Origin of the sequence: Sulfitobacter sp. TBRI5 (assembly GCF_051013555.1) — a bacterium.
Taxonomy (GTDB): Bacteria; Pseudomonadota; Alphaproteobacteria; order Rhodobacterales; family Rhodobacteraceae; genus JL08.
This window is the reverse complement of the sequence record NZ_CP112884.1, coordinates 3,017,329-3,074,999: the sequence shown is the minus strand read 5'-3', so window position 1 is coordinate 3,074,999 and position 57,671 is coordinate 3,017,329. Positions and strand designations below refer to the sequence as shown.

At 55.3% G+C, this 57,671-nt stretch carries 44 protein-coding genes and 2 pseudogenes (1 of these 46 running past the window's edge); 30 read left to right on the top strand and 16 right to left on the bottom strand.

Translation table 11 applies throughout. The annotated features are described in order from the left end of the window. The 3 genes in view from OLX72_RS15445 to OLX72_RS15435 are tightly spaced (at most 10 nt apart) and all read left to right on the top strand, a layout consistent with a single transcriptional unit that may run on beyond the window. Positions 1–624 carry the 3' portion of an ABC transporter ATP-binding protein gene (locus OLX72_RS15445; protein WP_433989031.1) on the top strand. It extends 501 nt beyond the left edge of the window, so only the last 624 of its 1,125 coding nucleotides appear in the window; the start codon falls outside the window, past its left edge; its stop codon occupies positions 622–624. After that, positions 621–1,523, top strand: coding sequence for an ABC transporter permease (locus OLX72_RS15440; RefSeq protein ID WP_097803162.1), 903 nt, complete (start codon positions 621–623; stop codon positions 1,521–1,523). Before OLX72_RS15445 ends, OLX72_RS15440 begins: the two co-directional genes overlap by 4 nt. Positions 1,524–1,533: 10 nt before the next feature. After that, the gene (locus OLX72_RS15435; RefSeq protein WP_097803163.1) at positions 1,534–2,337 is read left to right on the top strand and encodes an ABC transporter permease; all 804 of its coding nucleotides are present in this window, start codon (positions 1,534–1,536) and stop codon (positions 2,335–2,337) included. Positions 2,338–2,345: 8 nt separating this feature from the next. Here the strand turns inward: OLX72_RS15435 and OLX72_RS15430 are convergent, their stop codons facing one another. After that, positions 2,346–3,053: an IclR family transcriptional regulator gene (locus OLX72_RS15430; RefSeq protein WP_114870332.1), complete on the bottom strand. Its 708-nt coding sequence runs from the start codon at positions 3,051–3,053 to the stop codon at positions 2,346–2,348. Between the two features lie 106 nt (positions 3,054–3,159). Between OLX72_RS15430 and OLX72_RS15425 the strand changes: the two genes are divergently transcribed. The 9 genes and pseudogenes from OLX72_RS15425 to OLX72_RS15385 form a co-directional block, all read left to right on the top strand. Further along, a complete protein-coding gene (locus tag OLX72_RS15425; RefSeq protein ID WP_205388908.1) occupies positions 3,160–3,909 on the top strand; it encodes an arginase family protein in 750 nt (249 codons plus the stop codon). Beyond that, positions 3,902–4,576 carry a hypothetical protein gene (locus OLX72_RS15420; RefSeq protein ID WP_097803166.1) on the top strand — a complete coding sequence of 225 codons (675 nt, stop codon included), beginning with the start codon at positions 3,902–3,904 and terminating at the stop codon, positions 4,574–4,576. Before OLX72_RS15425 ends, OLX72_RS15420 begins: the two co-directional genes overlap by 8 nt. Then, entirely contained in the window at positions 4,576–5,451 is an 876-nt protein-coding gene (locus OLX72_RS15415) for an arginase family protein (protein ID WP_097803167.1), read from the top strand. Before OLX72_RS15420 ends, OLX72_RS15415 begins: the two co-directional genes overlap by 1 nt. Next, entirely contained in the window at positions 5,448–6,446 is a 999-nt protein-coding gene (locus tag OLX72_RS15410; RefSeq protein WP_114870334.1) for an agmatinase family protein, read from the top strand. The genes OLX72_RS15415 and OLX72_RS15410 overlap by 4 nt, the downstream gene beginning before the upstream one ends. Further along, positions 6,443–7,138: a hypothetical protein gene (locus OLX72_RS15405; RefSeq protein WP_097803169.1), complete on the top strand. Its 696-nt coding sequence runs from the start codon at positions 6,443–6,445 to the stop codon at positions 7,136–7,138. The genes OLX72_RS15410 and OLX72_RS15405 overlap by 4 nt, the downstream gene beginning before the upstream one ends. Then, on the top strand, positions 7,135–8,583 hold the full coding sequence (locus tag OLX72_RS15400; protein WP_433989030.1) for an aldehyde dehydrogenase family protein: 1,449 nt from the start codon (positions 7,135–7,137) through the stop codon (positions 8,581–8,583). The genes OLX72_RS15405 and OLX72_RS15400 overlap by 4 nt, the downstream gene beginning before the upstream one ends. Then, positions 8,580–9,773, top strand: a complete 1,194-nt coding sequence (locus tag OLX72_RS15395) for a CaiB/BaiF CoA transferase family protein (RefSeq protein ID WP_114870336.1) — start codon at positions 8,580–8,582, stop codon at positions 9,771–9,773. Before OLX72_RS15400 ends, OLX72_RS15395 begins: the two co-directional genes overlap by 4 nt. Continuing rightward, on the top strand, positions 9,770–10,597 hold the full coding sequence (locus OLX72_RS15390; RefSeq protein ID WP_097803172.1) for a citryl-CoA lyase: 828 nt from the start codon (positions 9,770–9,772) through the stop codon (positions 10,595–10,597). Before OLX72_RS15395 ends, OLX72_RS15390 begins: the two co-directional genes overlap by 4 nt. 155 nt (positions 10,598–10,752) lie before the next feature. After that, positions 10,753–10,932, top strand: a pseudogene (locus OLX72_RS15385) (citryl-CoA lyase); the annotation flags it as partial. A gap of 215 nt (positions 10,933–11,147) precedes the next feature. Here the strand turns inward: OLX72_RS15385 and OLX72_RS15380 are convergent. Then, on the bottom strand, positions 11,148–12,623 hold the full coding sequence (locus tag OLX72_RS15380) for a DUF2779 domain-containing protein (protein WP_114870337.1): 1,476 nt from the start codon (positions 12,621–12,623) through the stop codon (positions 11,148–11,150). Between the two features lie 239 nt (positions 12,624–12,862). Here OLX72_RS15380 and OLX72_RS15375 point away from each other — a divergent pair, with 239 nt between their 5' ends. Beyond that, the gene (locus OLX72_RS15375; protein ID WP_114870338.1) at positions 12,863–14,173 is read left to right on the top strand and encodes a hypothetical protein; all 1,311 of its coding nucleotides are present in this window, start codon (positions 12,863–12,865) and stop codon (positions 14,171–14,173) included. After that, on the top strand, positions 14,170–15,027 hold the full coding sequence (locus OLX72_RS15370) for a hypothetical protein (RefSeq protein ID WP_433989029.1): 858 nt from the start codon (positions 14,170–14,172) through the stop codon (positions 15,025–15,027). Before OLX72_RS15375 ends, OLX72_RS15370 begins: the two co-directional genes overlap by 4 nt. Here OLX72_RS15370 and OLX72_RS15365 read toward each other — a convergent pair. The 6 genes from OLX72_RS15365 to OLX72_RS15340 form a co-directional block, all read right to left on the bottom strand. After that, positions 14,959–17,397, bottom strand: coding sequence for a TOTE conflict system archaeo-eukaryotic primase domain-containing protein (locus OLX72_RS15365; protein ID WP_433989028.1), 2,439 nt, complete (start codon positions 17,395–17,397; stop codon positions 14,959–14,961). The two genes, OLX72_RS15370 and OLX72_RS15365, sit on opposite strands and share 69 nt — an antisense overlap. A 141-nt stretch (positions 17,398–17,538) precedes the next feature. Beyond that, positions 17,539–17,802, bottom strand: coding sequence for a helix-turn-helix transcriptional regulator (locus OLX72_RS15360; RefSeq protein WP_162798017.1), 264 nt, complete (start codon positions 17,800–17,802; stop codon positions 17,539–17,541). A gap of 165 nt (positions 17,803–17,967) precedes the next feature. Next, positions 17,968–19,173: a tyrosine-type recombinase/integrase gene (locus OLX72_RS15355; RefSeq protein WP_114870343.1), complete on the bottom strand. Its 1,206-nt coding sequence runs from the start codon at positions 19,171–19,173 to the stop codon at positions 17,968–17,970. Positions 19,174–19,579: 406 nt separating this feature from the next. Further along, positions 19,580–21,958, bottom strand: a complete 2,379-nt coding sequence (locus OLX72_RS15350; protein WP_433989027.1) for a hypothetical protein — start codon at positions 21,956–21,958, stop codon at positions 19,580–19,582. After that, positions 21,955–23,133 carry a hypothetical protein gene (locus tag OLX72_RS15345; protein WP_433989026.1) on the bottom strand — a complete coding sequence of 393 codons (1,179 nt, stop codon included), beginning with the start codon at positions 23,131–23,133 and terminating at the stop codon, positions 21,955–21,957. The genes OLX72_RS15350 and OLX72_RS15345 overlap by 4 nt, the downstream gene beginning before the upstream one ends. Before the next feature lie 12 nt (positions 23,134–23,145). Next, a complete protein-coding gene (locus tag OLX72_RS15340) occupies positions 23,146–23,367 on the bottom strand; it encodes a helix-turn-helix transcriptional regulator (protein WP_433989025.1) in 222 nt (73 codons plus the stop codon). Between the two features lie 1,302 nt (positions 23,368–24,669). Between OLX72_RS15340 and OLX72_RS15335 the strand changes: the two genes are divergently transcribed. The 4 genes from OLX72_RS15335 (at position 24,670) to OLX72_RS15320 (ending at position 29,813) form a co-directional block, all read left to right on the top strand. Next, the gene (locus OLX72_RS15335) at positions 24,670–25,617 is read left to right on the top strand and encodes a hypothetical protein (RefSeq protein WP_433989024.1); all 948 of its coding nucleotides are present in this window, start codon (positions 24,670–24,672) and stop codon (positions 25,615–25,617) included. 10 nt (positions 25,618–25,627) lie between these two features. Then, positions 25,628–26,011 (top strand): hypothetical protein, encoded by a 384-nt coding sequence (locus tag OLX72_RS15330; protein ID WP_433989023.1) that lies wholly within the window; start codon positions 25,628–25,630, stop codon positions 26,009–26,011. A gap of 671 nt (positions 26,012–26,682) precedes the next feature. Next, positions 26,683–26,907: a hypothetical protein gene (locus OLX72_RS15325; protein ID WP_433989022.1), complete on the top strand. Its 225-nt coding sequence runs from the start codon at positions 26,683–26,685 to the stop codon at positions 26,905–26,907. A gap of 134 nt (positions 26,908–27,041) precedes the next feature. Next, positions 27,042–29,813, top strand: a complete 2,772-nt coding sequence (locus OLX72_RS15320; RefSeq protein WP_433989021.1) for an AsmA family protein — start codon at positions 27,042–27,044, stop codon at positions 29,811–29,813. 6 nt (positions 29,814–29,819) lie between these two features. Here the strand turns inward: OLX72_RS15320 and OLX72_RS15315 are convergent, their stop codons facing one another. Then, positions 29,820–30,287, bottom strand: coding sequence for a hypothetical protein (locus OLX72_RS15315; RefSeq protein ID WP_433989020.1), 468 nt, complete (start codon positions 30,285–30,287; stop codon positions 29,820–29,822). 396 nt (positions 30,288–30,683) lie between these two features. Here OLX72_RS15315 and OLX72_RS15310 point away from each other — a divergent pair, with 396 nt between their 5' ends. Then, complete coding sequence (locus OLX72_RS15310) at positions 30,684–31,784, top strand: aminoglycoside phosphotransferase family protein (protein WP_433989019.1); 1,101 nt, start codon at positions 30,684–30,686, stop codon at positions 31,782–31,784. Positions 31,785–31,969: 185 nt separating this feature from the next. Further along, complete coding sequence (locus tag OLX72_RS15305; RefSeq protein ID WP_433989018.1) at positions 31,970–32,989, top strand: IS110 family transposase; 1,020 nt, start codon at positions 31,970–31,972, stop codon at positions 32,987–32,989. Positions 32,990–33,271: 282 nt separating this feature from the next. On the opposite strand, the gene OLX72_RS15300 is transcribed toward OLX72_RS15305, so the two are convergent. Then, positions 33,272–33,496, bottom strand: coding sequence for a hypothetical protein (locus tag OLX72_RS15300; RefSeq protein ID WP_433989017.1), 225 nt, complete (start codon positions 33,494–33,496; stop codon positions 33,272–33,274). A 112-nt stretch (positions 33,497–33,608) separates the two neighbouring features. On the opposite strand from OLX72_RS15300, the gene OLX72_RS15295 reads away from it, so the two are divergent. Beyond that, positions 33,609–34,472, top strand: coding sequence for a LysR substrate-binding domain-containing protein (locus OLX72_RS15295; protein ID WP_433989016.1), 864 nt, complete (start codon positions 33,609–33,611; stop codon positions 34,470–34,472). Between the two features lie 43 nt (positions 34,473–34,515). On the opposite strand, the gene OLX72_RS15290 is transcribed toward OLX72_RS15295, so the two are convergent. Continuing rightward, positions 34,516–36,339, bottom strand: a complete 1,824-nt coding sequence (locus OLX72_RS15290) for an adenylate/guanylate cyclase domain-containing protein (protein ID WP_433989015.1) — start codon at positions 36,337–36,339, stop codon at positions 34,516–34,518. Between the two features lie 122 nt (positions 36,340–36,461). Then, positions 36,462–37,622 carry an IS30 family transposase gene (locus tag OLX72_RS15285; RefSeq protein ID WP_114869640.1) on the bottom strand — a complete coding sequence of 387 codons (1,161 nt, stop codon included), beginning with the start codon at positions 37,620–37,622 and terminating at the stop codon, positions 36,462–36,464. A 450-nt stretch (positions 37,623–38,072) separates the two neighbouring features. On the opposite strand from OLX72_RS15285, the pseudogene OLX72_RS15280 reads away from it, so the two are divergent. After that, positions 38,073–38,834: pseudogene (locus OLX72_RS15280) on the top strand (MFS transporter); the annotation flags it as partial. 124 nt (positions 38,835–38,958) lie between these two features. Beyond that, positions 38,959–42,312, top strand: coding sequence for an adenylate/guanylate cyclase domain-containing protein (locus tag OLX72_RS15275; protein WP_433989014.1), 3,354 nt, complete (start codon positions 38,959–38,961; stop codon positions 42,310–42,312). Positions 42,313–42,429: 117 nt separating this feature from the next. Here the strand turns inward: OLX72_RS15275 and OLX72_RS15270 are convergent, their stop codons facing one another. Beyond that, positions 42,430–43,413, bottom strand: a complete 984-nt coding sequence (locus OLX72_RS15270; RefSeq protein ID WP_433989013.1) for an adenylate/guanylate cyclase domain-containing protein — start codon at positions 43,411–43,413, stop codon at positions 42,430–42,432. A 535-nt stretch (positions 43,414–43,948) separates the two neighbouring features. Further along, positions 43,949–44,773, bottom strand: a complete 825-nt coding sequence (locus tag OLX72_RS15265; RefSeq protein ID WP_433989012.1) for an adenylate/guanylate cyclase domain-containing protein — start codon at positions 44,771–44,773, stop codon at positions 43,949–43,951. A gap of 66 nt (positions 44,774–44,839) precedes the next feature. Here OLX72_RS15265 and istA point away from each other — a divergent pair, with 66 nt between their 5' ends. The 3 genes from istA to OLX72_RS15250 all read left to right on the top strand — a co-directional run bounded on the left by istA (position 44,840) and on the right by OLX72_RS15250 (position 49,200). Beyond that, the gene (istA, locus tag OLX72_RS15260) at positions 44,840–46,366 is read left to right on the top strand and encodes an IS21 family transposase (protein WP_114868709.1); all 1,527 of its coding nucleotides are present in this window, start codon (positions 44,840–44,842) and stop codon (positions 46,364–46,366) included. After that, positions 46,356–47,147, top strand: a complete 792-nt coding sequence (gene istB / locus OLX72_RS15255; protein WP_114870387.1) for an IS21-like element helper ATPase IstB — start codon at positions 46,356–46,358, stop codon at positions 47,145–47,147. The genes istA and istB overlap by 11 nt, the downstream gene beginning before the upstream one ends. Before the next feature lie 1,295 nt (positions 47,148–48,442). Further along, a protein-coding gene (locus tag OLX72_RS15250) for an IS5 family transposase (protein WP_433989011.1) occupies positions 48,443–49,200 on the top strand; the annotation gives its coding sequence in 2 pieces (ribosomal slippage) (positions 48,443–48,764 and positions 48,764–49,200; 759 coding nt in all). A gap of 652 nt (positions 49,201–49,852) precedes the next feature. Here OLX72_RS15250 and OLX72_RS15245 read toward each other — a convergent pair. Both OLX72_RS15245 and OLX72_RS15240 read right to left on the bottom strand, forming a co-directional pair. After that, a complete protein-coding gene (locus tag OLX72_RS15245) occupies positions 49,853–50,941 on the bottom strand; it encodes a PLP-dependent cysteine synthase family protein (RefSeq protein ID WP_114870485.1) in 1,089 nt (362 codons plus the stop codon). Positions 50,942–51,086: 145 nt separating this feature from the next. Then, positions 51,087–52,817 carry an adenylate/guanylate cyclase domain-containing protein gene (locus tag OLX72_RS15240; RefSeq protein WP_433990467.1) on the bottom strand — a complete coding sequence of 577 codons (1,731 nt, stop codon included), beginning with the start codon at positions 52,815–52,817 and terminating at the stop codon, positions 51,087–51,089. Positions 52,818–53,475: 658 nt separating this feature from the next. Between OLX72_RS15240 and OLX72_RS15235 the strand changes: the two genes are divergently transcribed. The 4 genes from OLX72_RS15235 (at position 53,476) to OLX72_RS15220 (ending at position 57,491) form a co-directional block, all read left to right on the top strand. Next, positions 53,476–53,763, top strand: coding sequence for a hypothetical protein (locus OLX72_RS15235; RefSeq protein ID WP_162798059.1), 288 nt, complete (start codon positions 53,476–53,478; stop codon positions 53,761–53,763). A 204-nt stretch (positions 53,764–53,967) separates the two neighbouring features. Further along, the gene (locus OLX72_RS15230) at positions 53,968–55,119 is read left to right on the top strand and encodes an alpha/beta hydrolase (RefSeq protein WP_433989010.1); all 1,152 of its coding nucleotides are present in this window, start codon (positions 53,968–53,970) and stop codon (positions 55,117–55,119) included. A 590-nt stretch (positions 55,120–55,709) separates the two neighbouring features. Continuing rightward, positions 55,710–56,351 (top strand): DUF4386 domain-containing protein, encoded by a 642-nt coding sequence (locus tag OLX72_RS15225; protein WP_114870490.1) that lies wholly within the window; start codon positions 55,710–55,712, stop codon positions 56,349–56,351. Positions 56,352–56,432: 81 nt separating this feature from the next. Then, positions 56,433–57,491: an IS110 family transposase gene (locus tag OLX72_RS15220; protein WP_114868711.1), complete on the top strand. Its 1,059-nt coding sequence runs from the start codon at positions 56,433–56,435 to the stop codon at positions 57,489–57,491. The last annotated feature ends 180 nt before the right edge of the window (positions 57,492–57,671 follow it).

The window sequence follows — 57,671 nt, the reverse complement described above, 5'->3', positions numbered from 1 at the left end:
TTCGAGCCGCAGATCATCCTGATGGATGAGCCTCTGTCCGCGCTCGACAAAAAACTGCGCGAACATATGCAGATTGAATTGAAGGCGCTCCATCAAAAATTGGATGCGACCGTAGTATATGTAACCCACGACCAACGCGAAGCCCTGACGATGTCAGACAGGATTGCAGTGGTCAATCATGGGCGGATCGAGCAGGTAGAGACACCTGAGCGGCTGTATCGCCAGCCTCACAGTTTCTTTGTGGCGGATTTTGTCGGTGAATCCATGTCGGCACCAGTGAAGGTGGCCAACGATCGGGCGCACCTTGGCGAAAGTTTGCTGAAATCTGATTTGCCCATTGCACAGGGAAGTGGTGGTCATCGCTTGGTTATCCGGCCTGAGTTGCTGGAGGTCACCTCAGGTGCTGTGCCTGAAACTGCCAATGATTTATCCGGCCGGGTCAACGACATCATTTATCAAGGCGACAGTGTGCTGGTTATCGTTCAGAACGACAACGCAGGTGAGATTAACGTACGCGTCCCTGCCAATCGCGCTGGCCAGACTGGGCTGCCTTCCAAGGGAGAGCAAATTGGCCTTGCCCTGCATCCCGAAGACACGATCATCGTACCGGAACATGTATCATGAGCGTCGCTGAGCTCAACGGGGCTGCTCAGACGCTTCAGAACGCAAGTACGCTCAAATCCGAAGAACGCCGTGAAAGCCTGACGTTTTTGGGGCTTTCGATGCCCGCGGTTCTCGCGATTCTAATTGTCGTGTTCCTGCCAATTTTCTGGCTGTCTTCGCTCTCGTTTTACAATGCGGCGGGCGAGCTGAGCATGGAGAACTATGCGCGTATCTTTGAAAGTGCTTTGTATCGGCGGACCTTTGTTGTCACCTTTCAGATCACCATTGCTGTGACGGTGATCTGTGTCCTTCTCGGATATCCGCTGTGTTACTGGCTGACCAAGGTACCGGACAGAACAGCTGCCATTCTGATGGTTTTCGTGCTGGTTCCATTCTGGACGTCGGTTCTGGTGCGTACATACGCATGGCTGGTGCTGTTGCAGCGTAATGGAGTCATAAATTCGTCGCTGATGAAGCTCGGCGTAATCCAGGAACCGCTGCAGCTGGCGCACAACCTCACGGGATCAATCATTGGCATGGTGCATATCATGCTGCCGTTTCTGGTTTTGCCACTTTATGCCACGATGCGTGGCGTTGACACCGACCTCGTCCGGGCGGCCGTTGGGCTGGGGTCCAGTCCGCGTGGGGCATTCTGGCGGGTGTTTTTCCCGATGTCCCTACCGGGCCTTTTTGCCGGTATCGTGCTGGTCTTCATCCTGTCTCTTGGGTTTTTCGTCACACCTGCTTTGCTGGGCGGCGGCAAGGTGCAGATGCTTGCACAGCGGATCGAAAGTACCATCACAGTCTATTCCAATTGGGGTGCGGCATCCGCCTTGGGCGTTGTCCTGCTGCTGCTGGCACTGGCGATGATCTGGCTGATGAACCGTGTCTTCGGCCTCGACAAACTCTTCATGCGCTAAGGATCTGAACATGGAACAAGTTGGACAACGAAAAATAGATGGTCTGTGGCTGATGGTAGTTGGCATTGCGGTGCTGTTCTTTCTGATCCTACCCACGCTTATTGTTATCCCGATGTCGTTTTCGGGTGCCTCATTTCTGGAGTTCCCGCCTACGTCGTTTTCGTTTCGCTGGTACGAGACCTATTTCACTTCCCCGGAATGGATGAGCGCCACGAAGACGTCCCTAATAGCGGCGGTGTTGACCACGGCGATTGCGACGCCTTTAGGCTCACTTTGTGCCTATGGCCTGCATTGTTCCACCCCACGTATCAGGAGCACCGCGCAAATCCTCGTGATCATGCCCATTGTCGTACCGGTGATCCTGATCGCCGTAGGCGTGTTCAGCCTTTATGCAAAGCTGGGGCTCAATTACACGCTTACCGGAATTGTGATCGCCCATACCGCACTGGCGTTGCCCTTTGTGATCGTGACCGTGATGTCGGGCTTGCAAAATTATGATTTCGATCAGGAATTGGCAGCGCGTAGCCTTGGGGCATCGCGGGCATATGCGTTGTGGACGGTGACCGTTCCGCAAGTCAAATTCTCGATCCAGACAGGGGCCTTTCTGGCCTTCATCACGTCGCTAGACGAGGTGGTGATTTCGATGCTGGTCTCGGGCGGGGAAAATGCGACAATTACCCGCCGCATGTTCAACTCCCTGCGCGATCAGCTTGATCCGACCATTGCAGCAATCTCTACCTGCCTGATTGTCGTGTCGGTTGGGATGCTTATCGGCGTTCAGTTGATTGGCCGCAGCAAGAATGCTGACAAATGATGCGTTCCTTATCTTTCGCCAAACTTAACCCGGATCTGGCGGACGGCATCAAGAACTGCAGTGCGATAGCCTTCGACAACGGTTTCGCTGAAGCGAACGCGCAATCCCGACAGGCTCACAGCCCCCAGCAACTCGCCTTCAAGCCCAAGAACCGGAGCAGACAATCCAGCGACGTCCGGATCACGTTCACCAAGGCTGAGGTAATACCCAGCCTTTCGGATGTTGGTGGCCTGTTTGCCTTGCCGAATAGTATAGGCATCCAGCACCCGGCCCGACGAGCCAATGCTCAGCGGAATGATATCGCCCTCTTCGACATGATCCCGCGCAAGCCTGTGCGAATTGACACGGTAGAGGCAAACGCCGGAGTTGCCGCGTTGCACGTAAAACGAGGCGCTTTCCCCCGTTGCATTCACCATGTTCGCCAGCACCGGGCGCACAATAGGCCCCATGCGCAGGTTCTGACGAAACACGGACCCCAGACGCCACAACGACGGCCCGAGGTGAAACAAGCCTTCGGCGTCCCGCGTGATATGGCCAAACTTTTCAAGCGAAACACTCAGACGCAGGATTGTCGCTTTGTTGACACCACTGCGATCCGCGACCTCTTTCAAAGACAGCCCCGCATCACCGGGCTTAAAGCTGTCCAGCACACGCAATGCGCGTTCAACCGCTTCGACACCACCTGTTGTGTCCGGGGTTCGGGGCTTGTCAGTCATCGGCAGACCTTTCGACGCAAATTCGTCACTTTTTATAGCTGGTTTGAACGCAATTGGAAATCGCAAATAATGAAGGCATCTGGCAATGATTAGTGCGCAGAAACAAATGATAACAACCGGTTATGCCGGCCTGCCATTTGGCAAGGTTTCGCAATGCGATGCAGGATCTGTCGGGCTTTTGGGTGTTCCAAGCGAAGTCGATAGCGGGCCGCGTTACGGCGCCTCCCTGGCACCGGATGCGCTGCGCAAGATGACCGGGCAGCTTGGGACTAGCCTGCCTGTAAATGGTCGGGATCTGGGAAATCTGGACCTGTCCGGTGATTGGTTGGGCGTATTAATGCAGCTTGTGACACAAATGGCGGATCGCGACGTTGTGCCAGTTGTCCTGGGAGGCGCGTCTGATGTTGCCTCGGCTGTACTGGCGGCCTTTCCGGACCGGCCCGTCGTCGCGGCCATGCCACTGGCTCGACGTGATCTCATAGAACGCCCGTCAAACACGACCTGGGTGGGTTTGAACGGCGAGCAACCTGCCGACGTTTGGGATCAGATCAGCCAGCGCATGATGGATTGGCGTACCGCCCGGCAGTTGGATGAGGTGCAGGCCAACACTCTTGATGTACCCGAGCGCGCCGTTCTCTGGATCGACTTATCGGTCATTGATCTGGGGCATGCAGCCGGTGCTGTCGGCCTCAATCCCGGCGGGATGAAACCCGAAACGTTGGTTTCCGTCATCGGCGCAATGTCCTCCAGTTGGCATGCCATTGTGATAACCGGCCTTGCGCCTGCCCTCGACACGCGGGGCATGTCGGAATTGGCGGCCATCGAAACCCTGAACGCGGCATTGCGTCATGGGTGATGCGGCGCAAATTCAGTTTGACACGATCCCCAGTTTTCTGGGCGTGCCTGTTGGCGATCTAGAAGACCTCGTGCCTGGGCAGGTCGCGATAGCAGGGTATTTTTGTGACAACCTCAGCCGACCAGCAGCAGAGCAACGCTATCTCGCAAGGCAGCTGCGATATGCCTCCGGACACGGAAAAGCCCCCGCAAATGCCATTGACCTGGGGGATGTGAATGTATTTCCGCTTGAGCCGGACAAGCATTTTTCCGCAGTGGTTTCGCAATGTGTGGCGGTTCTGGAAACCGGTGCGCGACTGGTGCTGGTTGGCGGCGATTCCAGCGGCCTAAAGGCGCTTGGTACCGCTGCACGACAGGTCACAGGGGCGGATGTTCCTGTCATTGAGGTGACCGGGGGCATTGCGGGCAATCTGCCCAACGTACAACCGGTTATCCTGTCTGTGGATTTACAAGAGCTGGCGGCCAATTGGGTGTCGCACCCGCACCGCCTGGCTGGGCTGTCACCCGCACAGATGGCCGCGCAGATTGTCGCCACCCCAGGCAACGTAATCGCCGCAGCAATTTACGGGCTTGCCCCGGCACTGGACAATCGTGGCAGCACGGAAGTCCGCGCCGCACTGGCGATCTTGCGGGAGGTGTCTGACCGCCTTGAGAAAGGAGCAGGCTGATGCCTTTACGTTCAGCCCCATTGCCGCGCATGGCAGGGCATCTGTCGTTCATGCGCGCTCAGACCAAAACAATCAGTGATGTCAGACCCGGCGATCTGGCGGTGCTGGGCGTCCCGTTTGAAGACACCAGCGCACCATTTGCCGGGCAATCCCTGGCGCCGCGCGCCTTGCGCGAAACCTCGGTCTATTTTGGCTGGCATGCAAACCCACAATTCAGCCACCCGGTTGATATTGATGCACGACAAGACATATCGACCGACGGTCTGCATGAGCGGCTCTGTGACCTCGGAGATGTATCGCCGGGGTCCGAGGACGAGATCCACGCGGCGTTGAGGGCGGCAACGCGTCAGATCAGCCGCAACGGTGCCTGTGCCGTAATATTGGGCGGGTCGGATCGCTTGTCGGAGACAGTGCAGAGCGCGCTCCTCAATTGTCAGACTGCGCAGCTTGGCGGTACGCCACATGATGCGCGCGATTTTCATGTAGCGCCCTTGCCGAATGGGAAGGGCACGACCTGCTCTTTGGGTACTACCGCACAGCTCGCAGCGTTTTCCAGGTGGCGAGATGTATCAAAGCCGCTGTTTGTGCGGTTTGATCTGTCCGTGTTTGAAACATCGCTCAGCGCGCTTTGTGATCAGCCCCGGTTGGGGGGCTGCGATCTTGATACAGTGGTGCAATGGCTTGAGCTTTTGGGACAGCACGAGGTCAGCGTCATTATGTTGACTGGCCTGAACCCGAACAGGCCCGGAATGGGCGTGGTGAAGGTTGGCCAACGCCTTATGGTCACGGCCCTTCTGGCATTCATCTACGCGCGTCTTGGATTTGGGATCGATCATCCGAGCAGCCAAACTTCAGAGGAAAATGTACTGACATGACTGCAGCGATTACGACATTCCACCCGCCCTTGGCTCAACCGGGATACCGGCTGTTTGATGGGCCTTTGCGCGACGTGGCCGACGCCCACGCGGACCAGATCGGCGTGGTGGGCATGCCGAGCGACTGGACACATTCCAGCCGTCTTGGCACAAGGTTCGGCCCCGAAGCACTGCGCAGGGCGACAACTCTTCTGCAATCCATACGCCCGCAGGGGCCCAGCATTGATCCTGACACAAGCCGCCGTACTGTGCCTGCAACCGATTGGTTGGTCGACTGCGGAGACGCCGAGATCACAGCGCAAGATGTTGATGCAACGACCGAAGCCATCGCCGCAATGACCGAAGGGCTGACTGTCGCAGGCGCGATTCCACTGGCACTGGGCGGTGATCATTATAACAGTTATCCGGCTTGTCTGGGGTATTCACGCGGGCTGGCCAAACGCGCGCCTGACGCGCGCTTTGGGTATATCCAGATCGACGGTCATCTGGATTTCTCCGACCGGCTGGGCGCATGGGGCAGCCACAATCACGCGACCAATGCCCGCCGGATTTCTGAACTGCCCAACGTTGATGTATCCAATATGGTCTGGATCGGCATCGCGGGCTGGGTTGATGGCGGCGATCTGGACCTGATCGAAAAACAGGGTGGTCGGGTGTTTTCGTCCAGTGACGTGCATGAAATGGGCGCGGCAGAGGTCATGCGCCAGGCGCTTGCTCACGCCATGCAGGGGTGCGACGAACTTTATCTGACCATTGACATTGATGCGATGGACGCCGGTTACCTGCCCGGCACAGGGTCTATCGTGCACAGCGGCGTTACACCTCGTCAGTATTATGATTTGCTGGATGGTTTGGCCGAGGCCCCCTTGGGTGGTTTGGACATTGTCGAGGTCTCACCACCGCTTGATCCCTCAGAGCGCACGGAATTCCTGGCGGCGGAAATGCTGTTCCGGATTCTGCGGCGCTTCCGCACGAGGTCGGTGACAGAACAATGATGGAATATATCGGAACCTGGCAGCTGGGTGGGTTATCACATGCAGGACAGATCCTTGCTCCGGCAACCCGCCCCTGGATCACGGATCTAGCAGCGCTTTGTCCATACGAGGGTCTGCAACCCGGCAACCTCCCGGAATTCGAGCGTGATCCTGACTGGAACAACTGGGCTCTCACAGACAGCCCCCAGGACCCTTCAGAGCGCCTGAACTGGCATGTGTTTCAGCAGGGAGGTACCCGGTATCTGGTGGCCGACCGGATGCTTATGAGCCGCGTCAGCTGGCAAGATCTGGATGATGCCGGCTATGTCTTTGGCACAGAGGTGTCGATTGATGGCAAGCCGTTTCGCTGCCGGTTGCTGACCGGTGGTGATACGCCCCATGATGACCCTTACCTTGGTGCGACCGGGCCCAATGAGTGGGATGCGTTGGTGGGCGGTGGCGGCGCCTTGAGCGCGCCTCAGCCGGACCCGACCAACAGTGCAAAGCCGCTTAGCCCGGATCATCTGAATTCCGCACACAACAAATTGTGGAACTGGTTCGGGGCAGTCAGCTGGACGGTCGAACCTGTCGCCCACCGCGCGGACGGACGGGCATGCCGAGGCTATCATGGCCCAACCTATTTTTACGTCAATACTGTGGACCACCGGCATGAAGATATCGGATGGCGACCCGTTCTTGAGGAAGTTCTATGACTGTCAATCTGTTCCCCAATTATATCGCCGGAACATGGGCCGCTGGCCGCGGTGCCGCGACCAATATCAACCCCTCGGACCTGAACGACACGATTGGCGATTATGCTCAGGCTAGTGCCGACCAGACCGCCCAAGCGATCGAAGCCGCGGCTGCCGCCTTTCCGAAATGGCGCGCGGCATCGCCCCTGATACGATTCGAAGCCCTGGATCGCATCGGGTCGGAAATCCTCGCCCGTGTGGACGAGCTGGGCGACATGCTGGCCCGCGAAGAAGGCAAAACCCTGCCCGAGGCCAAGGCGGAAGCGCATCGCGCCGGACATCTGTTCAAATACTTCGCAGCCGAGGCCTATCGCACGACCGGCGATATCTACCAATCTCTGCGCGAAGGTGTGTCACTCAAGGTTTTGCGCGAGCCAATTGGCGTCGTGGGCGTGATCACACCATGGAATTTCCCGCTGGCTATCCCGGCATGGAAAATTGCGCCCGCTCTGGCCTATGGCAATACGGTCGTGTTCAAACCTGCCGAACTGGTGCCCGGATCGGCTTGGATGTTGTCCGACATCATTGCCCGTGCAGGCCTGCCCGACGGTGTGTTCAACCTTGTGATGGGCAAAGGCCGCGAGGTCGGGGAGGCGATCGTTACACACCCTAAGGTTTCTGGGGTCACGTTCACCGGCTCCACACCTGTTGGACGCAATATGGGGGCAGCGCTGTTCGCCCGCGGGGCCAAAATGCAGCTTGAAATGGGGGGCAAGAACCCATTGATTGTGCTGGATGACGCGGATCTGGATCTGGCGGTTCACTGCGCATTACAGGGCAGCTTTTTCTCAACCGGCCAACGATGCACGGCCTCCTCCCGCCTGATCGTGACTGAGGGAATTCACGACGCATTTGTCGACCGTCTTTGTACGGCAATGAAAGACCTCAGGATCGGTGATGCACGTGCAGCAGATACCCAGATTGGCCCGGTGGCCAGTGAGGCGCAGCTGGCTATCGACAAACGATACGTTTCTCAAGCTGTGGATGACGGCGCGACACTTGCCGCAGGTGGCGGTGAAGTCGAATCCAAAACGCCCGGACATTACTTTGCTCCAGCCCTGTTTACGGATGTGTCCCCACAGGCCGCAGTGGCCCGTGACGAGATCTTTGGCCCAATCGCTGCCGTGTTGCGCGTACCGGATTATGACGCCGCCCTTGCCACCGCCAACGACTGCGAATTCGGTTTGTCAGCAGGCATCGTCTCGCGGGATGCCGCCAAGATCGACCATTTCTCGCAGAACGCCGAGGCAGGCATGATACAGGTCAACCTGCCCACGGCAGGCATGGATTTCCACGCGCCATTTACCGGCCGAAAAGGATCATCCTATGGCGCTCCGGAAAAAGGCAGCTATTGCCGCGAGTTTTTCACTGCAGCCAAGGTTGTACACGAGGGGCGCGGACAATGACGCAGGCACCTTTGAAGGGCATTCGCATTCTTGATCTGACCAATGTGCTGGCCGGTCCGTTCTGCTGCCATCAACTGGCGCATATGGGTGCCGACGTGATCAAGGTCGAAACACCGGGCACCGGTGATCTTGCGCGCCAGCTTGGGGCTGATCCCGCGCGCAACGCCGATCTGATGGGCGTATCCTTTCTGGCGCAAAATCCTGGCAAACGGTCAATCACCCTGAATCTGAAATCTGCATCCGGAAAACGTATCCTGAAGGAGTTGGTGCAAAAGGCCGATGTCCTGGTCGAGAATTTCCGTCCCGGGGTGATGGCACGCTTGAACCTTGACTATGATACGCTGGCCCGCGAAAACCCCCGTCTTGTCTATTGTGCTATCTCCGGGTTCGGTCAGGATGGCCCGCTGGCGAAACTGCCCGCTTATGACCAGATCGTACAGGGAATGAGTGGCGTGATGTCGATCACTGGCGATGCCAACACCGCCCCCTACCGGGTGGGCTACCCGATGGCCGACACCATCGGAGGTATGACGGCTGCCTTTGCCGTTGCAGCGGCCCTGGCCAATAAGGCCGAAGATCGCGGCACTTTTATTGACGTCTCAATGCTGGAAGCCGTGATTGCAACAATGGGCTGGGTGGTCTCGAACCATCTGATCGCCAGCAAGACACCTACCCCGAACGGCAATGATAATTTCACCTCCAGCCCGTCCGGCACATTCAAAACCGCTGATGGAGTGATGAACATCGCCGCCAACAAACAAGAACAGTTCGAGGCCCTTTGCGAGATCATCGGCAACCCGGCCCTGGCGCAGGATCCACGCTTTGTCGACCGAAAGAGCCGACTGGCCAATCGATCCGCCCTGACCGCCGAACTGGAGGCGGCCTTTGCCACGGCCCCCACCCATGAGTGGGTTGAAAGACTGACGGTGCAGGGCGTTCCCACAGGGCCGGTCTGGTCAGTGCCCGAAGCGCTGGCGCATCCGCAACTTGCCGACCGGGGCCTCCTGCAAACCCACCGCATTGGCGAGCAGGATCTACAACTTGTCGGGATCGGTGCCAAGCTTGATGGCGTGGCCCCTAGCGTCGGTTCTCCACCCCCTGCATTGGGCGCACATACAAACGATATCCTGAGCGAACTTGGCTATGACAAAGCCCAGATCTCGGGCCTGAAAAAGGAAGGCGCGATATGACGGCCCCCTCAGAGCCCAAAGATGCCGATGACATGCGCCACTGGTGGCGCACCGCAATTATCGACATGGCTCCAGGACGGATCGCCTTTCGCGGCCACCCAATCCAGGACCTTATAGGTTCCGTTAGCTTTGCTCAGATGATCTGGCTCATGGTGCGGGGCGATATGCCCACGCCAGAACAGGCGGCGCTTTTTGAATGTGCGCTGGTGGCGGGCGTGGATCATGGTCCACAAGCGCCTTCGATTGCTGCCGCACGTATGGCCGCGACCTGCGGGCTGGGGCTCAACAATGTCATAGCCACCGGGGTCAACATGCTGGGTGACGTGCATGGCGGCGCCGGTGAACAATGCGCCGAACTTTATTTTGACATTGCCAAACGGATCGATGACGGCGCTGAGCAGGACGCTGCCGTCAGCGACGGTATCGCCGCCTGGCGTGAGGAATATGGCAAGATTGTCTCGGGCTTTGGCCACCGTTTCCACAAGCCCGTCGATCCCCGCGCACCGCGGTTGATGGCGTTGGTACGCGAGGCCGCAAAGTCGGGTACAGTAGATGGGCGGTTTGCCGACATCGGTGAAGCGGTTCAGGCGGAAATCGGACGCAAGCGCGGTACTGAGATTGCGATGAATATCGATGGGGCCACGGCTGTTATCTTTTGCGAACTGGGTTTTCCACCCCCGCTCTCTCGTGGACTGTTCTGCCTCGCGCGCTCGGTCGGCGTCTTGTCTCATGGCTGGGAACAGATGCAGCAGGGCGGCCGGAACAAAGGGCCAATGCCACCGCGCTATCTGCCAGAATACGTTGGCGTCAAATCGGAGAGCTAATCCGGTGAAACCTCTGAAAACCGGAGTTATCAGTTGCGATCAGATCAGCGACATCTATTTCAAAACACAGGTAAAATATGACGGGGCTGAGGGTGTGGCCTGAGCCAGTCTCGCACTGCGGATAAAGGTGCATACATCAGATATCAAGACCCGCCCCGATCCCGATGAACATTGATGGCGCGGCCGCCGTAATCTACGCCGAACTCGGCTTCGATGCCCCACTCGCGCGTGGACTGTTCTGCCGGTCTCGGTCAGTTGGCATCCTGGCACGCGCCTGGGAGCAGACCCAACAGGGCGGTCGGAAAAAAGGCCCATTACCCAAGGGGCACCTATGAACGTATCTCAACCCAAGTGAGAAATGATACGATTTTCACTCTTGTCCTGATGTCAGCAAAGCGCAACAAGCCGCTATTGGTGCACGCGCAGCGAACGCCCACTAAGTCCCGCAACCCGGGCATTGCCTCGATTTCGGCGAACGTCCGGTGTTGGCAAAACCTGCCGTCGAAGTCCTGACCTGTTTATAGGTCCAGAGCCTGAAACGCAGCGCCGTTCACATCCCGATCAACACCCTATGAATTGCAACCATCGCCCAAGTATCACGAGTGCAGTAATCCACTAAATCCGCATAAACCTTGTCACGTTCTGTAGCTTCTGGATTGGTCAGCGTAACTTCCTTCCATAGACGGGATGCACTTGCCCCTTCCTGAATATCGAGGTCGTCGTACGCAAGTTCTGGGACCAAAGCTGGAAGAACCTTCTTGATCGAAGCGCTTCCCTTGAATGCAGGATCGGTGATGGTCTCGTCAGAAAATGGCTTCATTAGGTCAATCACACGCTCATTCAAATCGCCTAGAAATGCTGCATATTCCGGGAAAGCCGCAGCCATTTCAGTATTGCGACTTTTTTCGAAGGGCTCATACCACACCAACACGGAGCCCACGTCGCCTACATCTTCTTGAAGTCGCTCAAGAAGCGCTGGCATCGGGTTGCTCTCATCACGGTGCAAGTATTCTCGGTGCTCGATATCGCCGCCGGGCTCGCGCTGTATATGCAGAGAATACTGAAACGGCACCTGCTGATAAGGACGCACGCCATCCCAAGGAGGAAGCAAGCTCTGTGATGTTTCGTAGTCGAAATAATAAACTGGATAAACAATCTCGGCTAAAAAGCAATCCAGCGCGCCGCGGTCAACGGTCCGTGACCCCTGGGCCCGCGCAGCCAAGTACCGCCGGGTCGATTTGCCCAAAACTGACGGATCGTCGATCGCATCGATCGTCGTGATCCCAGACTCAGTCAGAGTTGAGGCTTGTTTCGCGTTGATGAACGGAAGTCGATGGATGCTGTCTGGCGCTAGAGGTGGATCAAGCTTCTCGCGGATTTCCAGCCATTCATCGTAGGATTTCAAGCGTGCCCGTTCTGGGGCCGCATCTGGCATCGTATCACTAGCAGCCACTTTTAATGCATGGGCTATCCGCACGCGCGTGTTATCGATCTGATTATCGACCGCTTCGGTGATGTCGGTAATGGCGACCAACTCATGTGGATCGATCTCGCCCACCCTTACATAGTAGCGATTCACATGTGCCACTTCGCAGCGGGTGATTGGAAATCCAGCTCCCTCGAGGACAACACGCTGAAACGCTAGATCAAAGGCGTGCTCTGGTTTGGTTGAAGTGCTGCTCTTTATCTCGGTCAGGACGTAGCCTTCGCCATCCCTGCACACAATATCGGTGATACATGTGATTGGGCCATCCTCATACCGGCCCTGTCCGACCGCTTTCGCCCCATCTTGCCAAGTTTCAGACGTCAGAGACGTTAGAGATCGATATCCCGCAAAGTCCGAAAATCCGAGGCGAACAAGGTCAGGGAAGAGCGCCTCAGCATAGGGCTCAAACGCATGGCCTTCATCAAAACGAGATTGAAGAGCGGGGTCGATCGGCGGAAGAAGATGCCTGGCATGCTTCTTGATCCAGAACCACGCTGGATGCTTTAGAAACAGCATGTAGTCTGATTTGGAAAGTTGCATGTCAATTTTCTGTCAGTGTCGATGTTTAAAGAACATGCTCGGCTGCCGTTGGCAAACCAAGCCCGCTCACTGGCCCAAGGACATAGCAAGAGCGACGAAATCGAGACAACTGGAGTTTGGCTGAATTCGACTGCTGACGCCGTTTTCTGCGCTCAATCGGTCTTGTCGTTAACGAGCCTCACTCAAGCACATGACTTCACTGCCAAAATCTTGCCACAGAACGCTGTTATGCGCACTACATGCAATTGTATATGTCAGGCACCCCAAGCAATGACCACTTCCAAGTGGTCGAGAACCAGATGTGTTCTCATCGCCTGTTTTCGATGCATGCCAATTACGCCAAAGCTGTCATGAAATGGCTTGATATGGTCCGACAGGGCATTCGGACCTTTGACGACTACTGCCAATTCAATCCATCCGCACTTGGTCAGCTGGAATCAGCGGACACCGACATGCGAAATCTTCTGCGTGAGCGAAGGATTGATGAGAATTGGATCCCCTACTCACAAGCTCTTCGCACCGCGAGCGCTAGGTATGACGCCAATTGGCCGCGCCATATCATGCTCGACTCGGGCGCCTATACCGCCTGGAATGCAGGTAAGACCGCCACACTTGAGCAGATAACAAAGGTTTACGCTGAATTCATCGAAAACGCGGTTGGGCTCTTTGATGAAATCTGGCTCGTAAATCTCGACGTTATCCCGGGAAAACCTAAACGAGCTGCAACAGAGGACGAATGCAAACGGGCCGCTGAGGAATCTGACGAGAACCTCGCAGTTCTAAAAAGCGAGTTTGGTGAATGCGTTCTGCCGGTGTTCCATCAGGGTGATGGTAAGCAACGGCTTTTAGACGTTATTGACCAAGGCAACGGCTACATTTGCTTTTCTCCAACGAATGGAATCGCCGAGAAAGAACGGTGGTTGTGGGCGGTTCGAATGCTCCATTCCCTTCACACATTACGCTGTGATGTGCAGGCGCATGGCCTGGCGACCACTGGTAACGAAATGATACGCGAAGCCTATCTACATTCGGGAGACTCGGCAGCATGGAAACGTCACGGCGGTTTCGGCATTGTGGACTTGGTGGAAGATGAGCGGTGGCTGGAGCGTCACATTGAAGTCGGTCAAGACTGCGAATGGCTGAGCCTCGAAATCAATGATGCGACCAGGCCGCGATACAGGGCCTATCATATCGCGCGTGACCGCAACGACCTGGATGAATTAACGGGCGAAGAATTAATTGACAACGCGCGCCACTACACCAGTTTACCCAAAGACATTCAATTGAGCGTGCGTTCACGAGTGGAACAGCATTTTCCGATGATAATGGCACAATTTGACAAGCGTGTTCGCGAATTGATTTGCCTTGCAGAACTAAGGAAATTTGCGGAAAGCGCGGGACTGCCTCGTCCAATTCCGAAAGTGAGGATTAAGCGAAACGGAAATTGGATTGACCCAGGGCTGCCATTGTCCGACCTAACAACGTCGAAGTACCCCACCCAAGAAGACCGTGAATCGTTTCTATCCCATCCATTTTTGGAGCCGCTATGAATTTTATAGTTTCTCCGGGACAGGAAGCTCAAAGTCATGCCGAGCCGCTTCGTGGACAGCCCTTAGGCTGTTCCCTTGTTTCTGCTCTAATAACTGCACGGACATTCGTCGGACGCCACACAAAAATGTATCCGGGTTTGCAGTTTGTGCACCTTGCCGATGGCAAGATTTATGCATCCAACAACCGTTGTCTGATTGAGATAAACTTGCATGATGAAAGCCTCGGCTCAGCAATGTTCTCATCCGTCGACCTGGCAACGATACGAGCAATGGGCGACGAGCCAACTCACGCCAAAATCGACGCCGAGCAAACTGCGTTGCACTGGCCCAAGCAGCGGTGGTGCCTGTTGCCGACGGAACCAGCCAAAATTGATTTCGTCACTAAATGCCAAGTATTTCTTGATCGTTTCTGGCACGAGGGACATGACGCGCGGTCGGACGCATCTGCAACGATGGACGCAATTGCCAAGCTTCGCGCCAAAGAAAAAGCACAGAAGGAAGAATTGCCGCCGGTTGAACAAAAGAAATTTCGACGGGCACAATACATAGATGTTCTCATCGATGGCACAATTCGGCATTGGCACATTGATATCCTTGGTTGCTTCAGCAACGCCGCAACGCTCATCACCCCCGCAAAGGCGCAAAACCCCATTAATCTCTATTCTACTTGCGAAAAACTTTTGATTGGTTGGAAAATAGCGAGCGTGAGCATGCCAACCAAACAAACAAAAAAACGCACGAGAAGTGAATCCCGTGCGTCTTTGCGCGTTTGCGTGGCCACGCTCTTAAATGCCCGCGTCATCCTCCCGTTGCCGCGCGTATTTCTCGGCCATCGCAAACACATCCTCCGCTGACGCCTCGACATCTTCGACCTTCTCGAAGATGAATTCTCGATCATGCCCGCGTGTCACCGACCATCCCGTCGACTTCCGCAGCAGCGATACCGTCTGTGCGATGCGTGATCCCATGACACGCGGTTGCGAAGGAATGTCCGACATTGCGAACGGCACAGGCGCTTCTTTCAACTTGTCCTTCATCTCCATCAGCAGTGCGCCTGCGTATTCGACGCGCCTCGACCCGACGCCTTTGTCGAAGTCGAGTAGGTAGTGCGTAAGGAATTGAAACACGCTGTCGGCTTCGCTCGACTCCATGGCGATACTCATGCGCATGTCGGCGTATGCCTTCAAAAACCACCCGTTTGATCGACCCATCTGACGCGCGATGCTTTCGCCGACGCGACTGTAGACACCAAACCGTGCCGTCTTCTGCTCGATACCATGAACGTCCCGCAACACTTTGGCTGCGAGATCATACAGCGCACCGCGAAGTCGAGGCAGCAATTCCTGACGCTTTGCCATGAATTCTTCCTCGTCCATGTAGGACGTCGGTTTGGTCAACGTCACGCGGATGATCCGCTCGATCAAATCCTGCTTGTAGAACGTGGGATCGACACCCGCGACCATCACAGGTCGCATCGCATCGAGCGCGAAAACACCTTCATTAGTATACATCTTCCGCTTCGACATCCCGCCGCCTGTCGAGAGGCGGCAGAGCGGGTCGGACAGCTTGGCGAGTGAGGTCACGTTGTCAAATGACATGACGGCCGATTGATAGGCAGACACAAGCAAATCCTCCTCACTCGAAGGATCGCCCGCCTGCGCCCCAACTTTCGGGTCAACGATCTGCACGATGGTCGAAAGCGTCGATGATTTGCCCGATCCCGCAATTCCGTCGAGCACGGCAATCGGACATTGACCACCTGGGTGGATGATTGCCGTCACCATCCAAGCGAGCAGGAATACCATCGAGTCGTCGTCCACATTCAGGAAATCAGTGAGGTCGCGGATTGTCCCGCCTTCCTCCACGGTCATGGGCAAGCCAACGCCTTTGCGAAATTGAACGGGCGCATCGTTGTTGAACCGCCATCCGTCAACGTCGATTTCGACAATGCTGCGTTCCTTATCGGCCAAGAAAGCGTATCGCTTTCCGCCAATGCGGGAATATCGAAGCGCGATGTTTTCGGGATCGGTGTCACGTGCCATCGCCATCGCAATCATCTGTGCGCCTTTTACCGCGCGCTCATCAGGCAGGTTTTGGTCTTTGCGGTAGAGTGCGAGCGCGATTGTTTCTTTGAACTCACTCGAGTCGATAGGCACAAAGTCGCGGTCGCGAAGTTCAGCATACGCCTTGTCCGATTGATCACGCAGGATTTTCACATCGGTCAGGAAGTCGATTGCGAGGAGTTTGCGTTTCTCGGCGGCGGTGTGAGGCCACTTGCCATCATATCCATGGTTTTTTGCTGTCCGCCAAAATGACAACGGCGAGTATTTCTTCGCGGAGGTCAACTGATCCCACTCACATTCATCACCGCCTTCATACTTCGACGACGACCGCGACCACTCCTCCCATTTCTCTTGCGCCCACGCATCTTCCTTGCCGAATGCGGCTTGAAGGCAAATGCCAGCTGATCCCCATTGCGAGTAGCCGTCAGCATCGTATGCCTGAATGAACGCGTCGAAGGCGGCGTCGCGGTCAACTTGGGGCGACGCACCGCTCGCCTTGCGACCCGACTTCTGTAACGGCGCGAATTTCAATTCGAGATCGTCGAGGCGGCATTCTTCGAGCGAGACTACCGATCCTTCCTTAACCAATCGCATGGGCACGGATGCACGAGAGCATGGGATAGCGACGTTCTGCTCGCCTGTCCCTTTGGGAAGAATTTCGATGCCGTGTTCAACGCCGATCTTCTTGCCTTTGGAGTTGGTTTTGGTTTGATTTAACTTGCCGCTCTTGACGACGACGTATTTCGTCTTTTCTTCGTCAATGCCGCCGAGCCATTCTTTGGCAACGGACAGCAAAGTATCAACACGGCGCGCCTCCTCCCAAAACACCCAAATATGGTAACCATGCCCACCGCCTGAACGAAACACGAGGAAAGGAATCCCGATCTCTTGCAGGTGCCTCGCGACTGTCAGCGTCGGCCCAAGGGCGATGCCTTTTTTGTCGTGATCATCGAAGTCGAAAACGAGGCAATGCGATTTGGTTCGCTTTTCGTCAACATGCAAGAGCATTCCGAGCGGCTGCTTTGCTGACACATGCCTCTTGATGCTGCTGTCGTCGATCTCGGCGTCAATCGGTCGGTATGCCGTTTTGCCTTTGTTTATGTACCATTGCGTGTGTCGCCGCTTGTCACCCAAGGCAACGATCTGATTGATGATTTCCATTGTATCTCTCTTCCGCAAGAGAGCGTGGGTGATCACCTCAATCCATGGTTTTGGCACGTCGCAAAATCTGCTATAAAACAGTTATTCCAAACACTTCGTGACACGCCTAACCCGGAGCGGGGATTCAACCCTCGCTCCGATTTATTTCACTTCGTGGGATTTAGCCCATTCAAGCACGGCATCACGGTCGTACCTGAGGGTGCGGGCGGTGATATGCAGGTATGGAGGACCATCCCCGCTCCTTCGCCACTCGAACATGATGTCTTTCCCGACGCCAAGAAATTCAGCGCACTCGGGCGTGGTCATTAGTTTTGGGCCGACACCAATGCGGGTCAGTTGGTCGGCCATAAAACCAACCGTTTCGCGCAAGGCGCGCACTTCTTCTGAGAGTTCGATCGTAGTCAAGGGTTTCATCCTTTCGGAATGAAGCCATTGACCGTGTGCTCATGCCTTCGCGCTCAGGATCGCATTTGCTTAAGGCCCTTTCACGGGCGTTAATCCTGACTTCTGCATCACGGCCTCATTTCGCGGAAGGTCGCGTGCGAGATGGGGCAAATTACAAGTATATGATTATGCGCCGCTTTTGATCCGATCAAGTACGAAAGAAGGTGTTAGCCCGCATTCCTTGATGATGCGTTCGGCGATCGTGTTGGCATCATCATGGTTGGCTGAGCCTTGGTCGTAGATGTCCTGGACGCTTTTCGGTGTGTCGCCGCGCAATTCGTCAATGATGTACTCAGGCAAGCGAGCGCGACGCGCAGCGGTCGTGAACAGGCGGCGGCAATCGTGCTGGCGAAGAACGTTGACCTCTTGCGCCTTACTCCCCTGCCCAACAGTCATTGTGAAGGCTATCAGCTGGTGAACGTGCCCCGTGCGTGACTCAGCGGGGAATACATTCCCCTCGCGGTACGGAAGCGCCTTCAGCGCCTCAATCAGCACGTCTGCGACGGGGAACGTGCGGGTCAGGCCGTTCTTCATTTCGGTAAGCGTGATCGTCTTGCGGGTAAGGTCGATCTGATCCCAAGTCAGTGTGCGGGTGTTCAGCGAACGAAAACCCGTGAACAACATCGTAAGCCATGCCGTGCGATGGATCAGGCTTCGCTTTTCCAAGATAAGATCAAGCGCGGGCCATGTCTCTTTGGGATCGAACAGTACATGGCTCGCGGGTTTGTGCCTCTCCATGACTTTGAGATCAGCTGACACATCAAAACATCGCCGAAGGGTCGATGCCCGCCGAAACGCCATTCGGATGATCTGTGCAAGGTGCAATGCGGTTGAGGGGGTTTTGCCCTTGATGGCGTCCTCGAGCATCGGCAGCGTGATGTTCTCGACTGGCCTCTCGAATAAGTCTGAGAGGTGGTTCTGAACTTGGAGTCGGTAGTTGTCCTTGGTCGACGGCTTTGCCGATGACCGTGCCAAGTGAGATTCAAAGGCATCCATCAATGTCACGACCTGCGTCGTGACGGCATCTGTTCCAGCCTCGAGAGCAACGATTTTTTCGCGTGCGACCGCCATCGCGGCGTCTCCGTTCGCGATCTCGGGCCAGCGACCAAGAGTTATCGACCGAACCTTGCCATTGATGCGTTTCGACATGATCCATGTCTTCGCCTGCGCACCGACAGCAAGACGCAAACCTTGTAGGGCGTCGCCATCATGACGATAGAAGATCGTGTCACAAGTCGATGGTTTGATTGAATGAATTTTTGGGCGTGATCGTAAATTGGCGTAATTGGGCATATCAGGGCTCTGCAACAGTTTCTGCAACATTCGGTCCATATGTAATACGACCTATCCCCAGAGCGCCCAACCGGAGATGATGATGGAGACCCCATTTTACCTTATTTAATATATACTTACCCGGTCAAACCCGATTAAACACAACTCAAGGTTGTTCTCTGTTAATCAATTGGTCGTAGGTTCGATCCCTACCGCCGGAGCCAAAAATCCCTAATGAAAACAGGAACTTGATCTAAATGATTCGCTTCCGAATCAGGTGGCAGAGACCTCCGTACTACGCCTGTACTACGCGGCGGTCAATTTCGATGCCGGGGTGATAATTGAGTAGGGCATGCGTAGTTTCGCCCTGCTGATCGCATCGCCCAATGTGTCCCCGAAAACCTCCAGCTTGAGCGCGCCCAATTCCGTTTTCAGCTTCACTGACAGAAGGTGCCATCTAAGGTCACTAGGCTGCGCCGCGTTGATCACCCGTGTGCCGCGTGTCTTCTTCCGTGCCCGGGGCAGGCCTGTCTTCTGATCTGTCAGGATCTCTTCCATCATGCGCTCTTCCGCCGCGTGATTGATCTTCCAATACCCCGGCCTCGTCCCCGGTAGGCGGAAGCCCGTCGAGTATAGATAGCTTAATGTCTCCGGTTCCATTCTTCTTCTCCTTCTCTCTCGATTTTGATTTCGTTCCTTTGACGTCCCCATGCGGGAACCTTTCTAACAGAAGATCCTTCGCCTTGCGCCCAGACTGGCTCAGGACGAGGATGTCCGCGTAATTCCCCCTGCTGCCTTCGCCACCGACAGGGCGTAGTCGCATGTGGTAAGACAGCTCTCTCGGGTGCGGCCAGAAGTGGCGGTTCAGGACGTCAAAGTCATACTTCTGGCGCTGCTTTTTCTTCTCAGCAGCATGCGGGCTGTAGTCCATCAATCTCGTCATCACGCTCGTAAATCCGTACCCGTTTTTCAGGGGGGCGATTCCGACGTCAGAGATCATCTGCAAGTACCATGTCGGCACCTTGTCCATGTCGACGATGTAGTCAAAATCGAAGGGCATCATGTTGTCGCCCCAGACCCAGACGTCGCAGTGCTCATGCTGCCCCCGGCGGTTGTTCGCGCGCGCCCGGTTCGCCTGCTGCACGGCTGCAAACGTCGTCGCGAACAGGAGGGCGTTGAGGTGCTCGTTCTCATGATAAGGGACGCCAACTTCCGTCTCCTGGATGGTCTCGCCACCCGGCGTGAGGACAGACATCTTCTCCCGCCGCCACTTCCACTTGTCGACGCCCGTATGTGTGTCCATGTCGATAACTGTGCCCGAGATCTGTTCCGCCTTCATCCAGAGATCTTGCAGGCAAGGCAGTGGGCGACCGACGATCAGCAGGCCGCTTGTCTTCTCGTAGACGTTCGACCCGTCCAGCTGATTGAAGTGGCCCATGCTCAGGCCCTCTGGCAGGACGCCATCATCGTCAGCAAAGATCTTTCTCAGCGCCTTCTCCACTTTCATCTGGCAGACGACAAGAAGACCGCCGCCCTTCGCATTGCACTTTACCAGCAGCGTCCTGATGGTCTGAACCAGGCGATCTTTCCACCTTGGTGTGTCCAAGATCTTCTTGGCCGTGCTCGGTGCCTTGAGCATAGTGTACGTCGAGAAGGGCCGATCCGGCGGCTGCATCATTTCGATCTCTGACGGTGGCGTCCCATCAAAATCGAGCGGCATGATCGGGGCGTACTCGATCTCGTCGAAATGCCGCCGCAGCAATTTCGGTATGACGGTCGCGGACAGGAGCCAAGCCTTCGTCTTTTTCCGTGTCCGGTGGATCTCGGCCTTGCGGCAGACTGTTATGTCCCCATCGATGATGCGGATGGCGAGTAGGCGGCCATCAGAAGAACTGTTCCGGATTGCTTCGCAGATCGCTGTGATGAATTCCAAGGCGCGAGTCAGCCAAGCATTGCTGTCATCATCAGCCAGGGCTTTTCGATTCCGCCAATATCTGACAGACGTCAGGATCGAGTGCAGCTGATCCAGGTTTTCGACAGGCGGCAAGGACTGCGCCAATATGCGCCCATTGCTCTCATGCGCCGGGCGTTCAGGTGCTTCCGACCTTTCCGCAGTCGACTGGGACGAGATCGCCTCGATGCGGCGCGCTGTCGCCTCATCCACCCGGTACAATGTGTCGATCAGGGCGACGGCGTTATTGATGTGCCAGTCTGCGACGGCAGCGACGGGGACGCTCGGGATGGGCTGGCCTTTCCTGACCCTCTCATCACGCCGCCTTTGTGTGGCCTCGGCGATGTCGTCGCGGTATTGGCTGATCCCGCTCAGGACGTCGATCTTGTAGTGCCTTTCAGGAAACAGCCTGCTTGTCGGATCTTCGTCGATGATCAGGATGCCATCGTCGAATGGGACACCATCCGCCTCGGCCTGAGCGATGGCCTCTTTCCGCGCGGCCTCGGCATTCGGCGGAAGAGGCTGGAAGAGCTTTTCAAAGGCACCCACGCGGATGGGCGCAGGATCCAGATATGCCGCGTGAATGGGGCAACCGTCAGCATGTTCGCACGTCGGGCAGAGCACCTGTCTCGGATCCTGACCAGCGTTCTGGCGGCGCTTCACTTCCGTCACCTGTTTGCAGATGGATGCCTTGCCCGTGGGCGTGTTCCTGCGGGATGTCAGACCTAGGTCATGCGCAGCCTCAGCGCCGAGGGATCGCAAGTCGGCAAGTGACGACTTGCCCAGCTCGGTCAGGCCGACGGCCATGTCGCCCCGGCCAGCTGCCGTCATGTGGTGTTTCGCCGATGTTGACTTCCCAGCGCCAGTGCCTCGCCTGTCTACAAGCAACTTCATTTCAGCACCTGCCCTTGAGCGCGCCAGAATGGGTTCATCGCCATCCGCTCTTCCAAGCTTTCCTTCGCGACAACACGCTCAAAGACAGGTGAATGGCCGTGCGCATCCGGCATGGGCGGGCACGCCTTCAATCTGGCGTAGGCCTTCTTCCAGTGCCTGTCGAAATCTTCCAGCTTTTCAGCCCTTGCTGCGTATGCAGGCGGCCACTCGACCTCGTTGAAGCGCCTCTGGATGATGCCCCTGCACTCTTCCATGTCGGGGCCGCCGTCACGGTGCCAATTTTCGAACTGGTAACGCCAGATCGCATGGACCGTCGCCATGTGCATCAGAGATCCTTGGTAAGGCGTCCCGATCATCTGCACGATATCGTCAAACTCCAGACCCGGCGCGATGCCGCTGCCTTCGCCGTACGATACGCCATCCCGCCCAGACATGGGCGCTGAGGGCAGTTCGTCAGGCACGGGCACGGGTGGCCCATCAAAAAGGATCAGGCGCGGCCTGACGGGATCTGCGACGGTGTCTAGGCGGTTTCCGCGCCTGACGACCGTGCGCGGCCTTGCCGTGTAGATCGGTTGATGCGGCAGAAGTGGGTTCTGCCAGTCGACGCGCCGCCCTTCTGATCCGATCCAGCCGCGAAATTCTCGGGACAGGATCGGTCGGTCGAACCAGAACCAGAGGTGGAATTTTCCGCTTGAGCTGATCTGCAGGATCACGCCAGCCTTCCAGAAACATTCCGGCAGGTGATCCCGCAGCAACATTTTCCGGATCTTGTTGCCGCGCTTTTTCCACGTCTCAGACCAGTCATCGCCGATGTCGATGTCAGTGACGTAGGTGCTGCCAAACCAGTCGTCTCGATCAAACACCCAGAGATCTTCTTCACGATCCGGCGTCAGCTGGGTGATCAGATCGGTGAGATGGGCGCGCAGGTAGACAGGCTGCAGGTTCTCCCACTTGCGTTTGACGCCGGGAGGTGCACCCCGCCACATCGCCGTCTTAGCGCGTGCATCGACGGCAAGGCGGCCTTCGTTGTAGTCGAGCGGCGCGATGGGCAGTCGGTCGATCTCAGGCTCTACTATAAGACCCACGGTGTGGTCGTTGGGTACGCGCCCTCTGGGCGCGAGTGAGATGTCCAGCGGCAGTGCGTCGTCTTCTTTGTGTGTCGTTCTATCGTTCATTTTCTTGCTCCCTTAGTTTTGCTTCGCGATCCAGTCGGCAACGTCTTCCGGGCGATACCGGATGCTGCGATTGAAGCGGATGAATTTGGGGCCACGTCGGCCACCATGCACCGTATCTCGCCAGCGCCATTGCGCGATTGTTTCAGGTGTGACGCCGATCTTGCTTGCAAGCTCCGCCGTCGTCATGAGTTTGTCATTTATGGACGCATCAACGCGCCCTGCTTGAGGTGCCATAGGACACTCCTTTCGCTTTCGATGGGGCGTTTGTAGGGCTGAGGTACAGGCTCTCATCCGTATCCGTGTACGGGCTGGCTCGTCCTTTATTTAATATGGGCCTTGGTTGCCTTTACCGCAGCACGCTTTGTCAGTCCTATCGTCATCGAACATGCTTTCGCCGTTCCCCATTGTCAAGAAAAATTATGAACCTTTTCAGTGACTTGATCAGCGCTGATCAATAGCTCGCCAGGCAATGCGCCCGGATTTGGGGGTGATTTCAGGTGGCGATTTGTGCCCGGATTTAGGCCCTGATTTGGGGGTGAATTTGTGCGCTGATTTGGGGGTAAATTCGTGCGCTGATTTGGGGGTAAAATAGGCCGATTTCAGGGGCAGAAGCGCTCGGCGCTGTTGAGTGAAGGACACACGCTAAGGTTGTGCGTTGCATTCGTTGATACAGCCTAAACGTGCTAAAAACGTGTATTTTGTCAAGAAATGGACCGTAAGTCTTTGATTTTAAAGGAAAAAGTGTAAAAACACTGATCAGCGCATGACAAAGTGGGTTATTCCGGACACTTTCCTTATAATTATTATCTTTATAAGGAAAGTGTCCGGAATAACCCACATTTTGCTCCGGTTGATCAGCGCTGATCAAAAATGCCCTAAAACGCGCAAAAACCCGGAAAACCGGGCCGATTTCGGGGGGCGATCTCGGGGCCGATTTCAGGCCCGATTTCGGGGGCGATTTCAGGCCCGATTTCAGGCCCGATTTCGGGGGCGATTTCGGGGGCGAGATCAGGGGCGAAAACTGTGTGCGCGCAAATGCGCCGGGTTTGTCTGCGTGCCTGTTGAATGTCGCCATCCGGATCTGTTAGGTGATCAGCGCTGCGCGCGGTGTGAGGTTTTGCTGATCTCCCCACCGCAGCGGCGGCTCGGTTGGCATCGCGTGTTCAGCGCTTTGTCAGCCGGGTTCGCGTAGCACTGGCGTAGTTTACCACCATCACATCCTGCATCATGTCCAACGTCGTATGGCGATCAGCGCTTATGACCAGTTGATAGACTATCACCTGCCCCGGCCCGGGGCCGATGGTGCAGTGGGAAAAGTTTGCCCACTGCTGCACCTGCCCCGGCCCAGGCGCGGGCCAGCCCTGCGGTAGCTGCCAGCCTAATCGGAATTGTGCCACAGGCGCGGGGCGGTCGGCTGAGCGCGCAGACCCCCGGGGTGGGTCGGATTTCGAAAGGTGGTCGCCGGGGTGTGTCCCCATAAGCAAGGGCGCACCGACCATTATTTTTTGTGCCCCGCTTCAGATGCCTCCGGATGCGATGAGCACGTCCATCCTGCCGACATTGGCGGATGACCCTGACAGCTGGCTTCTGGTCATTGGGACGCCTGCAGGGATCGGCGACGCCCTGTTCGAACTTTTCCAGAGAGGTCAGGATCCCGCGTACGAACGCTGGGCGAGCGTCCTCTACCCAGTGACGGAAACAGGCGTCTTTACGGATCAGCAGATCGGCGAGTTTCAACGTGACGCGACGACGCCCGGTGCCTTTGAACGGGAGTTCATGTGTTCCTTCTACTCCGCTCAGGATGAGGTTCTCATCCCGTTCGATCTCGTTCAGGCTGCGATGTCTCGTCGCGGTCGACCTGAGATGATTGCACAGGTGCATGAGCCGAAGATCCTGAGCTGTGACCCTGCCCGGTTTGGCGCTGACAGCTCCGTCATCTTCCAGAGGTGGGGGCGCGTCGCATACCCGCCAAAGGTCTTCAATCAGATCGACAACATGGCCTTGGTCGGTCAGCTCGCGCAGGTGGCGAATGACTGGCAGCCAGATGCGATCATGATCGATGAGGGTCATGGTCAAGGGATCATCGACCGGATGCGTCAGCTCGGTTACGACGTCATCGCCGTCAACTTCGCATCGACGGCACCTGACGACAGCTGCGGCAACTTGAGATCCTACATGTGGCTGCAGGTGAAGAAGTGGCTTCAGGACGGCGCGTACCTGCCGAATGATCAGCGCCTCCTGTCTGACCTCACCAGCCCGCAATACTTCTTCAACGCGAGCAACAAACTCATGCTTGAGCCGAAGGAGAAAGTGAAGGCGCGCCTCGGCAAATCGCCTGACTGGGGCGATGCACTGGCGATCAGCTTTGCGTACCCGGTCGCGAAGAAAACGGTAAACGAAACGCCGCAGGAATATGCGCGCCGAAACATGCACGAGAGGGCGCTCGCCCATCGTGATTACGACCCCTTCGCAGGGGTCAGGTAAGGAGATCGATATGACTGATGACAGTGAAATAGGACGGCGGATGTACCCATCCCTCAGACGCGATACGTTCGACACAATCGCCGAAGACATCATCAAGGAAAAAGGCAAAAGATCCGTCGACCGGATGTACGCGAAAATGACGTCAGAGATCCTGACTGAGAGAAGTGACGCGGATGAGGCGAGAAAGGCTGGGTGGCGTCGGACGCATGATCAGGACGTCGCAGGCCTGCGCCGCTTCCCGGGCATGGCTGGGCGCTACGACTTCCAGCCTGATGATCCGAAAAACCCGGGCGGAGGCGGTTGGATCCGCAAGCGCGAGGCGAATGAGGGCCTGAACGATGACAGCCTGAAACTGGCGTCCAAGAATTTGGGGCGCGGCGTGAAGGGATATTAAGACATGGCACTGAGTATGATCCCCGGCGATACGGGCCTGAACCATCGCAGCAACAACGTCACGCCTCTGGGGTATAGCATGCCCCAGCTGCCGCACTCCGTCAGGACATTCAAACCTCCTAAGCGCAGTGCTTCTTTCAAGGCGTCTGCAGGCCCTAGGCTCTGGACCTATAAACGGGCCGCGGCCTCAACGGCAGCTTCGACCATGAGCCGACACTGGCGAAAAACGGGGCTATGACCGAGATGCGGACGAAGCCGCCTGATGCGGATGCGGCGAAAATCACCTTAATCGCTCGACGGTGTCGTTGGATTGCTCGCGGCAGCGCAGCAGGATTTACTGAAAGCAGACGTACAAATCACGCAAATCGGCCGAAACCCAATCCGGACATTCGCTGCGCTCACGTTCTATGTCGCACATGCGGACAAACCCGCCTTATGCAGACGCAGCGAAATTTGCCTCCGCGCGCAAGGTAAGTTGCTGGTTCCGTCGTGGTGATGCAGCGCGACTTCCCGTAAGCGGTCATTGAACTCGGACAAATTCACCCGAACCGAAACCAGCCATTCGCTGCGACGCTGTCGAGCGTCTCACATGCGGGACAAAACCGCCGGTCAGAAGCCACATTCACGAAACAAGGTGATTTGCTTTTAGCTTGCTCCGTAAGCGGCCTCTGGATGTTCCGCCAAAAAGCCTCGCAGCACGGCAAACAATTCGCGCGCATCGGGAAGATTTGTAAGCTTTTCTTCGACGCAACAAAGCCTTTAGTACTGGCGCGTGGTGGTGTTGGGTTCTGGACAGGTAACGGGGCACTAACTGCAAACCTTCAGTATCTGAATAACCCCGGCTTTAATGAAGAAGATCCGCGGGTGCTTGGACTGCGGCTGAGGTTCAATGTTTGAACGAATGGTCAAGATAGCTATAATAAGGCGTTTCGCAATGGAATTGAGCGTACGGTTTATCGGCTTGTCCTGCTGGTCTACACATACTCTCAAGACAACGATTAAACTACAGTTCTAAATGGGACAGATGGAGTATGATGCGCTGGATCATCCGAATAGCTTTGGGCGTGTGCGTCGTGGCAGTGGCGGCTATCACCTTCGCTTGGTCGGTTCTCGCAGTGCCGTATTTTAGCGACTTCCGGAGTGCGTTGGTTTCGGAGCTGCTATCAGATCAGCTAGGTCAGCCCGTGTTCGTAAATGGAGATGTCAGCGTTGTCATGGCACCCATCAGCCGGGTTCGGGCAAGCGCTGTACAAATCCCCAGCGAAAACATGGCGGACCTAGATCTTGCGAGGCTGAACACATTTGCGTTCGATGTGGATCTTTTTAAGCTACTGGATGGCAGAGTTGATCTAAACAATCTGGTTGTGGACGGCCTTAAAGTTGAACTTATTAAAACACCAGACGAGACGACAAGCTGGAGCGAACGAGAAAATAAAATGATTGCAACGAAGCGTAACAAGAAGCCTTCACCAGAAAATGACCCAGCTCAGACTGATGGCGAAAGTAGTTCCGGCATACTGGCGTTTCTCAGAACCAGAACCGTGGCGTTCACTGACATCCAATTGATTGTTGACGATCAGGTTACCGGGTTCGAGTACGATTTTGAATTGAAAGAACTTTCGTTGGCTCAACTGGACGAGGGTTCAACTCTCGGCATCATTGGCCGTGGTCAGGTCAACGGTCAGCCATTCGAGCTGGACGGAAACTTTCCGGACTCCGCGCCTTTCACAACGTCCGCCAAATTCAGCTCGGCTGATTTGACGTTTAACGGTGATCCAATTTCGATTGAGGAAGGCGGAGGGTATACAGGTCAACTGGCGTTAGACGTCGAGAGTGTGAATGACTTACTTGAGGTGCTGAAACTCAAAGGGTCAATCGATGGCAGAGGCAGCATTCGGGCGACCGTAACAAAGAGTGGTAGTGTGACATCGGTGTTCGATATTGGCGCAGCACTAAACCTTGAGAAAGGTCAGTTGATCTCCCTCAATGGCAAAATTGACAACCTCAATGAGCTCGATGGTTTTGACCTTCAGTTTGACGCGCGCCTTCACCCCGAGAACCAGCCACCCACCAATGCGCAGGATCTTAAAGACCTTAAGCTCACCAATATATCTACACAGATTATCAGCCAAGATAACCTACTGGAGCTGGAAGAGTTGCTTCTGGTGACCAATGCTTTTCAGCAGGGGCTTGATGAGGTTGGGCCGGTTGCAATAGGCCGCATCCGCCGAACAGAAGAAGGAACGCTTGCCCTTCAAGACATCACTCTTCAAGCCGGACCGCGGGACAGGCCGATACTGGTCGCACGCGGCAATATCGAAAACGTACTGGAATTAAAAAACCTTAGTCTGGCGGGAGAAATAGATGCCCCCGCGTCACTGGTTCTATCAGGTCTCAACGAAGGCGTCGCATCAGAATTTGGGGGTATTGAAGCCGAATTTATGCTTGATGATAGGCAAGGTGCATTAAGCCTTTCTAATTTGACCGTGAAAGCCGTTGACACCGATGTTTGGACGCTGGATGCGAATATGAAGGTCGGTGATGTGACAAGCCTCGAAGGGGCGCTGGTTGATATCGCACTCGGGATTCAAAACGGCGCGGCGTTTTTTGAAGCACTCGACCTCGATCCCATTGAGACAGGGTCTTTGGGTCTCGGGATTGCGCTACGGGGCGAAGGAGGGCTCTGGAAAGGAGAGCTTGATATTGGGGCGGGAACATCGGAACTAACCGCGACGGTCGAAACCAGCGAAGAAGCCGGCCGGCAGAAAATTACTGCGGCTATTACTAGTGAAAGTATGGTTCTTGCTGATTTGAAGAATGCACTTGCAGGTGTAAAGGAACTGAGAAAGATCGGAAACCAGCCTAAAGCAGACTTAGGATCTGGAGAGCTTGAATTGCAGCCATTGGTCCTGCCCGAGACGGATGAAGTTCCGATACAGCCCACGGACACAGAAACGGATATGGCAATCCAGCCCTTAGTGGTCGCTACTAGTGGGGAAGATAAAATACTGGACGGGTCTGAGTTTCTGCGTGAAACGGATATATACGGCATAATTGATTTTAGAGAAATCTTGGGTATCGAAGGTATAACGCGCGTCTCTAGCGACTTTGAATCCGTAGGGGGGAAAGCGAGATTAGGGCCTTTGGAATTCAACTATGGTGGCGGGTTTTTCAACTTTGAAGCAGCGATGGATGTCGTGGAGGCACCTAAGTATGTTTCCGTTTCCGGTGCGACTTCCGGATGGAATTTGTCGCAGATACTCGCCGCCGCGGGAGTAGAGTTTGACGCAAGCGGTGGTTTGAGCGGGAGGTTCACCGTGGCAGGCAATCTTACGTCGGTCGAAACATTCGTAAATTCCATGACTGGCTCTGCGTCCGTGTCGATGTCGCGGGGTAAGGTCGCGACAAGTCTCTTGGAATTGGCAGGTTTGGGAATTTTTCCATGGCTGTTTTCGGAGGAATTGCGCCAAGGATATACTGACGTTGTCTGTGTGAATGCGCCAGTCCGCATAACGGCCGGAGTTGTATCCTTTGACGCTGTCGTTGCCGAGACTGAAAGCGTCCAGATGGTTGCGCGTGGGAATGTCGACTGGGTTGGCGATTCCGTCGCAATCAGGGCGGAGCCACGCGCCGTTGGCCGTCCGCTTTCCCGTTCAGCCTGGCCGTTCGACGTGACGGGCAAACTATCTGATCCAAGGTTCAAACTTGACATCGGTGGCTCACGCAGCCGCCGTACAGACGGTGCAAATCAGATGCCCGCAAACAGGCAGCCATGCCAGCCCGACATTCTACAACTGCAATAGCCAAGCCTACTCGTTGACTGGGTCACCTTCAGGCTGCTCATCCTGACAGGCCAAGACCCCACGAATGGCCTTTGCGGTGCCGGTTAGGTCAAGCTCGAATACATTGCCTTGCGAACCGGTAATCTTGGCAGTCTGGCTGCGGGCAATTGCTTGAACAAATGCAGGGTTATTGAAAAAGGCATATCCCCCGGGCATGCCGTTTTGCACCTTGCCCATCATCTCACCGCCAAAGCGAGACGTGCCGAAATCAAACTCAACCGTTCCGCTCTGACCGTCCTCGATATGGGTCCATTCAGCGTTGTAGATTGCGAAGTACCCGCCATCCAGAGTGGGCTCGGTTCCCATTTGAACTTCGCTGCCATCGTCCAAGGTGCGAGACGCAAAACACCGACTGGAGTTGTTGGTACTGACCATGATGCTCCAGTCGCCTACAGTTTGCCAAACCTCTTCCGCTGACACCGCTAAAGGCGCCATCAAAAGGACCTGTATTAGGGTTAAGCACCTCATGTTCACCTCATTGGCTTCGAATGTGGTTAGAGCTTACTAGAGCTTTACTAGCAAATGAAATGTAATCAGTATGACTTGCAAAGAACGTAGCATCGCGCGAACTGCGCCTTTATGGCTATTTGACGATAAGTTTCAGGTCATTCTTAAAATCTGTCTGCGGGATGGCTGTAGCGGGTCAAATCTATTCCACCATTATCGAACCGTTTCGTGGCTGAAATCGATACCGCGCTCATACAGCAGATCCTCGACATTCCTGAGAGCGCACTGGACAGGTGATGAGCGCGTTTGGCTAAGTGTACAACCCTGATCTGATCGTATCTGAGAACTATCTGGCGCAAGCCGATTGAACGGCCGGTTTCGTTTTTGCTTCGCAGCACAGGTCTCGGAGCAACTAAGACGACTGATTTCTGCGAGAGCAAACACCGCGATTTCACACCGGCAGCTCTGGGCTCAGGGCAGTCATTCGCCGCGAGCTGCATCAATGGCGGCAACGCGGACTTTTCAGACATTCGCAAAATTGGGTTGGATGACATAATAGGGGAAGAACGGGTAGGTAATTTTGCAAATCAACTTGTAGCAGGGATCAGAATATTGGACTTAAAAATTGATAGTTCTTTGGTTCAAAATCTCATTGCAAATCAGTTTCCCGATCTTTGCAGTCTCCCAGTTATGCCCATCAAGAAACAGGGTCACGACAATCGAACGTTCAGACTTGGCGATGAGCTGACAGTTCGCCTTCCCAGTCACCCTTTATATGCTGATGCCGTACAGAAAGAAGCTATCGCTTTGGAGGCATTGAATGGCCAGTTGTCTGTGGAAATTCCCAAGATTTTCGGCTTGGGGAAGCCGAGCAAGGAGTATCAGTTACCGTGGTCTATCCGCCATTGGCTTGCTGGGGAAACTTTGGAAGACACCCAAGTATGTGACAAGAGTTCGCTGGCCCGTAGTTTTGGTGAAGTACTTGTAGAGTTGCAATCTGTACCGGCAGATATTTTCCTAAGCGCAGGAAAGCACTCGTTTTATAGAGGTTGTCATCCAAGCGTATACAGCGACGAAGTGATAGAAAGCCTAAGAAGAATGGGCGACCCAACTAAGAAGAAACAATGTCTAGAAATCTGGCAACGCGGGATGATGTCGGCTTGGTCGAATGCCCCGGTTTGGTTCCATGGAGACTTGGCCGTAGGCAATGTCCTAATGAAGGGTGAAACGATAAGCGCATTGATCGACTTTGGGACATGCGGCGTCGGTGACCCAGCCTGTGACCTCACTATTGCATGGACATATTTTGATGCAATGACCCGTCAGCATTTCAGGGAAGCCGCCAAAGTCGATGATAATACTTGGTCTCGCGCAAAAGCATGGGCTCTTTGGAAGGCTTTGGTTAGCATTAACGGTCTGTCGGGCCCAGACACAGAAGGGGTTCAGGCTCGTGCTTTGGGTGAAATTATCAACGACGATTGTTAGAAAATAGTCCGCTTTCGCTTGGGCATGGGTGCGTAGGAATGGGCTCTGACCGGTCAATCGCCGCAATTTGCGCTAATGTCTGAACAGCCGCCCGAAGCGGATGAAGTGGATGGCTCCTGCTCCACCCGGCGTCGCAATGCGCCATAATGCAGGTGTCAGAATCTGCTTTTGAGAGGAGCCACCCAATGCAAGTAAAAACCATAGGACTGGATCTGGCCAAGGATGTTTTCCAGGTTCATGGAGTTTCTGTGACAGGCGACAAGGTCTTCAACAAGAAGATCAAACGCGCAAAACTGTTAGAGTTCTTTGAGGGCCTACCGCCTTGTGTGGTCGGTATGGAAGCCTGCGGTTCGGCCCATCATTGGGGTCGAGAACTTAGCAAGTTAGGGCACGATGTCCGTTTGATGCCAGCAACTTACGTCAAGCCATATGTCAAACGCGGAAAGACCGACGCAGTGGATGCAGAGGCAATCTGCGAAGCGGTTGGCCGCCCGACGATGAGATTTGTTGAGATCAAGACCGAAGACCAGCAAGCTCTTTTGACCGCCCACCGCACGCGCGAACTCATCGTCCGCCAGAGAACCCAGGTCTCAAACATGATACGGGGGATGCTGCGTGAGTTTGGCTATGTTCTCCCAACCGGGGTTGAGGCTGTGGTCCGCTTTTCCAAAAGCCACCTGGAAGGTGATCAACCTAAAATTCCCGAACTGGCGAACGGGGTTCTCGGCACCTTGTGTTATCAACTCCTTGGGCTCAGCGCCCGAATTGAAGGCTTTTCCAAGTTGATCGAGAGCCATGCTCGACGAGATGCCAACGCACGCCGACTGATGCAGGTGCCTGGGATTGGCCCGATTACGGCGTCAGCCATCGTGGCGACCGTCGGCGACGCCAAACAGTTCAAAACCGGACGAGATCTGGCCGCTTGGCTGGGCTTAACCCCACTCAATAAGTCCAGTGGCGGCAAAGAGAGGCTTGGGCGGATTACCAAGAAAGGTGATCATTACCTCAGGAAACTCCTTATCGTTGGCATGACATCGCGCGCATTGATGGCAAAACTTCATCCCGAGAAAGTCGATATCTGGACCGCGAGGATGCTCGCTGGAAAGCCGGTTCGGCTTGCAACAGTTGCCATGGCAAACAAAACGGCGCGCGTGATCTGGGCAATGCTGACGAGGCAGGAGAATTACCGGCAGCCGATCACCTGATCGGGAAACCTGCCAGAAATGCAAGACGCATGATGTGATGACGCGGAATAAGTCAACCAAGAGCGAGGACACTCCGGGAATGACGATGGCCTCTTTAGGCCGTGAAGCCGATTGGAACCTCGCTTGCGGAAATCATCAAGGCCAGTGGCAGATCACCACGTGAACAGGCCGGACAGACGACTGTACTGATTAAATGCCGCAATAAACGTCAAAAATGTCTTGCAATGCAGGAGCCATCCACAGACGACATTCCCGATATCATTCATAACGCACCTTTTTGCCTCATCGGATCAAGGGTGCATTGGCCAACCGGCGCCGTTCAATTTCCAGATCGTCAATTCCAGCGTCTCGGAGAAGTCGAGCGGGTAATCGGTCTACCTGATAGCTCTTACGGAATAGGCCACTCAATTTCGCAATACCCGCCTTCGCAAACGCAACAACGCCAGCGCGTGCTTTCAAAATAGGTGCTTCGCCGACTTCAAACTCTGTGTGATTGATAACTTTCATGATCGCCTCCTTGGTTCGACTTGCGCCAAATTTACCGCACCGCACTCAACAGGCTCAAACGCCGTTCCTTGACATCCATTGTTCCAAAAAGTCACAAAGCAGGATGCGACTCTTGCCCCCACTGAACGCGTTGCGTGCCTTCGAGGCAGCGGGAAGGTTGGGCAGTTTTACGAAGGCCGCCGAAGAGTTGAACGTGTCTCATTCCGCAATCTCTCGGCACGTGCGCGGTTTGGAGGGGCGTCTGGATGTCCACCTCTTTCGCACGCACAACACAGGTGTTGTCCTCACCGATCAAGGGCGCGCGTACCTGTCCGAGATCACCCCCGCGCTGGATCGGATAGCCCATGCAACCGAGGCGCTCTCGGTCCCACCCAAAGGCACCGTCACCCTCACGACAGAAAACACAGTTGCCCAGAAATGGTTGATCCCGCGACTGGCCAGCCTCAAAGCGCGCCACCCCGATGTTGACCTAAAGCTGTCTGTCTCGACCCAGTTGATGGATATCGAGGCGCACGACTTTGACATGGGCCTGCGGTACTTACGCACTAAGGCAGATGATGACGACCATCTTCTGTTTCAATGCGGTGTCAGGGCGTACGCGGCACCCGGCTTTGCCCCGTTGTCGCATGGAGCACTGGATCTTTCGGCGCTGGCCAAAGGCCCCCTGCTTGTTGATGCGACATTCGGCCTTTGGCCCGAATGGTTTGAAAAAGCGGGCCTTACCAATATCCCGAACCTGAACCTGCTCCATCCCCTTGGCGCCATACTCTCAATACAGTCCGCGGTGGCAGGATTGGGTGCGGTCCTCATGGACAAGAACCTTTGCGAGCCAGAGCTACAGTCCGGCGCGCTTGTCGAATTGAGCCCTGTCGAGATCGAGTTTGGGGGATACTATCTTGTCGTCAACAAGCGCGCCAAGCGCCGAAAGGCCGTGCGCGCAATCTGCCAATGGCTGCTTGAAGGACCGTCGAAGTGATCTGAGAAAAAGCTAAGCTCAACGCCCTAAAGGTTCAAAGAGGTCATGTCGGAACATCCAACCCTGCCATGGTTAGACCTTCCATGAGTTTGTCCACAAGAACTTTTTCCATACCACGTGCCCGGAATGGCTGTCTCGGATCTTCCGCATAGTCGGGTTTCAATTCAAGAACTTTTTCCAATGTCCTTTCGGCCATCTCTTGATCCCCGTTCATGGCGTGTGCAGCCGTTAGAGCAGCCTGCACCATATAGTTACCGGGCAAGTTCACGGTTTGCGCATGCGCAATAGACGCCGAATAGTCGCCTTGGAGGAATGAGTGCAGTTGCCATATAAAATCCCACCAACTCTGGTGCTTGGGGTTCAAAGCTTTGGCCCGAGTAACCCATTCTTTGCCTGTATCCCATTGACCGGCATAGGCCATCCAAGTACCCAAATCCGCCAGAACGAAGGAGTCATATGGATTTAGCTCAATCGCCTTTCGCGCGTGGTTCGCGAATACATCCGGCGCATCACCGACCATCTGGCTACGGATCGCCAGAGCGTAATACGCATCTGGATTGGCCGGGTCTAGATCGATCGCACGCTGTGCCGCGCGTAAACTGTCTTCGTCCCAACTGTCCTTCGTATCGATAGAGTATTTCTTCGACTCGATGTGTGAGAACGCCAGTCTCGACCATGCGAGCGAATAGTCAGGATCGGATTTCACCGCACCCATGAGGCAGTCACGCGCTCGCCTATGGCGGTCAGGTTCGAAATTCTCGTAAAACCAGTAAGATAGCAGCACGCACTCATAAGCGTTGAGGTTCTCTGGCGCCTTTTCCTCAATCGCGCGAGCGAACTTGGCATCGAAGATGGGGGCGTCAGCAGACCCTATCTCAGAAACGACCTTCCTTGCGATTTCGATCTGTACGTCAATCACGCTTTGCGCCGACAGATCGCGTGTGAATGGGCCGGGCGCGTTAAGCTGAACGCAATCCCTGGCATCCGTGAATGAGGTTGTAACTCGCAGGCTTTCATCCGCGCGACGGACCGTCCCGGATAGTATAAAATCTGCATTCAACTCCCTGCGGATGGTGGCGCAATCAACCTCAGAATACTCCCGTGTCGAACTGAGAGAAAAAACAAATAGATTAGAGAATTTGGTTAGGTAGGCGTTGATGTCTCGGCTAAGTCCATCAGCGAAGAAGACTTCTTCCGCACCCGCACCAACTTCCTCGAATGGTAGAACTGCGATCTTGGGACCCGTTGGCATACCTTGATCGACCTCTTCCTGACGGGCGAACCACGCGAATACTGAGGCGACAGCAATCAATGCGACCGTCGCAATAGGCCACAGACGCATGAGTTTACGGCGACGGTAGGCCTTTGCTGCCGTTTCGGGCCAGCAATACAGATCAACCGGACGTGCAATGTTTTTGACACTGTGCTTGCCAATCGCCGAGAATCTCGCATCGACTTTCCCCACAATTTGATCAGCGACAACGCCGGAGATTATTATCCCGCCCTTCGGCGCCAAAGGCTCTAGGCGCGCGGCGATATTAACCCCATCACCGAGAAGTGTTCCGTCCTGCTGTACTACGTCCCCGAAGTGCACCCCAATACGAAAGCGAAAATTATCTGCTTCATCTCGCTCCAATTGGGCCTGAGCATCGAGAGCGGCGCGAACGGCATCCAGCGCCGAAGGAAACTCGGCGATGACGCTATCTGCTGCAGTAGCGATAATCGAGCCCTGATGCTCAGCAAGAATGCCGTCTATAATCGCGCGTGAGTTGGAGAGCGCGGCCAGTGCTTTGGCCTCGTTTTCCTCCATCCGGGCACTGTAGGCGACTGCATCAGCCACCAGGATTCCAGCAAGTTTTCGGGACATTCGTTCTCCGGTGTTGTCTTGCGGTGTTACAATGCAACAACTAGGCAGTTTCTACAAACAAAGACCGGTTTGCTGCGCCGGCGAAGGGCGAGGTTTTGATCCGGCTGCTTTGGGCGGCGGTTTCAACGGGTCGACGCAACACATGCATTGAAACGCTCGGCTGGTGTTTCGTAGTTGAGCGTCTTTCGAGGTCGTTCGTTGAGTTGTCTGGCGACGGCGCTGAGCTTCGCCTGACTATGTATCGACAAATCTGTGCCCTTTGGGAAGTACTGTCGCAGCAGACGGTTGGTATTTTCGTTTGTGCCGCGTTGCCATGGCGAATGTGGCTCGCACAGAAAGACGTCAATATCCGTGGCCAGGGTGAAGGCCTTGTGTCCAGCCATCTCCGTTCCGCGGTCCCAGGTCAGCGAGCGGTACAGCTCTTTTGGCAACTTGCGAGACTGTTTGATCAATGCCTGAATGACACTGTGGCTGTCCTTGTTGCTCACCTTGGCCAGCATCACAAAGCGGGTGTGACGTTCGACCAATGTCGCGATGAAGCTGTTGCCAGACCCTGCAATCAAGTCTCCTTCCCAATGGCCCGGCACTGCTCGATCCTCAACGTCCGCAGGTCTGTCACGGATCGATATTGCGTCGTTGAACTTACCCAGGCCGCTGCGCTTCAAGGTGGCATGGCGGGATCGGCGTATGGATCGTGTCGCCCGCAGATGCGCCAATAATTCTTTCTTAAGTACGCCTCTTGTCTGGATAAAAAGGCTTCGGTAGATCGTCTCATGGGAGACCCGCTTGTTGTCTTCATCGGGATGTTCACGCATCAACCAGCCTGCGATTTGTTGTGGAGACCATTTGCGCGTCAGCTTGGCCGATATTGCGCGGCACAGATAGTCATTGCCCGCCAACTTGCAGAGCTTTGGGCGATGGGCGCGGTCCCAAGCAGCTGCATCAGACACCGCTGCTCGATAAAGTTTGGCGCCGCCATTGCGCCTGACCTCGCGACTGATTGTGGATGCCGGTCGCTTCAATGTTTGAGCAATTGAACGCAGCGAGACCTGCGCTCGCAAGCCTCTGGATATCTCTTCGCGGTCGGAAAGCGTCAGAGCGAGCCGAGACCTCACACGGTCCGGCGGGCGAATGCCGCCAGTGCGCGCAAGCAGCGGATAGATCGACGATGACTCGCGTTCAAACAAACGTCCGATCGAACTCATCGACTCGCCGCGTTGCCATCGATCCCATATCTCTGACTTCTGTTTATCTGTGAAAAATATCCGGCGACGATACTTCATTATGCTCACTCCATCTTTGGTCAAAGATTAAAGTGTTGCGTCGACCCGTTGAAACCGCCGCTCGATGCAGTCATTCGACTATTTTTCTCTGACGACCGGTTCGTCGCGTTAAGCAGCCGTTCATGACTGGAAATTTGAAGTTTTGGTTATGAACGACCTCTTACCACAAGAGCGGACACTGACGAAAAATTGGTCTACTTCCGCTCTGCGGACAATCCGGACTTTTCTGGCTCGAAACAGAATGTCTGCTTTGATGAAATTACCGTGCTGCCCGATGCGGGCGCTATGCATTGCCTGTCTTTTCCTGCTTCTCGGCGCCTATTTCATTTTGGGAACTTCATGGAATGTCGCTAAGTGGCGCATATGCGGCGTTGCAGCATTGCGACTGCAGCATTGCGATGTCTTATGTTCTCAAAACAGGACACTTCCCACCGCGATAGGAACGTTTAGATGATAAACATGCTGGCTGCTGTTTGGGCGCTCTTGCTTGGAATTGTGCTCATCATGCTTGGCAACGGGATGCATTTTACCCTGATGGGCCTGCGTGGCGGGATCGAAGGGTTTTCCTCAGCCGAACTATCCGTTGTGACATCTGCATATTTTTTGGGCTTTCTGTCCGGGGCGCGTTTCACACCGGCCCTGATCCAGCGGGTTGGACATGTGCGCGTCTTCGCGGCTCTGGGCAGCTTCATCTCTGCGGCTCTGATCGCCTTCACACTGGTGGTAGAACCTTGGTCCTGGACAGTTCTGCGCATCATTGTCGGGTTCTGTATGTCCGGCGTCTATGTCGTCGCGGAAAGCTGGCTCAACAACGCGACGACCAATGAAAATCGTGGCAAAATGCTGTCGGCTTATATGCTTGCGCAAACGCTTGGCATCATTGGGGCGCAAGGCCTGCTGACACTGGGGGACGCGGCAAATTCCGCCCTGTTCATCGGAGCCTCTATTCTGGTGTCTATCTCGTTTGCTCCAATCTTGCTGTCGATCCAGCCCGCCCCAGCTGTGAAAGTCGCCAAGCCCGGCGGGCTCAAGGACCTGTTTGATGCCTCTCCGCTTGGCACCGTCGGGATCTTTTTGCTGGGCAGCATCTATGCCAGCCAATCGGGGATGGGCGCAGTTTTCGGTAGTGAGATTGGCATGAGCGCAAACCAGATCGCGCTCTTTGTGGCGATGTTGTTCGGCGGCGCAATCCTGATGCAGCTGCCCATCGGCTGATCAACCGTCAAACAGTCTGTTTGAGCGCGCAAAGTAAAAGCATGACATAAACCAAAAAAGGCTTACTGTCGGGCTTTTGGGAGGTGTCGGTTCCTGACATCGGTATCCGTAGGGGGTCAAGTTGCAGGACGTACAAAGCTGGCTCGCAGAACTTGGACTGGAGAAATATGCGCCAGCTTTTGCCGAAGCTGAGGTGGAAGTCAGCGATCTGCACCGACTGAGCGAAGATGATTTTAAAGAACTGGGCCTGCCGCTAGGACCGCGTCGCCGGTTGAATGATGCGATCAAGCTCCTGGTTGGCGGCTCCGGTTCCATTGAGCCGAATGCGACACCGGTGGCACCTGTTTTGGATGCTATGGCCACAGATCCGCCAACCGACGCCGAGCGCCGCCACCTGACGGTAATGTTTGTTGATCTTGTGGGTTCAACAGAGATGGCGACGCGCTTTGACGCGGAAGACGTGCGCAATGTCATCACGGGCTACCAGAACACGGTTGCGGGTGTGGTGAGCCGCTATGAGGGATTTGTGGCCAAGTTTATGGGCGACGGCGTGATGTGCTACTTCGGCTGGCCCCGTGCCGGTGAGGATGATGCGGAGCGCGCGGTGCGGGCGGGGCTGGCGATCATCGACAGCGTCAGAGCGACAAAGGCGCCCGACGGTTCAGCGCTGGCAACCCGCATCGGTGTCGCGACAGGTGTTGTGATCGTTGGAGACCTGATCGGCAGCGGCGCAACACAGGAAGCCGCTGTGGTTGGAGAGACCCCCAACCTCGCCGCGCGACTGCAGGGCGTAGCTCGGCCCAACCAGCTTGTTCTGCCAAGCGAAACACGTCGCCTGCTGGGCAGCACTTACAAGCTGACGTCAATCGGCGCACAAGAGTTGAAAGGCGTGGGTGCCCCGGTTGAAGCCTTCATCGTCGAGGGCGAGGCAGTGCAGGAAAGCCGCTTTGCGGCGCGCCAGTCTGGAGCCCTTACCCCCATCGTTGGACGCAATCGCGAAATCGAGCTGATGCTCGAACGCTGGACGCTTGCCAGGTCGGGCCAAGGCCAGATGGTCATCGTCAGCGGCGAGGCTGGTATCGGCAAGTCGCGCATCACCAGAGCAGTGATCGACGAGGTTGCGAAGGATGACCACACCCGCATCACTTATCAATGCTCGCCCTATCACGCGGATTCAGCGTTCTATCCGGTCATTCAGCAGATCGCTTTCGCCGCCGGGTTCACATCGGCGGACGGGTTGGATACCCGGCTGGACAAGCTGGAGGCGCTGCTCGGTCAGGACCCCGAGGTACTGAGGCTGATCACGCCGATGATGGGTCTGGACGGCACCGCGAGGTACGGTGCGCTTGACCTGACACCAGCCCAGCAACGGGCGCATACCATGAAGACACTGGCCAAGCTGCTGGTTCAGCAAAGCCAGGACAGGCCGGTGCTGTTGGTCTACGAAGATCTGCACTGGATTGACCCGACTTCGCTAGAGTTGCTCGACCTGCTTTTGGATACTGTTGCGGATCAGAAGATCATGATCCTCGCCACGGCGCGCCCGGCGTTCGAACATGGCTTTGGCGGTCATCCCATCGTGACGCGCTTTGCGCTGAACCGGCTGGGGAAGGATCAGATCGAGGATATCGTCGCCAAGCTAACAGACGGCAAGGCCCTGCCAGACGAGATCATCGCGATCATTGCTGAGCGCACCGATGGTGTGCCATTGTTTGTCGAGGAACTGACCAAGACGATACTGGAATCCGGTGCCCTGAAGGAGGACGGCGACAGCCTTGTTCTGAATGGACCGCTCAGCACCATTGCCATCCCTACCACACTGCACGACAGCTTGATGGCGCGGCTTGACCGGTTGCAACCAATCAAGGAAGTAGCGCAGACGGCTGCCTGCATTGGCCGCGAGTTCAGCCACGGCCTGCTGGCGCAGATCTCCCTAATGCCGGATGCCGAACTGACAGCCGCACTCGATGGCCTGATCAAGGCGGAACTGATCTACCGGCGCGGCCTCCCACCTGAAGCCACCTATCTGTTCAAGCACGCGCTGGTCCGGGATGCGGCTTATGAAAGCCAGCTGAAGGAGAAGCGCCGCGCCATCCACGCACGCATCCTGACGGCGCTGGAAACCGACCACGACGTTGCCCCGGAAGTCCTTGCCGTGCACGCCGAGGCCGCCAACCTGACCGACCGCGCTATCGATCTGTGGGAAGCCGCAGGCAAGGCCGCCATCGCTAGACCGGCATTCAAGGAAGGCATCTCCAACCTTCGACGTGCTATCGCTTTGATCAACCCAAACGTTGAAGGAGGTGAACGCACGGTTATCGAGCGGGCACTTGCCTTGCAGGTTCAACTAGGAATGGCCTGCCTGCAGGGTGTTGGATATGCCGCCGACGAGACAAAAATGGAAATGGAGCGCGCACTTGTTCTGGCGGATTTGATCGGGGACACTCCATTGAGGTTCGATGTCGTTTTCGCACTTTGGGCTGGACGATACGTCAGAGCCGAACATTCCGAAGCTTTACCATGGTCGCAGCTTCTTTTGGACGAGGCTGAGAAGTCGGGAGACACGACAGAACTCGTTTTAGCAAATCGAAGCCGGGGCGTCTATTCAATGATGTCTGGCAAGCTTGCCGAAGCGCGGAGCTTCCTAGATAAATCTCTCGCGGTTTATGATCCAGCCAAGCACGATGGCCTCGCTTTTCGGTTTGGACAGGAGATAGGTGTCGCAACCCATATCTACCACTCTCTAAATTCTCTTCTCATGGGCGAAACAAAACGTGCCGCAGTGCACGCGCGAGAAGCGGAGAACCGGGCTTTGGCGTCAGGCCATATCCTCACGACCTGCTATATGCATGGTCACTTTATTATTTCCGCTGTGATAGCCAATGACGAGTCTACCTTGTTGCGTCATTTGAATGCGTTGCATCCGATTGTCGAAGAACACAACCTGCATATCTGGTTGAGCATAGCTCGGATAGCGTCTGATCTGCTTAGAGCGGGTCAGGGTGATCGGGCAGGCATAGATCGCTTCTTTGCTCTCGATGCTGAGATGGCTGCAGGCATGAATGGTGTTTTCGTACCAACTTTCCGGATCGAAGCGGGAAAACGGGCTTTGGCGCTCGGTCTTTTCGGTCCGGCCAAGGAATTGGCGGCCATGGCTCAGGACGTGATTGAAGCGACTGGCGAACGGTACTCATTGTCCGATTTGCATCGCTTACAGGCCGGGTTGGCAAACGTCGACGGCAACGGAGACGCCGCGGAAAAGTACCTTTTGATGGCCATCGAAGTCGCCCGTCAGCAGGGCGCCAGACTTTGGGAACTGCGCGCAGCCATCGACCTCGCGCGCCTCTGGCAGGAAAAGGGTCGAAACGCTGACGCCATCTCTCTTCTCAAAGCCGTCCACGAAAGCATCACCGAAGGAGATTGCCCGGAAGAGCAGATGCAGGCTCGCACATTGCTTGCTGCGTTGGCTGCATAAATCTGCTGTCGACGGATTTCAGAGGCACCTCGCTCTAACAGATGAAGCCAACCATGGGTTACTCCGGACGTCGGTTTTATTGATTTGGTGATCTTCGTTTGCTCTTGGAAAAGAGGTCTAGTTCGAAGTGCTCTCCAACTCGTGTCGCGCTTTGGAAGACAGAGAGGATGCAGGTGCGGCGTATTGCTGCCAGCGGTTCGTGTAGCTGCCGGCACCAAGCGTCGTGTGCACGTCAATCACGATTTTCTGTGCCAGGTCATCCTGCAACTCGAACAGGTGGCTCCCAGATCGATCATAACGCTGCGCCCAGACCTGCACGCCGGAAAACTGGTCAACCAGCTTGCACTGTACCCGCACGCGCTCTCCAATTGCACGAATGCTGCCACTAAGCCGGTAACGTGGTGGTTCGAGGCTGCGGCTCTCATCGACTACAGTAAGCTGCGCAACGGTACCGATCGCGATGGCAATGTCCTCGGCCAGGCCGCTGGACAGTTCTTCTATCTCATTGCTGGCAGAGCCATGCCGAAACGGGGCGATCGCGATGGTCGGCTGCACCTCCACTACACGCGCGGCGATACTGCTGTCACCCTCTGGCCGCCACCGATACACCCTGATCGGCTTGTCGATATTCTTCACCTTGTAGGGCCCACTATCGGCAAACTCATCTGCTCGCCTCGGTCCTAGTCCCTCATAAGCCAACCCAGAGATGCACAAGCCATTTGGGTCCGCCAGCCCTTCCAGCCGCGCCGCGATATTGACGCCCTCTCCGTGGATGTCACCATTCTGCAAGATCACATCCCCAAGGTTTACGCCCACCCGCAGATATATTCGCCGCGCTTCGGGCTGTGTCTCTTCCTGTTCCCTGTTCAGGTCCAGTATGTCGATCGCAGCCTGAACCGCATTCACTACCGACGGAAATTCAGCCAGCGCACCATCGCCCAGATACTTGACGACGCGTCCCTCCCAAGTCGCCACGACAGGAGCGATGATCTTGTCCTGCAACGCCATGATCCGGGCATGCATGCCCTCTTCATCGGCGTTGGTCAGCTCGGCGGACCCGGCAATATCGATAACAAGCACAGCAATTAGGCGACGCTTCAAGTGATAACTCCCATTTCTTTTGATGTTAGGGCAGAAAATCAGCTATGTCGCCCTCAGCATGCCCGCGCTAAGCGGAGCAACTCACCTTGCTTAGGCACCGTTGATTAAGTTTGCCGCCGCTGTCTCTGCATAATGTGCAAACGAAAGTTCTGATGCACTTCTGCTATGGGCTCCGAGCTGCCCGATGCCATCGCAGCACGCACTTTGCTCAGACTGCAGGGAACCGGCCCTTCGCCAAAAACGCCAAGCACTTGATCTTTCGCGTTTCCCATCGAACCCAAGACATGCGCGCTTCAGCAGGCGACGTTCAAGTTAAACGCCGCGATTACGGGCTCGGAGCCCACTGCGGAAGTGCCGCTTACTCACTGCGCGCGCTTGCAGCATGACGTCCTGCTGCACTGCCGAAATTCTTCCGCTGCATGGCGAGGGAAATGCGGACATTCGGGCAAGGCGCGGCGAGGTTTCGACAGGCGATGCCCGGGTCGCGGACTTTGCAGAGATTGGCAAATGCTCACTTGGCGCCGCTACGCCTACCTCATGTTTGCCACTCCAATAGATAGAGCGTGTGCTCGCCATCTAACCCTTTGAGAGGAGTTGAGACCTGTTGAGAAAAGGTAAAGTCAACGCTACCGCCCACCATCGCGCGGGTTGCGTCAGAGACCCGGATCTCGCCGGGTTGTGCGGCAGCTGTGACACGAGCGGCCTTGTTGACGACGGACCCGAACATATCGCCATCCTCCTCGACCAGATCGCCGGTGTGTAGCCCGATGCGCGTTTGCAGCCGGGGTTCACTATCTCTATCGTACATGGCCCTTTGAAGTGCGGTTGCAGAAGAAAGGGCGGCGCGAGCCGAATTGAAAGACGACATTGTGCCATCGCCCAGGGATTTGATCATTGTGCCACCGTGTTCCGTTACAATCTCACCGACAAGCGCAATATGAGACTTAATAGCGGTAGACCATCGCGCGTCACCAACCGTGGCGGCTAAAGTTGTACTATCGGCAATATCGGTAAACATTATGGTGGCAAGCCCCGTCCGGGCCAGTTCGGCGTTCGACGAGAGCGCGGCATCGAGCAGATCCTGAAGCTGTGTCAGCTCCTGGCTGATCCCGTCAATATTTGGGGTCGGCTTTGAGTTGTGGACGTGGATTAGACGCCAGAACCCATGCACAAGGTGGTAAATCTGAGTCACGCGGATATGTGCGATTTCGCCTGTTACAACGTTGACTGTTCCGAACCCGACCGCCCAACCGATATTACCGCAAGAATAGGCGGTTATTTCGGCGTCGTTAAATTCGAACAATGGATGAGCTTGTTGAATGTCACTCAGAACTGACCCGGTAAGGGCCAGAATTGTCACTGAGAAATGACCCATGTGCAACCGTGCCCCTGACGGGATTTGTCGGGGGTCATTGGAGTGATAGACATGGGATTTTTGAGCGTAATTCGACGATGGGCACTGAGGGACAAGATGCCCATTCGCGAGATTTCACGGCGGACGGGACTGTCTCGCAACACCATCAGGAAGTATCTGCGGGCTGACATAGTGGAGCCCAGTTTCCAGACGCCCAAGCGGCCAAGCAAGCTGGATCCGTTTGCGGAGAAACTGTCAGGCTGGCTGATTACGGAGCAGCGCAAATCGCGCAAAGATCGATGCACGGCCAAGCAGATGCACGCAGATCTGGTGCAGCTTGGCTTTGATGGATCATATGAACGGGTCGCAGCTTTTGTCAGGGCTTGGAAAGCAGAGCGGCAGCATGTGATGCAAACAACTGGGCGCGGGACATTTGTGCCTTTGGTGTTCCAACCTGGCGAAGCATTCCAGTTCGATTGGAGCGAGGACTGGGCCGTGATCGGCGGCGAGCGTGTCAAGCTTCAGGTCGCCCATATCAAGCTGTCACATAGCAGGGCGTTTTTGGTGCGGGCCTATTTGTTGCAGACGCATGAAATGCTGTTTGACGCGCATTGGCATGCTTTCCGTGTGTTTGGCGGCATTCCGGGCCGTGGCATCTATGACAATATGAAGACGGCTGTTGACCGTGTCGGTCGCGGCAAGCAGCGCGATGTGAATGCGCGCTTTCTGGCGATGACCAGCCACTACGTCTTCGAGCCAGAGTTCTGCAATCCAGCGGCGGGCTGGGAGAAAGGCCAGGTTGAAAAGAACGTCCGCGATGCGCGCCATCGTCTGTGGCAGGTCGCGCCTGTCTTCCGAAACCTTGTAGCCCTGAATGATTGGCTCGAAGGTCGCTGCAAGATGTTGTGGGCCGAGACGGCGCACGGCAGTTTGCCCGGCAGTATTGCCGATGCCTGGGAAGGCGAGAAAGCCGCGCTGATGCCGCTGCCAACAGCCTTTGACGGCTTTGTTGAGCTGAGCAAGCGCGTGTCACCAACCTGTCTGATCACCTTTGATCGCAACCGCTACTCTGTGCCCGCAAGCTTCGCAAACCGCCGTGTCAGCCTGCACATCTACCCTGAGAAATTGGTCGTTGTTACCGAGGGGCAGGTCATTTGCGCCCACCAGCGCATCATTGAAAGATCCCACCGCCAGCTTGGGCGCGTCATCTATGACTGGCGGCATTACCTGGCGGTGGTCCAGCGCAAACCGGGGGCGCTACGCAATGGTGCCCCATTCATGGAAATGCCCGATCCCTTCCGACAATTGCAGGATCAATTACTGCGTAAGCCCGGAGGAGATCGAGAGATGGTCGATATCTTGTCACTCGTTCTGCACCATGATGAACAGGCCGTGCTCTGTGCGGTAGAAATGGCGCTGGAGGCAGGTGTGCCAACCAAGACCCATGTGCTGAACCTGCTTCACAGGCTGGTGGACGGCACTCCGACAGACCAGCCCGATGTGACCCCGCCTTCAGCCCTAGCTCTGAATAAGGAACCTGAGGCCAATGTCAGCCGCTACGACGGGCTGCGGCAAGGAGGAACGCGTCATGCGTCATGACCCCGCCGGTGCGGCTATCGTCATCATGCTGCGCAGCTTGAAAATGCCCGGAATGGCGCAGGCTGTCGGCGATCTGCTTGAACAGGGGGCACCTGCATTTGATGCAGCCGTCCCGGTGCTCTCGCAGTTGCTCAAGGCTGAAATGGCCGAACGCGAGGTGCGCTCAATCGCCTACCACATGAAGGCCGCACGCTTCCCGGCCTACAAGGATCTTTCCGGCTTCAACTTCTCCGCCAGTGAGATCAACGAAGCTTTGGTCCGCCAACTACACCGGTGCGAGTTCATAGACGGCGCTGAGAATGTCGTGCTGATCGGTGGGCCAGGTACGGGGAAAAGCCACGTTGCGACTGCACTCGGCATTCAGGCCATAGAGCATCATCGCAAACGTGTGCGCTTCTTCTCAACGGTCGAACTGGTCAACGCGCTGGAGCAAGAAAAGGCCCTCGGCAAGGCTGGGAAAATCGCTGAGGCACTGGTCAAAACGGACCTCGTCATCCTTGACGAGCTCGGATACCTGCCGTTCAGCACATCAGGCGGCGCGCTGCTGTTCCACCTTTTGAGCAAACTCTACGAACGCACCAGCGTTGTCATCACCACCAACCTCAGCTTCAGCGAATGGGCGACGGTCTTCGGTGATGCCAAAATGACCACGGCCTTGCTCGATCGGCTCACCCACCGCTGCCACATTCTCGAGACCGGCAATGATAGTTATCGCTTCAAAGCCAGCTCAGAAATTGCGAAACAGAAAAGGAAGGAAACAACAGCATTGACCACATCATGACGAAGAAAGCATAACGACTGAGCGGGTCAAATCTCGGTGACAACACCGGGTCAGTTCTGAGTGACATTCAACAGCTGTATCCATAACTATACGCTTACCACTATCAATCTGTTCTTGTGTTGGCTCCATTGCTACTGCTGCTGTAATCATAAGGCTTAGCGTTAATGTAATTGCTGTAATTTTCATAATCACGTTTGTATCTCCTCCTTATCTAATGGTGGATTTGTGCCTTTGTACGGATGTTTGCGATGTCGTAACCGTCCAGCCAGATGTAGCCAAGACGAGCGTTTCCCATGATATTCTTCCTTTAGTTCATTTTACTTATTCGTGCCATCAACTGGCCGATATCAAGCGAATAAAATTCTACTCTTTCATTCGTTGGCTGTCGTTAGTTGCCAGTCGCAATCTGCTTGTCTGAGAGTCTCAAGCCGGCAAGCAAACGGCCACTTGGCTGTCCGGCTAAGTTGACCCTTATGTTCGGACTCAGAATTTGGATACTTGGAATCTCTCTGGTTTTTTCAGCAGTAGCGGCTCATGCCTCGCAGTTTGAGATCGTTGACTGGCGTGGCGGGCAAGCGCTTAAGATGACTGGCAAGATTGACTTAGGCACGGCTGCGCGTTTCAACTCAATTGCGGATCGAGTAAAACCGGCAGAGCATGGTTTGCCCATCCTTCTACTGGACAGTCCGGGTGGGAACGTATTCGAAGCCCTTTTGCTTTCCGCAGCTATGAAGAACCGTCCCTTATGGCGGAAATGCACGTCGAACTCGCGCAACAGCTTCAACGTATCCTCATCCGAATACCGTTTCCGAGCCATCCTTCTAATCTCCTGTGACAATCAAATAGTGGCACAGTTTTAGAGGGATAAGACAGGTACCGCATAGACCCGCGCAACCCCACGTGACTTCGGGAACAGATGTTTAATGCGTTTCAAATGTGCTTCGTGAAGCCAGTAAAGGTGCGACATGGACAGTCCTCCTGTCGCTTTTGAATCACGAAGCCGAAAATATTGGAATCGGCCACAGCAATGTCTGCTTAGCATGGAACGCTGGACATCCGACTAAAACACTCAGATGACTGCATCGAGCCCACAGTAGACATGGTCCGGCCCCGACGCTCGCAGATGCAGCAACCCCGTTGACAGGAGCCGTCAGCCGCATCGCAGCAGGAAAAGCCGCCGTTCGCTTTATCCGCAGCGAATTTCATGACCTTTAGGTCCGAGTTGCGAACTAGGGTCAGGACCCATTGATTTCCGGGAAGTTGCATGATTCACCGCTGGAAAAACGAGCGGTGACATGTCTGATCTTTTCTGGTTGAGCGATGCGCAGATGGCGCGTTTGAGGCCCTATTTTCCAAAGTCCCACGGCAAACCACGCGTCGATGATCGGCGCGTGCTTAGTGGAATTATCTTCATCAATCGCAATGGTTTACGGTGGCGTGATGCGCCGAGGGAGTACGGTCCTCACAAGACGCTCTACAACCGTTGGAAGCGCTGGAGCAATAAAGGCATCTTTGCGCAGATGATGGTCGGTCTGGCGGCCAACCACGGCGAAGAGAAGACCGTGATGATCGACGCAACCTATCTCAAGGCCCACCGAACAGCGACCAGCATGGGCGTAAAAAAGGGGGGCGTGGACGCCTAATCGGTCGGACCAAAGGCGGCATGAACACCAAGTTGCACGCCATCTGCGACAGTCAGGGGCGGCCACTCAACTTGTTCGTCACCGCCGGACAGGTCAGCGACTACATCGGGGCACGGGCCTTGCTGAGCAGCTTGCCCAAGGTCGAGTGGTTGCTTGGGGATCGAGGCTATGACGCCGACTGGTTCAGAGAAGCGTTGAAAGACAAAGGGATAAGATCCTGCATCCCAGGTCGGAAACAGCGCAAGAAAGCCATAAAATACGACAAGCGCCGTTACAAACGCCGAAACCGGATCGAGATCATGTTTGGCAGGCTGAAGGATTGGCGGCGTGTGGCCACACGATACGACCGATGTCCCAAGGTCTTCCTATCAGCAATCGCACTCGCAGCCCTCGTCATCTATTGGCTATGAGTCCTGACCCTAAGGGGGCGTGCGATCTATTATGCAAGAACCCAAAGGCTCTGAGAGCTTCTCAGAGCGTCATAACCATCAAATATTTTGTTGAATAATATCATGGCTATGATATTTTCGTGTGCTGCTGAGGGGTCGCTTCGCAACTGACCCTGCTCAATACTGTTCGACACCTTTCCGCCCCGTTCCCTACCATAAAAAAGAAACTCACCTGTCTTGGGTGTGTATTTTCCACATTTTCATCTGAAACCACTGCTTAGGGAGTTTCCCATACATGCGCACCAGCACCTCCCACCCGCTTCAAATAACCGCGATCAAAGGCCGGACACTGGACTGTTTTGACCAGCCGAGCAATCAACGCTTTTTTCTTAGAAATCAGGCGCCATCCACGTAGGACGGTGCGAACCGATGCAGCTATGGCGGTTTTTGCATGAAATTACAGGCCAAGTCAGGTCAGGTCAGGTCGGTGAAGAAGTCAACGCGTTGCTGCGCAACTCCTTCAAAGCGACAGTTCGCAAAAGACGGAGAGGTAACAGTCCATTCCAGATTCTCGCCGCGCCTTATTCAGATGTCCCGGTTACAAACAAACTTTCCATTCTAACAACAACTTCAGCTGTCACTTGCCCAAAAAGACTTTTGCAACACCACATTTCTATTCGCTGGACATCTGCGCAGACGGGGTGGAAAGAGACATCTTGCGTTCTTCTTCCGTCATGTCATCCTCTATCCCTTCGAACAAAGGTGTTGAGAGATACCGCTCACCCGTATCTGGCAGCATTACCAGCATCACAGATCCGTCCGGCGCTTTCTCAGCAAGACGCATCGCAACCGCGAACGTCGAGCCACCAGAAATTCCAGTAAATATGCCTTCCTGAGCGGCAAGTTTTCTGGACCACTCAATGCCTTCGCTGCCCGGGATAGGGATCATCTCGTCGTAATACGCGTGATCGATCGCTTCCTGCAGTACCCAGGGGATGAAGTCAGGTGTCCAGCCCTGAATAGGATGTGGTTCAAAATTCGGGTGGCTCTCTGTTGGCTGATTGGATTTGTTGCGTTTGTTCACATAACCCGAAGTTACAATGGCCGCATTGGCTGGTTCAGTCAGGATGATCTTTGTCTCGGGGCGTTCGCTGCGTAAAACGCGAGCCACACCCGACACAGTGCCACCTGTGCCATAGCCGGTGATCCAATAGTCTAGGCGTTCTCCTTTGAAGTCGCCCAGAATCTCGCGCGCGGTCGTGGTTTCGTGGATATCGGCATTGTCTTTGGTTTCAAATTGGCTGGCCAGAAACCAATCATTCTGTTCGGCCAATTCCTTAGCCTTTGTGTACATGCCGAACCCCTTCTGAGCCCGTGGCGTGAGAACCACTTTGGCACCAAGAAATCGCATGAGCTTTCGTCTCTCGATCGAAAAGCTGTCTGCCATGGTGACAACCAGAGGATAGCCTTTGGCTGCGCAAACCATTGCCAGACCGATGCCAGTGTTGCCCGATGTTGCCTCCACAACGGTTTGTCCGGCTTTCAGCCGTCCATCTCGTTCAGCGGCCTCGATGATATTGAGAGCAAGGCGATCTTTTATCGATCCACCGGGATTGAAGGCCTCACATTTGACGTAAACCGAAATGTTGTCAGGCGCGATGTTGTTAATGCGAATGCAAGGCGTATTGCCGATCGTGTCGAGTACGCTATCGTAGCGGCGGCCCTGCCCCGTAGTGGATCTAATTGTCACCTGACCCTCCATAGTCTGCTGAATGCCTTGTGAGCCTGCCACAAAAACCGCTCACATGAAAGTTGATGATTTGTGCCAAAGGTCAATCGCAGAGCAAGTTACCCATTGGCGCACAAGATGACTAATGCCATGCAATCTTACTGCTGCACGCAACACTTCATCTCAAAGGAACACCGACAATCGCCATCTGCTTGCCGATCCGCTCAAGCGCCCTCGGAGAGAATACCATTGCTTCCTTGAACCGCTCCACGGTCATGTTGGGGTGCACCTTCATCAGTGTTCGGGCTGACGCGCGGGCCTCTTCTTCGCGTCCGGCGCCAAGCAATGCGGCGCACAGGTTCCGGTGGACCCAATGCGCGTTGGGACGCTCCTCCAATGCCCGCAGGAACAAATCCGCAGCGCGATCATCTTCGCCTGCCACTTGGTGGGCGCTCCCCATACCGACTAGGTTGTTGAAATTCATCGGATCAAGCGGACTGAGACGCATCGCACGTTCGAAGTACTGTTTGGCTTCCTCTGAGTGGTCCGCGTATGTCTCAAGCCAACCAAGGCGGCTCAACGTCCAGGCCGCGTTTGGATCAAGTTGTATCGCCCTTTCAAGAAGGACCCGCGCAGCACCATAATTTCGCGCAAATGTGTGAACGGTGCCCAGTACGGCCAGGATCAGTGGATCGTCCGAAGACATCTGCGCCGCCCGTTCTGCACGAGACAGCGCCTCTGCCCTGGCATGGCTGATATCGTCGGCCCAATTGTAAACAGAACGCTGCGCCCAGCACCATGCAGCCAGCGCAAGCGCAAGGGGATAGTCCGGATCGATCTCAAGAGCTTTGTCGAGCAGGCCGAGCGCGGTTGCTGCGGCGCGTTCTTCCAACATCCAGACATTGGGCATAGCGCGCATTGTAAAATCATAAGCCCCCAGGTCTTGTGGCGGCTTACGTCGAGTGCGTTCAATCTCGGCAAATTGGATTGAAGGCTGAATGGCACCGGCGACCTGCTCGGTGATCTTGTCTTGAAGATCGAATATATCGTCAAGCGAGCCGTCGTATTTGTCAGCCCAAAGATGCGCGCCGCCATCCGTTTCGATCAGCTGCACCGTAATCCTCACCCGGCTTCCGGAGCGCTGAACGGAACCTTCAAGCACATATTTAACACCCAGTTCACGCCCGATTTCCCGAACATTGATATGCCTGCCTTTGTACGCGAAGGCCGAATTGCGAGCGATGACAAAGAACGAGCGTATGCGCGAGAGCGTGGCGGTAATCGCCTCAACAACGCCATCGGCAAAGTACTCCTGCTCGGGATCTCCGGACATATTGTCGAAAGGTAGCACTGCGATTGACGGCTTATCGGGGCGCTGTGGGGGCGGGCGCGCACTGCCTTTGCGCTTTGTCTTCTCGGCCATACTAGACCAGCGGAACACGTGCACTGGGCGTGGTATGTTCTTCAATTCGTGCGCACCGTCGTCAACAAAAGAAGCGTTTATACGGCCAACCAAATGTTCGTATGTGCTGGCACTGAGGCAAATGCCGCCGGGAGATGCGATTTCTTGAAGCCGCGAGGCCAGATTAACGCCGTCGCCGAATATGTCGCCATCCTCGATAATGATGTCGCCAAGGTTCAGGCCGATGCGAAGTTGCAACAGCGGCTGTCCCTGTGGGTCGTCTGCGCGCGCTGCCATCTCGGTCTGAATCTCGATTGCGCAAGCCGTTGCATCCACAACGCTGCCAAATTCAACCAAAGCACCGTCGCCCATCAACTTGACTACTCGACCGCCATGAACCGAGACGCTGGGCGCAAAAATCTTTCTACGGATCTGGTTCACGGCAGCAAGCGTTCGGGTTTCGTCGGCGTTCATCATTCGTGAAAACCCAGCGACATCCGCGGACATAATCGCAGCAAGTCGGCGCTTGACGGCTGGTTTAGTCACTTTCTTCTCCGGTTCCGCACTTGAGACCTAACAAACCTGCCTCTTACATCCGCTCATTTGCAAGAAGAATTGAAAGTATTCGGAACGTTTGAAGCCGGACACAGCAACTTAGAGGTTTCCAACCCAATCGAACTTTTTGCATCTTTTCGAACCAACTTAAATGTGGATGACACCATAAGGGCGCCGCACGTGCGTCATACTGTCAGAAGCGGACCTTAGACGAAGACACAGCATCAGTCGAATTGGGCTTCAAGGCGACATTTGATTGAGACCTTCAGTTAACCACTTTGAAGGGCTTTCCAGATGGCGGGCGAGAGCTGTCGACGGTCCATGTAACACTCGCACCTGCTCCCTTGCCAGAAGACCCCTCTCGAAAAACGACCTTGGAAAAATCTGATTGCTCACGCCGGTCCCCTGCCCTGAATACTTCGAACTTTCATTCCCCCTTGAGCGGGCCTCCCGTTGAACCTCTTTTCGTACATCGTTTTATTTATTTTCTGCACTTCTTGAAGGCGTATGTAAAAACACCATATCCCATCCATCCAGGCGTGAGGCTCCGCCCGGCGACTGCAGAGCGCGGGGTCGCGCCGAGAGTGCAATCCTCATCTGGACATTAGAAATGCGTTTATTATTAGCAGCGGCATTGACCGCAACATCGGGAATGGCCTGCCTGGCTGACGAAACCGAAGGGCACGTTCTTGCGTACGATCGCAAGGCGGGCATCGTTGTACTTACCGATAAGACAGTCTGGAGAATATCCGACGAACTTACACTTCCTGACGACCTAGGACGGGGTGATCGTGTGCTCATTGAATACGAAACAGCCGGTGAGGACGGTCTGACGGCAATTGACGAGATTACCCGCCTCGCCGTCGCGTTGCCTGAAGGTACAGACGGGGGCAGCTGACCTCTGAAATCGTCGCGTTGTCGCGCCCTTGCGGCAGGTCAAAGGTGCAAAAGACTGCATCTTTGACCCTTTTCTCAAACCAAAACTGATTAAACTGGGAATGCCGCGGCGGTTGCCAACACAGTTTGTGGCAAAGAGAACTGATCGGATGCGTACAGCTCTCATTTCTGAGCTTATCCAGACAAGAAGAACAAAGTAACCGACATGCAATTTCGCACCTCAGGACCAGAGAAATCGTGGTTTGTGTTTGTCATTTCCGTTTTGCTGTTTTCAGCTTTACTCTCGGGGTGCTCATCCCGCGCGCAAGTCGTGCCTACGCCGGTTCCTGAAAACTTGGGATTAGACATACCGGTTTTGATTGGAACGACCCGTGCCCGCGATTCTGATGGACTGTGGTCACCAACGAAACGCGACATTCTCAACTTCGCTCGTATTGACGTATCTGTGCCGCCCGTGCGTCGGCCGGGGCAAATAAAACTACCTGGCAAAACCACGGACCCGTCCACTGATTTCTTGACCCGGCAGGTTGTTTATTTCGACGGGAAGCCCTCATTTAGAAGTGCGATAAGGCAACGATTACGAGAGCCTGGGCAGGCCGGACGCGAGGTAATCGTGACCGTTCACGGTTTCAACAATACCATGGGCGACGGTGTCTATCGCACCGCTCAGATGATGCGCGACCTCAGCATAACAGGCGTGGTCGTTCATTATTCGTGGCCGTCCATTGGCGATCCTCTTGGCTATGCGGCTGATCGTGACAGCGTATTGATTGCTCGGGACGGTCTCGAACAACTTTTCGTAGAATTGAGGAAGGCGGGCGCGCAACGCATTGTAGTTGTCGCCCATTCGATGGGGTCACAGCTAACAATGGAGACGCTGCGGCAGATGGCAATACGCGGGAACGACGATGTTCTGTCGCACATAAATGGAGTTGTGTTGATGTCGCCTGATCTGGACGTCGCTCTGTTTAGAAGTCAAGCTGAAGCAATCGGCAAACTGCCACAGCCTTTCATTATTTTTGTATCCAAGCGAGACCCGGTTCTTGCACTTTCAGCGCGCCTTACAGGCCAACCAAACCGATTGGGGAATACTCAACAAATCGAAGATGTTGCTGGCCTGGAAGTCACCATTATTGACTTGAGCGACGCAAGCGACGCTGAGTCAGCTCATAGCGCTGCCCTGAGTTCGCCTTCAGTACTGAAGGTCCTGGAACAGGCGACCACCTCTGTTCGTAGAGCGCTTCAGACCGATCCTACCGGCCGCACTGGAATTTTTCCGGGGTCAGTTCTGGTCGCTCAGGAAGCGACAGCTGTGATACTGGCGCCGGTGAGTGTGATCGGGAGATCAATAAATTAGGGCGCCCATTCGCCTGAATTCGCGCAGTTGATTTTCTATCACTGGTGGATGCTTTATATCGTCGGTTCTGAAGTTCTTTTTTGCCAATCGGTATATGCTTGACCACTTTTGGGTTCTCGTTGGCCGTTAAGCGGACAATGCACTTGGGAGCAAAACGAACGAATGCTTTTGTGAACGACGTTCCTTCCGACAATATCCCGCTTCTTACGAGCCATAACTTCAACAACAACTCCAGTCTGCGCCCTTTGAAAAGCTCAAACACCCAGCTTCCGAGCGGCGCGAGTTACCCGGATGATCAGGGGCTGGAAAGGACGCAACAGCCGCTGACACCGAACCGACCTGTCGGGTTGGGCGCGTTAGCCACGAACGGGGCGAAGCTGCCGTAACCTCGATCGCGATGCATGGTGGCCAAAAAGTAACCAACGATTGATCGCGTAAAAGCGCACAGGCCATTTCGATGCACACAAACCAACAAGATATGTACCGGACAATAACGCCTGCAAGAAGACATCTATGACTTGCAAGAACCTGGAATAATGAGCGAAGAAACGTGCCATATTGGGCTTTCGAACCAGTGAAAGGGTGCTGACATGAAACTGTCTCATGCTGATCCCAGCCTCGTACGTCTTGCCGGCGCGCTTTATTTGGCCATCATTCTATGTGGCCTTTCCGCCGAATTACTTTTGCGCGGCCCCTTGCTTCAGGGCACGCCAGATCAAATCGCGCAAGCGCTTAGCGCTAATATTGGACAGCTTCGTCTGAGCCTCATTGCCGATACGGTGATGTTGCTGGCGGATATTGCGCTTGCCCTGATTTTTTTCGGTCTTCTGCGACATATCTCCCAACCTTTGGCGCTTGCCGCAATGGTGTTACGCTTGGGGCAAGCCGTGCTCATTGGCGCCAGCCTGATGGCCCTTGCAAGTGTACCGTCTTTGCTTTTGGACGCGCCGCGCATCGCGGTGCACATGACCGAATTGCACGCAATTGGCTATGACATCGGGTTGATACTTTTTGCGGTCAACAGTGGGATCATGTCTGTCATGCTTTGGCGCTCGCAGGTGCCGAAAATGATCGCTGCGGGCATCGCGGCTTCGGGCGTCGTATATGCGACAGGAAGCCTGGCACGCCTTATCGCGCCCGACTGGGTCGTAAACATCGAACCTGCTTACTTGATCCCGATGATCGCTGAGAGCGCCCTATGTCTCTGGTTGCTCATCCGAGCACGGGTTTGAGTCACGGTCAGCTAATGGGATGTACCGGCTGCTTCACCCAGCAGGTTAGGCTTGGCCTATACTGCAAAAAGGAGAAGTAGCATGGCGAAGAATGATTTTGATGAGCTGATGTCAGTTGGCGTTGATATCGGCAAAGACGTATTTCACTTGGTTGGCTTTGACAAAGAAGGTCGGCTTGTTTTGCGCAAGAAGATCAAACGCATGGCGTTGGTTGCGACGTTTGAGGAGCTGCCGCAATGTATTGTCGGGATGGAAGCTTGCCTGAGCGCGCACTTTGTCAGCCGAACGCTGAGCAAGATGGGGTTCGAGCCCCGGATCATTCCCGCGATTTATGTGAAGCCTTTCAACAAGGGCCAGAAGAACGACTACAATGACGCTGAAGCTATTGCAGAAGCCGCTTTGCGTCCCAATCTCAAGACGGTATCGGAGAAGACGCAGGAGCAGCTTGATCTCCAGGCGCTGCATCGCGTTCGGTCACGGCTTGTGTCACGTCGGACAGCAGCAATGAATCAGATCCGGGCCTTTCTGATCGAACAGGGGATCACTGTCCGACGTAGTGTCGCGGCTCTGCGCGCCTCGCTCGAAGCCATTCTTAGCAATCGCGGCGACGAGATGTCCTTGCGGATGCGGAGATTGATCCTGGGGCTCCAACAGGATTGGATATGGCTGGATAAACGGATCGATATGACCACATCTGAAATCAAAGAGGTCAGCGAGACCGAGGAAAGCTGCCAACGTCTGATGACCATTCCGGGCATCGGGCCAATCATCTCAACGGCTGTGGTTGCAGCTGTCGGGACCGGCGAGGCTTATGATCGGGGGCGAGATTTTGCGGCTTGGCTGGGGCTCGTTCCGCGACAACACAGCACCGGCGGGCGCACCATCCTGGGTCGTATCACAAAACGAGGCAGCCGGTATCTCCGCATGCTGTTTGTGCAGGCCGCGCAGGTCATCATGATGCGACCGAAGAACTGGCATAAGTTTAGTTTTGGCGCATGGTTGGAAGCCGCCGCGACGCGCATGCAGCACAACAAGCTCGGCGTGGCGCTTGCCAATAAGCTAGCGCGGATCGCATGGAGTGTTCTTAACTCAGGCAAGGACTTCGATTGGATGGAAAAAGAATTGGCGACTGCGATCTGATCACAGCCGCAAACGACGTTCGTAAACCTCAAATGCATGGAACAGAATAAAAACGCACTCAAAGTCTGAGAGCCCGAATGGTCATAATCGACCTGTCCGCTAATGAGACAAAGGCGCGTGCGTACTCCCAACAGGGCCACGGCAAGCAACACAAGCCGATCCAAAGGCCGGATACATATC

Bases quoted from the DNA above. Each gene is read 5' to 3' on its own strand.
- OLX72_RS15440 (WP_097803162.1), top strand. From the start codon at position 621: ATGAGCGTCGCTGAGCTCAACGGGGCTGCTCAGACGCTTCAGAACGCA.
- OLX72_RS15435 (WP_097803163.1), top strand. From the start codon at position 1,534: ATGGAACAAGTTGGACAACGAAAAATAGATGGTCTGTGGCTGATGGTA.
- OLX72_RS15430 (WP_114870332.1), bottom strand. From the start codon at position 3,053: ATGACTGACAAGCCCCGAACCCCGGACACAACAGGTGGTGTCGAAGCG.
- OLX72_RS15425 (WP_205388908.1), top strand. From the start codon at position 3,160: ATGATAACAACCGGTTATGCCGGCCTGCCATTTGGCAAGGTTTCGCAA.
- OLX72_RS15420 (WP_097803166.1), top strand. From the start codon at position 3,902: ATGGGTGATGCGGCGCAAATTCAGTTTGACACGATCCCCAGTTTTCTG.
- OLX72_RS15415 (WP_097803167.1), top strand. From the start codon at position 4,576: ATGCCTTTACGTTCAGCCCCATTGCCGCGCATGGCAGGGCATCTGTCG.
- OLX72_RS15410 (WP_114870334.1), top strand. From the start codon at position 5,448: ATGACTGCAGCGATTACGACATTCCACCCGCCCTTGGCTCAACCGGGA.
- OLX72_RS15405 (WP_097803169.1), top strand. From the start codon at position 6,443: ATGATGGAATATATCGGAACCTGGCAGCTGGGTGGGTTATCACATGCA.
- OLX72_RS15400 (WP_433989030.1), top strand. From the start codon at position 7,135: ATGACTGTCAATCTGTTCCCCAATTATATCGCCGGAACATGGGCCGCT.
- OLX72_RS15395 (WP_114870336.1), top strand. From the start codon at position 8,580: ATGACGCAGGCACCTTTGAAGGGCATTCGCATTCTTGATCTGACCAAT.
- OLX72_RS15390 (WP_097803172.1), top strand. From the start codon at position 9,770: ATGACGGCCCCCTCAGAGCCCAAAGATGCCGATGACATGCGCCACTGG.
- OLX72_RS15380 (WP_114870337.1), bottom strand. From the start codon at position 12,623: ATGCAACTTTCCAAATCAGACTACATGCTGTTTCTAAAGCATCCAGCG.
- OLX72_RS15375 (WP_114870338.1), top strand. From the start codon at position 12,863: ATGCAATTGTATATGTCAGGCACCCCAAGCAATGACCACTTCCAAGTG.
- OLX72_RS15370 (WP_433989029.1), top strand. From the start codon at position 14,170: ATGAATTTTATAGTTTCTCCGGGACAGGAAGCTCAAAGTCATGCCGAG.
- OLX72_RS15365 (WP_433989028.1), bottom strand. From the start codon at position 17,397: ATGGAAATCATCAATCAGATCGTTGCCTTGGGTGACAAGCGGCGACAC.
- OLX72_RS15355 (WP_114870343.1), bottom strand. From the start codon at position 19,173: ATGGACCGAATGTTGCAGAAACTGTTGCAGAGCCCTGATATGCCCAAT.
- OLX72_RS15350 (WP_433989027.1), bottom strand. From the start codon at position 21,958: ATGAAGTTGCTTGTAGACAGGCGAGGCACTGGCGCTGGGAAGTCAACA.
- OLX72_RS15345 (WP_433989026.1), bottom strand. From the start codon at position 23,133: ATGAACGATAGAACGACACACAAAGAAGACGACGCACTGCCGCTGGAC.
- OLX72_RS15340 (WP_433989025.1), bottom strand. From the start codon at position 23,367: ATGGCACCTCAAGCAGGGCGCGTTGATGCGTCCATAAATGACAAACTC.
- OLX72_RS15335 (WP_433989024.1), top strand. From the start codon at position 24,670: ATGAGCACGTCCATCCTGCCGACATTGGCGGATGACCCTGACAGCTGG.
- OLX72_RS15330 (WP_433989023.1), top strand. From the start codon at position 25,628: ATGACTGATGACAGTGAAATAGGACGGCGGATGTACCCATCCCTCAGA.
- OLX72_RS15325 (WP_433989022.1), top strand. From the start codon at position 26,683: ATGTTCCGCCAAAAAGCCTCGCAGCACGGCAAACAATTCGCGCGCATC.
- OLX72_RS15320 (WP_433989021.1), top strand. From the start codon at position 27,042: ATGATGCGCTGGATCATCCGAATAGCTTTGGGCGTGTGCGTCGTGGCA.
- OLX72_RS15315 (WP_433989020.1), bottom strand. From the start codon at position 30,287: ATGGCGCCTTTAGCGGTGTCAGCGGAAGAGGTTTGGCAAACTGTAGGC.
- OLX72_RS15305 (WP_433989018.1), top strand. From the start codon at position 31,970: ATGCAAGTAAAAACCATAGGACTGGATCTGGCCAAGGATGTTTTCCAG.
- OLX72_RS15300 (WP_433989017.1), bottom strand. From the start codon at position 33,496: ATGAAAGTTATCAATCACACAGAGTTTGAAGTCGGCGAAGCACCTATT.
- OLX72_RS15290 (WP_433989015.1), bottom strand. From the start codon at position 36,339: ATGTCCCGAAAACTTGCTGGAATCCTGGTGGCTGATGCAGTCGCCTAC.
- OLX72_RS15285 (WP_114869640.1), bottom strand. From the start codon at position 37,622: ATGAAGTATCGTCGCCGGATATTTTTCACAGATAAACAGAAGTCAGAG.
- istA (WP_114868709.1), top strand. From the start codon at position 44,840: ATGGGATTTTTGAGCGTAATTCGACGATGGGCACTGAGGGACAAGATG.
- istB (WP_114870387.1), top strand. From the start codon at position 46,356: ATGCGTCATGACCCCGCCGGTGCGGCTATCGTCATCATGCTGCGCAGC.
- OLX72_RS15245 (WP_114870485.1), bottom strand. From the start codon at position 50,941: ATGGAGGGTCAGGTGACAATTAGATCCACTACGGGGCAGGGCCGCCGC.
- OLX72_RS15240 (WP_433990467.1), bottom strand. From the start codon at position 52,817: ATGTCCGCGGATGTCGCTGGGTTTTCACGAATGATGAACGCCGACGAA.
- OLX72_RS15235 (WP_162798059.1), top strand. From the start codon at position 53,476: ATGCGTTTATTATTAGCAGCGGCATTGACCGCAACATCGGGAATGGCC.
- OLX72_RS15230 (WP_433989010.1), top strand. From the start codon at position 53,968: ATGCAATTTCGCACCTCAGGACCAGAGAAATCGTGGTTTGTGTTTGTC.
- OLX72_RS15225 (WP_114870490.1), top strand. From the start codon at position 55,710: ATGAAACTGTCTCATGCTGATCCCAGCCTCGTACGTCTTGCCGGCGCG.
- OLX72_RS15220 (WP_114868711.1), top strand. From the start codon at position 56,433: ATGGCGAAGAATGATTTTGATGAGCTGATGTCAGTTGGCGTTGATATC.